General features: G+C 66.8%; 49 protein-coding genes (2 of these 49 only partly in view). 17 read left to right on the forward strand and 32 right to left on the reverse strand.

The features are described from left to right. From R9J51_RS04730 to R9J51_RS04740, 3 genes are all read right to left on the reverse strand, one after another. A protein-coding gene (locus R9J51_RS04730) for a TonB-dependent receptor (protein WP_179505995.1) crosses the window boundary here: on the reverse strand, positions 1-1,527 show its 5' portion. It extends 840 nt beyond the left edge of the window; only the first 1,527 of its 2,367 coding nucleotides appear in the window; the start codon lies at positions 1,525-1,527; its stop codon lies off the left edge, out of view. A gap of 128 nt (positions 1,528-1,655) precedes the next feature. Continuing rightward, positions 1,656-2,822 carry a LuxR family transcriptional regulator gene (locus R9J51_RS04735; RefSeq protein ID WP_179505996.1) on the reverse strand — a complete coding sequence of 389 codons (1,167 nt, stop codon included), beginning with the start codon at positions 2,820-2,822 and terminating at the stop codon, positions 1,656-1,658. A 149-nt stretch (positions 2,823-2,971) separates the two neighbouring features. Further along, positions 2,972-3,409 carry a hypothetical protein gene (locus tag R9J51_RS04740; protein WP_179505997.1) on the reverse strand — a complete coding sequence of 146 codons (438 nt, stop codon included), beginning with the start codon at positions 3,407-3,409 and terminating at the stop codon, positions 2,972-2,974. Positions 3,410-3,623: 214 nt separating this feature from the next. Here R9J51_RS04740 and R9J51_RS04745 point away from each other — a divergent pair, with 214 nt between their 5' ends. Both R9J51_RS04745 and R9J51_RS04750 read left to right on the forward strand, forming a co-directional pair. Beyond that, positions 3,624-4,784, forward strand: coding sequence for an aminotransferase class I/II-fold pyridoxal phosphate-dependent enzyme (locus R9J51_RS04745; RefSeq protein ID WP_179505998.1), 1,161 nt, complete (start codon positions 3,624-3,626; stop codon positions 4,782-4,784). After that, complete coding sequence (locus R9J51_RS04750) at positions 4,781-5,275, forward strand: GNAT family N-acetyltransferase (protein WP_168555938.1); 495 nt, start codon at positions 4,781-4,783, stop codon at positions 5,273-5,275. Before R9J51_RS04745 ends, R9J51_RS04750 begins: the two co-directional genes overlap by 4 nt. 12 nt (positions 5,276-5,287) lie before the next feature. Here the strand turns inward: R9J51_RS04750 and R9J51_RS04755 are convergent, their stop codons facing one another. Next, complete coding sequence (locus R9J51_RS04755) at positions 5,288-6,535, reverse strand: DUF3422 domain-containing protein (protein ID WP_168555939.1); 1,248 nt, start codon at positions 6,533-6,535, stop codon at positions 5,288-5,290. Between the two features lie 217 nt (positions 6,536-6,752). On the opposite strand from R9J51_RS04755, the gene R9J51_RS04760 reads away from it, so the two are divergent. After that, positions 6,753-9,233 (forward strand): transferrin-binding protein-like solute binding protein, encoded by a 2,481-nt coding sequence (locus R9J51_RS04760; protein ID WP_179505999.1) that lies wholly within the window; start codon positions 6,753-6,755, stop codon positions 9,231-9,233. Between the two features lie 47 nt (positions 9,234-9,280). Here the strand turns inward: R9J51_RS04760 and R9J51_RS04765 are convergent, their stop codons facing one another. Next, positions 9,281-9,505 (reverse strand): DUF1272 domain-containing protein, encoded by a 225-nt coding sequence (locus R9J51_RS04765; RefSeq protein WP_168555941.1) that lies wholly within the window; start codon positions 9,503-9,505, stop codon positions 9,281-9,283. A gap of 131 nt (positions 9,506-9,636) precedes the next feature. Further along, positions 9,637-10,977: a phosphoglucosamine mutase gene (gene glmM, locus R9J51_RS04770; protein WP_179506000.1), complete on the reverse strand. Its 1,341-nt coding sequence runs from the start codon at positions 10,975-10,977 to the stop codon at positions 9,637-9,639. Between the two features lie 79 nt (positions 10,978-11,056). Between glmM and R9J51_RS04775 the strand changes: the two genes are divergently transcribed. After that, complete coding sequence (locus R9J51_RS04775) at positions 11,057-12,346, forward strand: cation:dicarboxylate symporter family transporter (protein ID WP_179506001.1); 1,290 nt, start codon at positions 11,057-11,059, stop codon at positions 12,344-12,346. A 135-nt stretch (positions 12,347-12,481) separates the two neighbouring features. Further along, entirely contained in the window at positions 12,482-13,096 is a 615-nt protein-coding gene (locus tag R9J51_RS04780) for a superoxide dismutase (RefSeq protein ID WP_168555944.1), read from the forward strand. A gap of 63 nt (positions 13,097-13,159) precedes the next feature. Here the strand turns inward: R9J51_RS04780 and R9J51_RS04785 are convergent, their stop codons facing one another. The 3 genes from R9J51_RS04785 to R9J51_RS04795 all read right to left on the reverse strand — a co-directional run bounded on the left by R9J51_RS04785 (position 13,160) and on the right by R9J51_RS04795 (position 15,364). Continuing rightward, positions 13,160-14,407 carry an AI-2E family transporter gene (locus tag R9J51_RS04785; protein ID WP_348981796.1) on the reverse strand — a complete coding sequence of 416 codons (1,248 nt, stop codon included), beginning with the start codon at positions 14,405-14,407 and terminating at the stop codon, positions 13,160-13,162. A 164-nt stretch (positions 14,408-14,571) separates the two neighbouring features. Beyond that, on the reverse strand, positions 14,572-15,213 hold the full coding sequence (locus R9J51_RS04790; RefSeq protein ID WP_246866073.1) for a sigma-70 family RNA polymerase sigma factor: 642 nt from the start codon (positions 15,211-15,213) through the stop codon (positions 14,572-14,574). Further along, positions 15,206-15,364 carry a NepR family anti-sigma factor gene (locus R9J51_RS04795; RefSeq protein ID WP_246866074.1) on the reverse strand — a complete coding sequence of 53 codons (159 nt, stop codon included), beginning with the start codon at positions 15,362-15,364 and terminating at the stop codon, positions 15,206-15,208. The genes R9J51_RS04790 and R9J51_RS04795 overlap by 8 nt, the downstream gene beginning before the upstream one ends. A 468-nt stretch (positions 15,365-15,832) precedes the next feature. Between R9J51_RS04795 and R9J51_RS04800 the strand changes: the two genes are divergently transcribed. Then, a complete protein-coding gene (locus R9J51_RS04800; RefSeq protein ID WP_432787849.1) occupies positions 15,833-17,464 on the forward strand; it encodes a CHASE domain-containing protein in 1,632 nt (543 codons plus the stop codon). A gap of 113 nt (positions 17,465-17,577) precedes the next feature. Here the strand turns inward: R9J51_RS04800 and R9J51_RS04805 are convergent, their stop codons facing one another. Both R9J51_RS04805 and R9J51_RS04810 read right to left on the reverse strand, forming a co-directional pair. Further along, the gene (locus tag R9J51_RS04805) at positions 17,578-18,378 is read right to left on the reverse strand and encodes a response regulator (protein ID WP_168555946.1); all 801 of its coding nucleotides are present in this window, start codon (positions 18,376-18,378) and stop codon (positions 17,578-17,580) included. A gap of 90 nt (positions 18,379-18,468) precedes the next feature. Next, on the reverse strand, positions 18,469-18,822 hold the full coding sequence (locus tag R9J51_RS04810; RefSeq protein ID WP_168555947.1) for a response regulator: 354 nt from the start codon (positions 18,820-18,822) through the stop codon (positions 18,469-18,471). 166 nt (positions 18,823-18,988) lie between these two features. Here R9J51_RS04810 and R9J51_RS04815 point away from each other — a divergent pair, with 166 nt between their 5' ends. Further along, positions 18,989-19,789: a Crp/Fnr family transcriptional regulator gene (locus R9J51_RS04815; protein ID WP_179506002.1), complete on the forward strand. Its 801-nt coding sequence runs from the start codon at positions 18,989-18,991 to the stop codon at positions 19,787-19,789. 247 nt (positions 19,790-20,036) lie between these two features. On the opposite strand, the gene R9J51_RS04820 is transcribed toward R9J51_RS04815, so the two are convergent. Both R9J51_RS04820 and R9J51_RS04825 read right to left on the reverse strand, forming a co-directional pair. Next, the gene (locus R9J51_RS04820) at positions 20,037-20,483 is read right to left on the reverse strand and encodes a response regulator (protein ID WP_179506003.1); all 447 of its coding nucleotides are present in this window, start codon (positions 20,481-20,483) and stop codon (positions 20,037-20,039) included. 179 nt (positions 20,484-20,662) lie between these two features. Then, on the reverse strand, positions 20,663-21,820 hold the full coding sequence (locus tag R9J51_RS04825) for a GNAT family N-acetyltransferase (protein WP_168556111.1): 1,158 nt from the start codon (positions 21,818-21,820) through the stop codon (positions 20,663-20,665). A 158-nt stretch (positions 21,821-21,978) separates the two neighbouring features. On the opposite strand from R9J51_RS04825, the gene R9J51_RS04830 reads away from it, so the two are divergent. After that, positions 21,979-23,103: a fatty acid desaturase gene (locus R9J51_RS04830; protein ID WP_179506004.1), complete on the forward strand. Its 1,125-nt coding sequence runs from the start codon at positions 21,979-21,981 to the stop codon at positions 23,101-23,103. 53 nt (positions 23,104-23,156) lie between these two features. Here the strand turns inward: R9J51_RS04830 and lptG are convergent, their stop codons facing one another. Further along, on the reverse strand, positions 23,157-24,257 hold the full coding sequence (lptG, locus tag R9J51_RS04835) for an LPS export ABC transporter permease LptG (protein WP_168555951.1): 1,101 nt from the start codon (positions 24,255-24,257) through the stop codon (positions 23,157-23,159). Continuing rightward, positions 24,247-25,488 carry an LPS export ABC transporter permease LptF gene (gene lptF / locus R9J51_RS04840; RefSeq protein WP_168555952.1) on the reverse strand — a complete coding sequence of 414 codons (1,242 nt, stop codon included), beginning with the start codon at positions 25,486-25,488 and terminating at the stop codon, positions 24,247-24,249. The genes lptG and lptF overlap by 11 nt, the downstream gene beginning before the upstream one ends. A 455-nt stretch (positions 25,489-25,943) precedes the next feature. Between lptF and R9J51_RS04845 the strand changes: the two genes are divergently transcribed. Next, entirely contained in the window at positions 25,944-26,384 is a 441-nt protein-coding gene (locus tag R9J51_RS04845; protein WP_168555953.1) for a hypothetical protein, read from the forward strand. A gap of 76 nt (positions 26,385-26,460) precedes the next feature. On the opposite strand, the gene clpS is transcribed toward R9J51_RS04845, so the two are convergent. The 3 genes from clpS to R9J51_RS04860 form a co-directional block, all read right to left on the reverse strand. Further along, positions 26,461-26,787 (reverse strand): ATP-dependent Clp protease adapter ClpS, encoded by a 327-nt coding sequence (gene clpS / locus R9J51_RS04850; protein WP_168555954.1) that lies wholly within the window; start codon positions 26,785-26,787, stop codon positions 26,461-26,463. Between the two features lie 400 nt (positions 26,788-27,187). Beyond that, positions 27,188-28,192, reverse strand: coding sequence for a TIGR01841 family phasin (phaP, locus tag R9J51_RS04855; RefSeq protein ID WP_179506006.1), 1,005 nt, complete (start codon positions 28,190-28,192; stop codon positions 27,188-27,190). Positions 28,193-28,409: 217 nt separating this feature from the next. Continuing rightward, the gene (locus tag R9J51_RS04860) at positions 28,410-30,308 is read right to left on the reverse strand and encodes a PHA/PHB synthase family protein (RefSeq protein ID WP_432787852.1); all 1,899 of its coding nucleotides are present in this window, start codon (positions 30,306-30,308) and stop codon (positions 28,410-28,412) included. Between the two features lie 211 nt (positions 30,309-30,519). Between R9J51_RS04860 and R9J51_RS04865 the strand changes: the two genes are divergently transcribed. Continuing rightward, positions 30,520-31,719 (forward strand): LL-diaminopimelate aminotransferase, encoded by a 1,200-nt coding sequence (locus R9J51_RS04865; RefSeq protein ID WP_168556112.1) that lies wholly within the window; start codon positions 30,520-30,522, stop codon positions 31,717-31,719. Positions 31,720-31,884: 165 nt separating this feature from the next. Here the strand turns inward: R9J51_RS04865 and R9J51_RS04870 are convergent, their stop codons facing one another. The 7 genes from R9J51_RS04870 to R9J51_RS04900 all read right to left on the reverse strand — a co-directional run bounded on the left by R9J51_RS04870 (position 31,885) and on the right by R9J51_RS04900 (position 39,245). After that, the gene (locus R9J51_RS04870) at positions 31,885-32,805 is read right to left on the reverse strand and encodes an RDD family protein (RefSeq protein ID WP_179506008.1); all 921 of its coding nucleotides are present in this window, start codon (positions 32,803-32,805) and stop codon (positions 31,885-31,887) included. Then, positions 32,805-33,848: a stage II sporulation protein M gene (locus R9J51_RS04875; RefSeq protein WP_179506009.1), complete on the reverse strand. Its 1,044-nt coding sequence runs from the start codon at positions 33,846-33,848 to the stop codon at positions 32,805-32,807. The genes R9J51_RS04870 and R9J51_RS04875 overlap by 1 nt, the downstream gene beginning before the upstream one ends. Then, positions 33,845-35,200: a DUF58 domain-containing protein gene (locus tag R9J51_RS04880; RefSeq protein ID WP_179506010.1), complete on the reverse strand. Its 1,356-nt coding sequence runs from the start codon at positions 35,198-35,200 to the stop codon at positions 33,845-33,847. Before R9J51_RS04880 ends, R9J51_RS04875 begins: the two co-directional genes overlap by 4 nt. A 20-nt stretch (positions 35,201-35,220) precedes the next feature. Further along, positions 35,221-36,207, reverse strand: coding sequence for an AAA family ATPase (locus tag R9J51_RS04885; protein ID WP_168555959.1), 987 nt, complete (start codon positions 36,205-36,207; stop codon positions 35,221-35,223). Further along, positions 36,204-37,553 carry a DUF4350 domain-containing protein gene (locus R9J51_RS04890; RefSeq protein ID WP_179506011.1) on the reverse strand — a complete coding sequence of 450 codons (1,350 nt, stop codon included), beginning with the start codon at positions 37,551-37,553 and terminating at the stop codon, positions 36,204-36,206. Before R9J51_RS04890 ends, R9J51_RS04885 begins: the two co-directional genes overlap by 4 nt. Beyond that, positions 37,550-38,281: a hypothetical protein gene (locus tag R9J51_RS04895; protein WP_432787854.1), complete on the reverse strand. Its 732-nt coding sequence runs from the start codon at positions 38,279-38,281 to the stop codon at positions 37,550-37,552. Before R9J51_RS04895 ends, R9J51_RS04890 begins: the two co-directional genes overlap by 4 nt. Positions 38,282-38,351: 70 nt before the next feature. After that, on the reverse strand, positions 38,352-39,245 hold the full coding sequence (locus R9J51_RS04900) for a prephenate dehydratase (RefSeq protein ID WP_169475550.1): 894 nt from the start codon (positions 39,243-39,245) through the stop codon (positions 38,352-38,354). Between the two features lie 214 nt (positions 39,246-39,459). Between R9J51_RS04900 and R9J51_RS04905 the strand changes: the two genes are divergently transcribed. Both R9J51_RS04905 and R9J51_RS04910 read left to right on the forward strand, forming a co-directional pair. Continuing rightward, complete coding sequence (locus R9J51_RS04905) at positions 39,460-40,419, forward strand: c-type cytochrome (protein ID WP_179506012.1); 960 nt, start codon at positions 39,460-39,462, stop codon at positions 40,417-40,419. A gap of 68 nt (positions 40,420-40,487) precedes the next feature. Next, the gene (locus R9J51_RS04910; RefSeq protein ID WP_179506013.1) at positions 40,488-41,813 is read left to right on the forward strand and encodes an Nramp family divalent metal transporter; all 1,326 of its coding nucleotides are present in this window, start codon (positions 40,488-40,490) and stop codon (positions 41,811-41,813) included. On the opposite strand, the gene R9J51_RS04915 is transcribed toward R9J51_RS04910, so the two are convergent. Beyond that, positions 41,810-42,751, reverse strand: coding sequence for an isoaspartyl peptidase/L-asparaginase (locus R9J51_RS04915; protein WP_179506014.1), 942 nt, complete (start codon positions 42,749-42,751; stop codon positions 41,810-41,812). The two genes, R9J51_RS04910 and R9J51_RS04915, sit on opposite strands and share 4 nt — an antisense overlap. A gap of 48 nt (positions 42,752-42,799) precedes the next feature. On the opposite strand from R9J51_RS04915, the gene R9J51_RS04920 reads away from it, so the two are divergent. Beyond that, the gene (locus R9J51_RS04920; RefSeq protein ID WP_218843538.1) at positions 42,800-43,264 is read left to right on the forward strand and encodes a GNAT family N-acetyltransferase; all 465 of its coding nucleotides are present in this window, start codon (positions 42,800-42,802) and stop codon (positions 43,262-43,264) included. Positions 43,265-43,392: 128 nt separating this feature from the next. Here R9J51_RS04920 and R9J51_RS04925 read toward each other — a convergent pair whose 3' ends face one another. The 6 genes from R9J51_RS04925 to R9J51_RS04950 form a co-directional block, all read right to left on the reverse strand. After that, complete coding sequence (locus R9J51_RS04925) at positions 43,393-44,325, reverse strand: FAD-binding protein (RefSeq protein ID WP_179506016.1); 933 nt, start codon at positions 44,323-44,325, stop codon at positions 43,393-43,395. Further along, the gene (locus tag R9J51_RS04930) at positions 44,325-45,071 is read right to left on the reverse strand and encodes an electron transfer flavoprotein subunit beta/FixA family protein (protein ID WP_168556115.1); all 747 of its coding nucleotides are present in this window, start codon (positions 45,069-45,071) and stop codon (positions 44,325-44,327) included. Before R9J51_RS04930 ends, R9J51_RS04925 begins: the two co-directional genes overlap by 1 nt. Before the next feature lie 84 nt (positions 45,072-45,155). Further along, complete coding sequence (locus tag R9J51_RS04935) at positions 45,156-47,177, reverse strand: acetyl-CoA carboxylase biotin carboxylase subunit (RefSeq protein ID WP_179506017.1); 2,022 nt, start codon at positions 47,175-47,177, stop codon at positions 45,156-45,158. Between the two features lie 17 nt (positions 47,178-47,194). Then, entirely contained in the window at positions 47,195-49,333 is a 2,139-nt protein-coding gene (gene scpA / locus R9J51_RS04940) for a methylmalonyl-CoA mutase (RefSeq protein ID WP_179506018.1), read from the reverse strand. After that, positions 49,320-49,757 carry a methylmalonyl-CoA epimerase gene (mce, locus tag R9J51_RS04945; protein ID WP_179506019.1) on the reverse strand — a complete coding sequence of 146 codons (438 nt, stop codon included), beginning with the start codon at positions 49,755-49,757 and terminating at the stop codon, positions 49,320-49,322. Before mce ends, scpA begins: the two co-directional genes overlap by 14 nt. 17 nt (positions 49,758-49,774) lie before the next feature. Further along, a complete protein-coding gene (locus R9J51_RS04950; RefSeq protein WP_169475543.1) occupies positions 49,775-51,301 on the reverse strand; it encodes an acyl-CoA carboxylase subunit beta in 1,527 nt (508 codons plus the stop codon). A gap of 136 nt (positions 51,302-51,437) precedes the next feature. Here R9J51_RS04950 and R9J51_RS04955 point away from each other — a divergent pair, with 136 nt between their 5' ends. From R9J51_RS04955 to bcsA, 4 genes are all read left to right on the forward strand, one after another. Further along, positions 51,438-52,847 (forward strand): helix-turn-helix domain-containing protein, encoded by a 1,410-nt coding sequence (locus R9J51_RS04955; protein WP_169475542.1) that lies wholly within the window; start codon positions 51,438-51,440, stop codon positions 52,845-52,847. 207 nt (positions 52,848-53,054) lie between these two features. Then, on the forward strand, positions 53,055-53,429 hold the full coding sequence (locus R9J51_RS04960) for a hypothetical protein (RefSeq protein WP_179506020.1): 375 nt from the start codon (positions 53,055-53,057) through the stop codon (positions 53,427-53,429). Further along, on the forward strand, positions 53,429-54,199 hold the full coding sequence (locus tag R9J51_RS04965; protein WP_179506021.1) for a cellulose synthase operon protein YhjQ/BcsQ: 771 nt from the start codon (positions 53,429-53,431) through the stop codon (positions 54,197-54,199). The genes R9J51_RS04960 and R9J51_RS04965 overlap by 1 nt, the downstream gene beginning before the upstream one ends. Next, positions 54,196-57,671 carry the 5' portion of a UDP-forming cellulose synthase catalytic subunit gene (bcsA, locus tag R9J51_RS04970; protein WP_179506022.1) on the forward strand. The gene runs 988 nt beyond the window's last position, so the window shows 3,476 of its 4,464 coding nt (coding positions 1-3,476); its start codon is at positions 54,196-54,198; its stop codon lies off the right edge, out of view. Before R9J51_RS04965 ends, bcsA begins: the two co-directional genes overlap by 4 nt.

The raw sequence follows: 57,671 nt of genomic DNA on the forward strand, positions 1-57,671 counted from the left end.
GTTTTCGCTGACCGACTGGTTGTTCTGCAACTGGTAGCCCGAAACCGGCCCCTGGAACAGCGAGTTGCCTTCGAACTTGGTGTGCGCCACGCGCACCCCGGCGGTGACCTTGAGCGTATCGGTCAGCTTGAGCGAACCTTCGGCAAAGCCGGCGATCTGCGCATCGGCGCCGCGCCCGTCGCCAGCCAGCGAATACTTGCCATCGACCAGCGGCGTGCCCAGCACCACTTCGGGCGGCACGCCGCCAAAGATATCGGCAAAATCGGGGTCATAGACCTGCTCGCCGAAATGCTGGACCGACTTGGCATAGAAGCCGCCCAGCACCCAGGTGAGCGCGGCGTTGCTGTCGGCCGATTGCAGGCGCACTTCCTGGGTAAAGGTGCGCTGGTCGTTGCGCATGTAGGCCAGGGCCTTGTGATCGGTGCCCACCCAGGGGCTGCCGACGAACACGGCGGGCCAGATCGTGGAATAGTCGATCTCGCCGCTTTGGTCGCGCACATAGTAGGACGTGTTGCTGATCAGCTGCACCCCGCCCAGGTTGGCGCTGATGTTGAGCGCGGGCATGTAGAAGCGGTCGCGATCGGGCGAGCCATTGGGGGCGCCGCTGACGTACTTGCCCTTCGATGCGTCAGACTGGCTTTCCCACCACGGGCTGGTGTCGGCGTTGACGCGCTTTTGATAATAGAGCGACGGCGTCACTTCCACGCCATCGACCGGCGCCCATTTCAGCGCGACACGGGCCACCTGGGTCCAGCTGGAATTGACGTTCTTGAGGTATGGTGGGTTGGTCACCACCGGGTTGGCGTTCTGCCGGTCGATCCAGCCGCCATCGTGGCGATACCAGACGCTGGCGGCGATCCCCAGCTTGTCCTTGATCAGCGGGGCGGTGATCGACACGCCCAGCTCGCCCGATGCCGCGCCGCCCTGCGTGGCCGCCGCTTCGGCCCGGCCATAGATGCGGGTTTCGGTCAGGCTGGGCTGGGTGGTGATGAAGCGCACCGTGCCGCCTTCCGATCCGGCGCCGAACAGGGTGCCCTGCGGCCCGCGCAGCACTTCCACCCGCGCCAGGTCGAACACCGCGGGAAAGGCGTTGGTGGTGGAATAGCCCACCACCCGGCTCTGGATCGGGGTATCGTCGATATAGACGCCGGTGGTGGCCGCACCCACGGTGGAGCTGACGCCGCGAATGGCGATGTTGGTCTGGTTGCCAAAGCCATTGGGATCGAACTGGATGCCCGGCGTCTGCCGCACGACCCCGGAAATGTCCTTGATCCCGCGCGCATCGAGCGAGGCCTGGCTGAGCGCGGTGACCGACTGGGGCACCTTGCTGAGCGTTTCGGCGCGGCGGGTGGCGGTCACCACGATTTCGCCGGGGGCGGTTTCGGCCGGGGCGGCGGCTGCAGCCGGGCTGGGGGTTGCGTCCTGCGCCAGGGCCGGCGTGCCGCTCCACGCCAAAACGATCGCCAGGGCCAGCGGGGTGCCCCGGGCAACGGCGGTCTGCGATCGATGGAAGTGTTTGCGCTGCATCGTCTATCCCTCATCGTGCGGCGGTTGCGTCTGGCCCGTTCCGCCCAGCCCGTTCCGCCTTTGTCGCTGCGATGATGAAGGGGTTGCAGGCCGGCCTGCACCTCCCATTTGGGATATAGACTGCGATCTCAGTTTGGTTGTGGAGAAATGGCCACGCGATGGCCCTGGCTGGACAGGGAATGCAGCACCAGGCGCACGAGATCGGCCTGCCGCCCCGTGCCGGTCTTGCCGAACAGCTGCTTGAGCTGGATGCGCGCGGTGCCAACCGTGATCCCACGGCGGGCGGCATAGTCGCTGAGCGTGGTGCCGGCCGCGAGCGCGGCGGCCAACTGGGCTTCGGCCCCGGTCAGGCGGAACAGCCGGGCCAGATCGGCAGGGGCCGCCTGCGTGCGGCGCTCGGGCGCGGCGATCAGCAGCAGCACTTCATCGCGGGTCGAACCGGAAAGGCCGGCCCCGATGCTGGCCCCGATACCGGCCTGGTTGGCGCCGGCCACGGCGCGCACGTGCAAGGGATCGTCGCCCGAGGTGCCGAGTGCCAGCACGTCGGCCTGGCCCGTGGCGGCATCGGCCACCAGCGCGCGCAGGGCGGCGTTGTCCGGCACGGCGGGCGCGGTCAGCAAGCCGCCGCGCATCGTGAGGTGCGGATTGCCCGCCAGCAGGGCCTCGGCCATGGGGTTGTGCCAGGCCACGCGCATGGCGCGGTCGCACGCCACCATGGCCAGATCGGTGGCGCGCACTGCCTGTTCCAGCGCGCGGACGCGGCGCGCGGTTTCGGCGGTGTTGAGCCACAGCCGCACCGACTGGCGCAAATGCGGCAGCAGGGATTGCAGCACCGCTTCCTCGCCCGCATCGACATCGCGATCGTCGCCCGGCGCGCGATGGAACACCAACGAGAAGTGCGAGGTTTCGGTCAATCCGAAGCCCACCCAGAAGCCCGGCCCGACGCCGCACCGCGCCAGGCCTTCGCGCATGCTGGCGTGTTCGCGGTCGCTCAGGTCCAGGCTGCGGAAATCGCTGCCGATGCCGCTGTCGCTGCGGCGCGGCGGGCGGCGGTGAAAGCGCGGATTGGCGCCGGAATTGGCCCAGGAATCGTGCATCTTGGCATGTTCGAGCGACAGCGAATCGCGCGCCGTCCACACTTGTTGCAGGCAGGGGCGCGCCGAAGACAGCACTTGCGCCACCGCGCTGTGCACGCCCAGCCGCTCGCGCAGCAGATCAAGCACGGCCAGCCAGCGACCTTCCTGCTCGATCGAGCCATAGAGGTTGAGCAGCAGGGTATCGTCGAGATGCGTCACGGGCGGGCCATGCCTGGCAAGAGGGCGACAGATGACACGCAGTGTAACGGAGCGCCCGGCCATGGCAATGGGGCGTCCGGCATGGCCCCGGCGCCTGCCCGAAAGACGGCACGCCGCCAACACGGGCAGCGGGCGAAACAGGCGTCAGCTTATCCCGGCTGGCCGGCGAACAGGCTGACGATCGCCAGGGCAAGCGCGAGCACGACGATGCCCAGGCCGATATGGCGGCGGCGGCGCAAGGCGTGGGCAGCCGGGCTGCGCGCGGCCGCCGCGCGCGAGGCCGATTGCCAGTGCCAGCCTTGCCCGTCGATCCAGGCGCGCAGTTCCCTGCCCGCCACGATCCACAGCCCAGCGGCAAGCGCCGCGCAGGCCAGCGCGATGCAGGCCAGCGCCGCCGCCGGAAAGCCGGCGGTATCGGCATTGCGGCATTGCGCTTGGTTGGCACGGGCTTCCACCGTGGCGCAAGGGCCGCTGCCGGGCAGGGCGACCAGCGAATTGCCGGCAAGATCGGTGGTCTGGGCTTCGTTGACGGGCGTGGGCGGCCCGGCGGGCAGGCCGGGATCCGGCGCAGCGGAATGAAGGAACACGTGGTGTCCCGGTCGGTTCGGCATCGCTGTGTGGCCCGTCTGTGCGCTGTCCCCGCGCCTTGCCGGTGCCTGATGCATCCCGCCCGCGTGATGACGGGCAGATTACGGCTGGTTCATCTGGCAGAAAGCTTGGCCGCCGTGCGCCGGGTCGGGCCCGCGCTCAAGTGGGCGGGCGGATAGGCTGGAAGGGCAAATCGTGTTAGGCGCCATGGCCATGACTGCGCAGATCGAACCCTTTCACGCCATTGCCGTTTCCACCCTGGCACACCGCATGGCGGCCGATGCCGCCGCTGCCGGGCGCCCGGTGATCCACATGGAATTCGGCCAGCCTTCCACCAGCGCGCCGTCTGCCGCGATCGCGCGGGCGCACGCGGTGCTGGACACCGACGCGCAAGGCTATTGGGAAAGCCAGGAACTCAAGGCGCGGATCGCCCGCCATTACCGTGAAACCGCCGGGGTCATCGTCGATCCCGCGCAGGTCGTGCTGACCTGCGGCGCATCCCCCGCGCTGGTCATGGCGCTGACCTTGCGCTTTGCGCCCGGCGCGCGGGTGGCGATCGCCCGGCCCGGCTATGTTGCCTATCGCAACACCTTGCGCGCGCTGCACATGGTGCCGGTGGAACTGGTCTGCGGGCCGGCTGAGCGCTTCAACGTTACCGCTGCCGCGCTGGCGGCGATGGAGCCCGCGCCCGACGGGCTGATCCTGGCAAGTCCCGCCAATCCCACCGGCACGGTGATCGCGCCCGACGAACTCGCCGCCATTGCCAAAGTGTGCCGCGAACGCGGCATCGCGGTGATCAGCGACGAGATCTACCACGGCCTCACTTATGACGGCGCGCAGGCGCAGACCTTGCTGACGGTCGATCCCGAGGCGGTGATCGTCAACAGCTTCTCCAAGTACTTCTCCATGCCTGGCTGGCGGCTCGGCTGGCTGGTGGTGCCGCCTGCCCTGGTGGACCAGGCGCGCGCGCGGATGGGCAACCTGTTCCTGACGCCCCCGGTCTTGAGCCAGAACGCCGGCTTGGTGGCATTTGATTGCGAGTCCGAACTGCAAGGCCATCTCGCGACATATGCACGCAACCGGCAACTGGTGCTCGATGCGCTGCCAGACCTGGGCCTGGCGCGCATCGCCCCGCCCGATGGCGCGTTTTACGTGTGGGCCGATATTGGCCATCTCACCGACGATTCGATGGCGTTCTGCCTGAAACTGCTGGAAGACACGGGCGTGGCGACCGCGCCGGGGATCGATTTCGATCCGGTCGAAGGGCGCCGCTTCTTCCGCATCAGCTTTGCTGTTTCCACCGCCGAAGTGGAAGACGCGCTGGCGCGGATGAAGCCGTGGTTCGCCGCCCGCATGGCGGACGTGGCGGTGTGACCGGCCTTGCCATCCGGCCGGCCCAGCCTGCCGATGCCGCCGCGATCTGGGCCATTGTGGAGCCGGTGATCCGTGCCGGGGAAACTTATGCCTTGCCGCAGGACATGCCGCGCGACGCGGCGTTAGATTATTGGTGTGGCGCTGGCCGCCAGGCCTTCGTGGCGCAGGATGCCCAAGGCGCGGTGCTCGGCACGTATACCTTGCGCGCCAACCAGCAGGGGCGCGGCAGCCACGTGGCCAATTGCGGCTACATGACCGCGCCCGCCGCCGCCGGCCGCGGCGTGGCGCGCGCGATGTGCGCCCATTCGCTCGATGCCGCGCGGGCCGCAGGATTTCGCGCGATGCAGTTCAATTGCGTGGTCAGCACCAATGCGCCGGCGGTACACCTGTGGCAGGCGATGGGCTTTGCCGTGGTCGGCCGCCTGCCCGGCGCGTTTGACCACCCGCGCCATGGCATGGTCGATGCCTTGGTCATGTTTCGCGTGCTATAACCATTATCACGATTATTCGCTGGCGTTGCCGTGCCACACCTGTTGGCGCGCCCGGCGCAGTGTCAGCCAGGTGGCGAGAACGACCAGCGGGGTGAGCACGCCGACGGCGAGGCGGGCATCGAAATGCACCAGGCTTTCCCCGCCTTCCAGCATGTGCCCGATCAGCGCCGTGGCATAATAGCTGATGCCCACGACCGACAGCCCTTCGACCAGGTGTTGCAAGCGCAACTGGCGCGCTGCGCTGCGTTCCAGCGAGGCGAGCAGCGCCCCGTTCTGGTTTTCGATGCGGGTTTCGATGCGTGCGCGCAGCAGGGCGGTGAACTGTCCGGCGCGCGCCGCCACTTGGGCTTCGCGCCGGGAAAAAGCCGCGCAGGTGCGCACGGCGGGCAGAAAGCGGCGCTGGGTGAATTCGGCCAGCGAAAGGAAGCCGGGAATGGGGTGTGGCGCAAGGTCGGCCAAGCGCTCGTCCACCAGCAGGGCATAGGCGGCCGTAGCGCTCATGCGATAGTCGGTGCTGCTGGCGACGGCGGCAATGGCCAGCGAGAGCGTGGACAGCCGGGCCATGAGATCATCGTCGCGCACGTCGCTGCGGGTGAGTGCTTCGCCCAACTGGCGCAGATCGGCTTCCGCCTCGTCCAGCCGGGGCCAGGCCGCGCGCGCCACCGGCAGGCCGAGCAGGGCAAGGTTGCGGTAGTTGCCCAGTTCCTGCAGCCGCTGCACGGCGCGGGTCAGGTCGCCCCCTTCCAGCCCGCCAGCGGCCACCAGCATGCGGCCATAGCCATCGGGCGCGATGCGGAAATCCGACCAGATGCGCATGGCGCCCGCCACGTGGCACGAAACCAGGTCCTCCCCGGCAAAGCCCATCGCGGGCAAGGCCGCTTCGGCGGCGGCTTCGTCGGCCACGATCAGCAGCCGCGTGGCGCGCACGGTGGCGCCTGGCAGGCTTTCCATCCAGCCGATCGCCTGGTCCAGCGCGTCGCCCGCATCGGCCGGGGCGAAAAGCGTCTGCGTGCTCGCTTCGCTATGGCGTTCCCAGGTGAAAGCCAGACCGCCGGCAAGCGTGCCCGAAACGTGGCGGCGATAGGCGCGGCGCACTTCGCCGCCATCCGGCATGGCGCCCCACGCCGCCCATTCGGCATCGCGCTCTGCATCGCCGACCAGCCGCACCATCTGCACCACCTGCATCGGTGCGCGCAGCACCGGCCAGCGGCGCAAATGCATCTCGCTCACGATCTGCCGGCGCCATTCGTGTTCGTGCATGGCTTTTCTCCCCCCGCGCGCAGAATGCGCCCGAAGCGGGGGCAAGGCAATTCGTCCTTGGGCGGGGTCCGCGATAATCCGAAACAATAGGTTTATTAAGGTTGCAAAAGGCGTTGCAGGGCGCAGCCGGAATGGTACCACGCCGACGAACGCAATCGGGCGCCACGTAATGGCGCTGGATTGCCGGCGACGAAGGCGGGCAACAGGGGAACAGGGAATGGCATTGCAAGGGATGCGTGCCGGGCAGGGTGCCCGGCACGGTGCGGCGCGTGGGTGGGCCGCCTGGCCGCTGGCGCTGGTGCTTTCGGCCTGCGGCGGGGGCGGCGAAGTGGCGAGCACGCCCGATCCGACGCCCAGCCCCACGCCCACGCCAACGCCCACCGGGCCGGTCAATGCCGATCTGCTCGGGCCGCTCAAGACGGAAAGCTTTGCCACCCTGGCCGTGCGCGCCACGGGCAGTTTCGATTCCAGCCTGCGGCCCAAGGTCACGGCTGCATCGACCACCGCGACGTTCCGCTATGACGCTGCGGCGCAGACTTATTCACTGAGCAGCCCGAGCGGATCGATCACCTTCGCCAAGAGCGAGATCGATGCCAGCCAGTCCAGCGCCACGGCCACCGTCTATGCCAAGCGCAACGGCAGCACGACCGACTTCCTCACCGTGACCAAGCCCGGCACTTCGGGCACGCTGACTTATCGCTATGTCGGCAGCGCGTTCTGGGAGCATTCGGTGGTCGGCACCAATTCGGGCAGCGGCACGGTGGATGCGCTGGTCTATGGCGCGCCGACCGCCGACGCGGCGGTGCCGCGCACGGGCAGTGCCATCTATGCCCTCGATGTGCTGGGCGTGCGCACCACCGGCGCGGGCACCGAGCCGCTGGTGGGCAGCGGCACGGCGGCGGTCGAGTTCGCTTCGGGGCAGCTCGTGTTGACCGGCACTATCGTCAAGATTCCTGGCCAGCCTTTCACCGATGATTTTCACGGCAGCGGAACGCTGTCTTCGTCGGCCAATGCCATTTCGGGCGCGTTGCAACTGGGCGGCGTCCCCGACCAGACCGGCACGTTCAACGGCCAATTCTATGGTCCCAACGCCGATGAGATCGGCCTGGCTTTTGCCACCAAGTCCACCCGCACCGATGTCTATTCCTCGGTCGCCGTCGGCACGATGACCGGGCGCAAGAGCGGCACGGGCGCCCTGGCCTTTGCCGATGGCCATCCGGCAACGCCGGTCATCCTGACCACGACGGCCAAGGAGGCCACGTTCACCTCCACCGCGCCGATCGACGACAACGATGCCGCGCAGACGTTCGGCAGCGTGACCCAGGGCGACGTGGCGATGACGATCGCGTGGGACGGCAGCCATTATACGCTCACCACGCCGGCCGGCACGCGTACCTATTACGATTATGGCTATTCCCGCACGCCAGCGCTCAACGTGGCGACCGCCAGCTATAGCGCCACGCTGACGACCTATACCGCCACCACCAGCGGCGGGGTGCAGACCAACCGGTTCGACAATGCCGTGTTCGGCGCGGTCACGCCCACGGCCGCGATGCCGGTTGCGGGGACGGGCCATTATGGCCTGTCGCTGCGCGGCTATGCGGTGGAAAACGACAGTAAGAACATCCTGCTTGCCTCGGCCACCGGCGCGCTCGATGTGAATTTCACCACGGGCGCCATCGGGCTGTCGGGCACGATGACGCTGGGCGAAAGCTATTACCTGGCCACCCGCTTCCGCACGCCAGACCGGGTCGGTGCCCTGGGCGGCAGCGGCACGCTGGCGGCCAGCGCCAACAACTTTTCAACCTCGCTGACGTTTGACCGCTACAGCGGCACGCTGGCGGGCAATTTCTTCGGTCCCAAGGCCAACGAAGTGGCCGGCACCTGGCAGGCGAGCGGGGGCAGTGCCGGCGGCACCGCGTTTGGCACGTTCCAGGGCATCGACTCGTCGCGGTTCGGCGGCTTTGCCGATCAGGTGCTGACCAAGGCCTTCGACTATGCGCCGATATCGCAGACGGAGCTCGAATACGGCTATGCCATGGTGCAGTGGACGCCCGCTTCGGGAAAGTATGAATTCCGCCCGTTCTCGCAGGTCTTCGGCCTTTCCGTCTTCGCGCTCGACAAATCGAACATCGTGGCGGGCAAGGGCACGAAGCTGGCCGATTACTATGCCTTGACCGACAACAGTGGCAGCATCGAGGGCCTGATCGCCAAGCATGACGGCTCGGGCACGACCTACTCCTACCTCGGCTTTGCCGATATCACGGCAACGATCGCGGCCGATCCCACCCATCCGCAACGCATGTTGAGCTACTTCGGCTATCCCACCGTGGCCCGCCCCACCAGCGGCAGCGCCACCTACAAGGGCGAGGCCATGGGGCAGGGCCATGTCGGGGCGCTGGACTATAGCGGCGGGCTGAAGGGCACCAGCAGCTTTTCGGCCAACTTCGATACCGGCGCGCTGACCGCGAAAGTGGCGCTATCGACCACCGAGGACACGGCCCGCACCGTGGGCACGTTCTCGCAAAGCGGCACGATGGGCAGCAACGGGGCGTTCACGCTGAACGACAGCCGCAGCGTGCAGACGATGATGGGGCAATTCTTCGGGCCGGGTGCGGAGGAAGTGGGCGCGCACTGGTCCTACCAGAATGGTGACGCGCTCGCGATCAACGGGATCGCCACCGCGCGCAAGAATTGATCCCTGCCCATCCGGGCGCCAGCCACGCTGGCGCCCGGATGGCACGTTCAGGGCTTGTAGCGGCGTTCCTTGGCCGGTGGATGCTTGGCGTGCAGCGCCTTGGCCCGGGTGGGCCGGTCCATCAGTTCGCCCTGGCAATTGGGGCAGCGGTCATCCAGGTCTTCGGCGCATTCGGCGCAGAACGTGCACTCGAACGAGCAGATGAACGCGCCGGGCGCTTCGGCCGGCAGTTCGGTGCCACAGCGTTCGCAATCGGGGTGCATGGCCAGCATTGTCGGTCCTTCGGTTTGCGGCACCGGACCACTCCCCCACCGCCTCCCACAAGGTACTATCGTTGGGAGGCCGGGTGGGGGAGTGGGCCGGTGCCGCACGCAAAACGCGCTTATGCGCGTTTTGCAGCAAACTAAGCCGCGGCTTTGCGCACGGCGTCGCAGATGGTTTCAACCACTTCGGCCACTTCGTCGGCGTCGTCGGCTTCGGCCATCACGCGGATCACCGGTTCGGTGCCCGATGGGCGGATGACCAAGCGGCCGCGCCCGGCAAGGCGCGCTTCGGCCTGGGCGATGGCGTCCTTGACGCTATTGGCCTCCAGCGGCTTGCCCCCGGCAAAGCGCACGTTCTTGAGCAACTGGGGCACGGGATCGAACAGATGCAGCGTCTGGCTGGCGGGCTTGCCGCTGGAAACCAGCGCGGCCAGCACCTGCAGCGCGGCGATCGTGCCGTCGCCGGTGGTGGCGTGGTCGGTCAGGATCATGTGGCCCGATTGCTCGCCGCCCACGTTGAAGCCGCCCTCGCGCATCTTTTCCAGCACGTGGCGATCGCCCACGGCGGTGCGCACCAGGTCCAGCCCCTGGGCCTTGAGGAAGCGTTCGAGGCCGAGGTTGGACATGACCGTAGCGACCACGCCGCCGCCGGTCAGCGCGCCGCGCTTGGCCATCTGGCTGCCGATCAGCGCCATGATCTGGTCGCCATCCACGGTCTGGCCCTTTTCATCCACCACGATCAGGCGGTCGGCATCGCCATCGAGCGCAATGCCGATGTCGGCGCGCACTTCGCGGACCTTGGCCTTGATCGCGTCGAGATGGGTGGAGCCGACGCCGAGGTTGATGTTCTTGCCGTTGGGTTCGACGCCGATGGCAATCACTTCCGCGCCCAGTTCCCACAGCGCCGAAGGGGCCACGGTATAGGCTGCGCCATTGGCGCAATCGACCACGATGCGCAGCCCATCCAGGCGCAGGTTGTGCGGCAGCGAGGCCTTGACCGCGTGGATATAGCGGCCGCGCGCATCCTCGATGCGGCGGGCGCGGCCCACGTCGGTGGCCGGGGCCAGGCCCAGGTCTTCCTCCAGCAGCGCCTCGATCGCCAGTTCGTCTTCATCCGACAGCTTGAAGCCATCGGGGCCAAACAGCTTGATGCCGTTGTCTTCGAACGGGTTGTGGCTGGCCGAGATCATCACGCCCACGTCGGCGCGCATCTCGCGCGTGAGCATGGCGACGGCGGGCGTGGGCAGGGGGCCGAGCAGGACCACGTCCATCCCCACGCTGGTGAACCCGGCGGTCATCGCGTTTTCCAGCATATAGCCCGAAAGGCGCGTGTCCTTGCCGATCACCACGCGGTGGCGGTGATCGCCGCGCTGGAAATAGGTGCCGGCCGCCTGGCCCACTTTCATGGCGGTTGCCGCGGTCATCACCCCGGCATTGGTCCGGCCCCGGATGCCATCGGTGCCGAAGAATTTGCGTCCCATCGCGAAGATCTTGTCCCTTTGCTTGGCGCCCCCAAGGCCCCATTGCACTGGCTCCCTACACCATTATTCTCACCATGGCATGAACCAAGCGATTACCGATCCGTCATCCGCCCCCGAAGGCGGCCTTCCCCCGATCACGCGCGTACCGGCGCTGTGGATTTTCCTGGGCCTGGTCGGTGGACTGGCGCTGGGGCTGGCCCTGGCCTTTGCCGCGCCGGGCGCCCTGCCGCCAGTCCTGGCCGTGGCAGGGCCGGTGGGCGATCTGTGGCTGCGGGCCTTGCGCGCCACGATCATGCCGCTGGTGGTGGCGCTGCTGTTCACCGGCGTGGTGCAGACCGTGGCGGCCGCCCGCGCCGGGGCGATGGCGCGCCGCGCGCTGGCCTGGTTCATGGTGGTGCTGGTGGGTGGTTCGGCCATGGCCGGGCTGTTTACCCCGCTGCTGTTGGCGCTGGTCCCGATCCCGCAAGGGGCGGGCGCGGCGCTGCGCGCCAACGTCGGCGCGGCGGCGGCCGATACGGCCACGACGATGCCTTCGCTTGCCGATTTCGTGACATCGATGGTGCCGGTCAACGTGTTCACTTCGGCCGCCGGCGATGCGGTCTTGCCGGTGATCCTGTTCACTGGCGTGTTCGCCATGGCGGCAACCCGGCTGGTGGCGGCGCAGCGGCAAAGCCTGCTGGTCTTTTTCGAGGCCATCGCCGGCGCCATGCTGGTGGTGATCGGCTGGGTGCTGTGGTGCGGGCCGGTGGGGGTGTTCGCCTTGAGCCTGGTGGTGGCGGCCAAGAGCGGCACCGCCGCGATCGGGGCCCTGGCGCATTACGTGATGATCGTGGGGCTGACCGGCACCGTGGTGTTCCTGGCGGCCTATCCGCTGGCAGTGCTGGCCGGGCGCCAGCCGCTGGGCGCCTTTGCCCGCGCCATGCTGCCGTCGCAGGCGCTGGCGCTGTCCACCCAGTCCTCGCTCGCCTCGCTGCCCGCCATGCTCAACGCCTGCCGCAGCCTGGGCCTGCGCGATGCCACCAGCGAACTGGTGCTGCCGCTCGCGGTTGCGCTGTTTCGCGGCACCGGCCCGGCGATGAACTTCGCCGTGGCGATCTATGTGGCGCACTGGTTCGGGGTGCCGGTCGATAGCTGGCACATGCTGGCCGGCTTTGCCGTGGCCAGCGTGATGAGCTTTGGCGCGGTCAGCCTGCCCGGCACGATCAGCTTCGTTACCTCGATCGGGCCGATCGCGCTGGCCATGGGCGTTCCGGTAGAGCCGCTGGCCTTGCTGGTGGCGGTGGAAATGCTGCCCGACCTGATGCGCACGCTGGGCAACGTGACGATGGACGTGGCCGTGACGGCGGCGGTGGCCGCCCATGACGATTGATCAGTTTGCGCTTGGACCACGATCAGAAAAATTCACTGGAAATCGCTGTCAAATGGCATAGGCCGCGATGGCAACCGATGCCGACCTGAGGCGTTGGTTTGGCATTGCCCAATTCCCTGACGAAACGGAGCGACCATGGCGATTTCCCTTCTTCCGCTGCCCTATGCTGACAGCGCGCTGGATCCCACGATCTCGGCGGTGACCCTGCAGACGCACCACGGCAAGCACCACAAGGCCTATGTCGACAAGACCAATGCCGCGATCGACGGCACCGACCTGGCCGACAAGAGCCTGGAAGACATCGTTGCCGCGGCGCAAGCCAAGGGCGACAAGGGCCTGTTCAACAACTCGGCCCAGACCTGGAACCACGGCTTCTACTGGCACAGCCTGACGCCCGAAACCAGCGAACCGACCGGTGACCTGGCCGCCGCGATCGAAGCCTCGTTCGGCTCGCTCGACGCGCTCAAGGCCGAACTGGCTGCGCAAGGCGCCGCGCACTTTGCCTCGGGCTGGGTGTGGCTGGTGGCCAAGGACGGCAAGCTGGCGGTAGAACAGACCCACGACGCGGCGACGTATTCCGACCTGTCGGGCAATCCGCTGCTGGTGATCGACCTGTGGGAACACGCCTACTACGTCGATTACAAGAACCTGCGTCCCGACTATCTCAAGGGCGTGATCGAAAAGCACCTCAACTGGGGCTTTGCTGCCGAAAACCTCGGCCGTGGCACGGTCTGGGCCTACCCGGCCTGATCGCCGCGCGCGAGCGCAGCCTAACAAAAAAGGGCAGGCCCACAAGGCCTGCCCTTTTTTGTGTCACACCGCGTGCGCGGTGCGCGGACGGGCCGGCATGCCGTCTTCATCGGGCAACAGGCCGGGTTCCTCGGGATCGTGCAATTCGTCCTGCGCGATCAGCCCAGGCTGGAACAGCGGCTCGCCAAACAGGAAGCCGACCAGGTTGGGCCGACCCAGGTGATCGACCAGGGCCGTGAGCGTTAGCAAGATCGGCACTGAAAGTAGTGCGCCGAGGGCCCCCCAGATCCACGAGAAATAGCTGATCGACACCAGGATCGACACGGGGTTGAGCGTAAGCCGCGCACCCAGGATCGAAGGCGTCACGAAATTGGCCTCAACCGCATGGAGGCCGAGGAAAGCCAGCGCCGGCAGGAGCCCAAGGGCCACCGTGCTGGCCGTGCCCACGCCCACCAGGACCAGCAGCGCGGTCATCGCCAGCGGCCCGACATAAGGCAGGAAATTGAGCACGAAGGCGAGGCCACCCCACATGATCGGGGCGGCAAAGCCAAAGGCCCAGGCGCCACCGGCCACGATCGCGCCCACGCCCAGGTTGATCTGGGCAACGGTGAGAATGTACGAAGCGACGCGATCCTGCACCGCGCGGATCACCCGGGCGATCCGCACCGACGCGCCAAAGCTGTGGCGGTCGAACAGCAGGCGCCGCTTGGTGCGGATGCGCGATTCGATCATGAAGAACGTCAGCAGGAAGGTCAGCAGCACCTCGATCAGCACGCTGGGCGTGGCGAACGCCACCTGCTCGATCACCGAAGGCGAAGCCACCACCACTTCGCGCGTGGTGGCATTGCCGGTCAGGCGGCCGATCTGGCGGTTGATATCGTTGAGCCACGCCAGGTTGCTGCGCAATTCGGCAAAGCGCAGGCTGACCCGGCGCGCCATCGCCGGCACCTGGTCCACCATGTCATAGGCCGGCTGCAGGATGAGCGAGAGCGCCGCTACCACCACCGCGATGAGCAGGATCAGCGCGAGGAACGAGGCGAGCATGTTGGGCAGGCCAAGCCGCACCAGCCGGTCTGCCGCCGGCGCCAGCACGATGGTGAGCACCACCGCCGTGACCGGCGGCAGGAACACCACCGATCCGATCGACAGCACGAACGGCAGGGCAAAGAACAGGCCCAGGCCCAAGAGCAGCAGGATGGCCGATTGCAGGCGCGCCTGCTGCGTTTGCACGCCAGAGGCAGCCTCCTGCGTTTCGATGCGTTCGGCATCGGTTCGCGGGGGAGAGGTCAGTTCGGAATCGTTTCGCGACACGGGCACGGCCTGGGGGATGGCGGTGATTCGCCGGGTCCGGTCTTGGGCTTGCCCCCTGGCGCAATCAAGGGGCAGGCGGCCGTGCGGGCACGCTTTGCGGCACGACTGGTGCACCCGTGCACGGGCGCGATCCAGGCGACAGGGTCAGCGGGCCAAGGCGGGGCTTACCCGCCCGATTGCACGGTCGTATCCAGCTCGTGCATGATCGCATCATGCGCGACCGCGTCATCCGTGCTGCGGCGCGGCAGTTGCCCCGTGTCGATCATCTGGGCCAGTGCGGCGCGGGCGCGGCCGACGCGGCTTTTGATCGTGCCCACGGCGCATTGGCAGATCTGGGCCGCTTCCTCGTAGGAAAAGCCGCCCGCCCCGACCAGCAACAGCGCTTCGCGCCGCTCTGGCGGAAGGGTGAGCAGGGCGCGGTGCATGTCGGACAAGTGCAGCGGGCTTTCCTGGCCGGCCGGCGCAACCAGCACGCGTTCCGCCACGGTTTCATCGTATTCCGCGCGAAACCGGTTGCGGCGCATGTCGGTCAGATAGGCGTTGCGCAGAATGACGAACGTCCAGGCGCGCATCGAAGTGCCCGGTTCGAACCGTTCCTGCGCGGCCCATGCCTTGAGCAGGGTTTCCTGCACGAGATCGTCGGCCAGATCGGGGCGGCCGCAAAGGCCGCGGGCAAACGCGCGCAGATGCGGGATCACCCCGGTCAGTTCGCGCTTGAAGGCCACGGCGTTGTGCGCGGCGGTGTTTGGGGTGGCGGCAGCGGTATCGCCCTTGGAATCTGCCGGGGGGCGCGGGGCCTCAGCCATTTGCGTCGCCGTCCAGCTTGTCGAGCAACTGCGCGAAGCTGTCGGGCAAAGGTTCCTCCACGACGGAATCGTAGAGGCGGCGCAAACCGTCGGCCCATTCGGGCGATTTGGCCCGCGCGCTGTTGCGCCGCCGGGTCCCCAGGGTTTTCATAGGTTTATCTTTCGACATTCGCTTTCGGCTTCGCCTCCCCCCATGGGTCGTCGCAAGAATTGAACCACTGACACCATTGCCGGTGGCACAGCCATGCATACACCATGGGGCCGCCAGAATCACAGGTGCCCGGTGTCTTGGGTAATTGCGCAAGTGGAACGAAACCGTGCACAATCGGTTCCCGCGAAATCGCCGTTCCCGTGTCTCATTTGGCCACATCGCCCGGCTGCCACTGCCATGGCGGCGTGATGATGGGATACAAACCGTGCGCAAAGCGACGGAATGCCCCGGCGACGCGGGCACAGGTGCTTGCGCCGTGCGTTGCATCAGGCATGATCGCGCGGCATCGGTAGGGCCGGGTTGCGTTGGAATGGCAAGATAAAGGGATCGCAAGCGCACGTGGAGAAACTGTTCTCCCAAAAGAACCTGGCGCCAAGATGGTATGAGCGGTTCCCGCGGGCTTTGCCCGTGGGCATCTTCACCTTGACGATGGCTGTCACCGTGTTGAGCGTGTTCGCCATCGAACGCGCCGACCGCCAGCGCGAGATCGCCCAGCTCGACAAGATCGCCCAGGAAGTGTCCTCCGGCCTGGAGCGGCGCGCCAACGGCAATGCTGCTTATCTTCGCTCGGCCGCCGCGCTGTTTACCACGCGCCGCTCGGTGGATGCATCGTTGTTTCGCTCGTTCGTCGGGCGGCTGCAGATGGAAGGCGCGGATAGCGGCGTCAACGGCATCGGCTGGGGCATGCGGGTGGCGCGCGAGGATGTGCCGATGGTTGAGCGGGTGATGCGCGATGGCAGCACCCATCGCGACGGTACGGGCGAAAAGGCCTTGCCCTTCGTGGTGCAGCCGGCCGGATATGCCGCGCGCGGCTATGCCGTGCCGGTGATGTACCTGGTCCCCGAAACGCCGCGCAACCGCCATTCGATCGGGTTCGACATGGCCAGCGACCCGGTGCGCCGTGCAGCGATGGACCGCGCCGAACTGGTGGAGCGGCCGATCGTTTCGGGCAAGCTGCAATTGGTGCTGGCAGGCCACGCCGGCGGCCCGGCCGGGTTCGTCATGTACATGCCGGTGTTCGGCGCCAGCCGCGACGATGGCAGCCGCACCTTGCGCGGGTTCGTGTTCACGCCGTTTGCGGCCAGCGATTTCCTGCATGCCTCGATGCCGGCCGATCCCGACGCCCCGCTGGGCGTGCGTCTTTACGATGGCGCGGAGAATCCGGCGCGGCTCCTGGCCGAGCAGCAGCCCGAGATTCATTCCGGCCGCATGGTGCGGCGCTGGGTGGATGTTGCCGGGCGGCGCTGGCTGCTGGTGGTGGAAGCGCCCCCGGCGATGATGCTCAGCATGCTGTCGGTGATGACCTTGCTGTTCGGCCTGCTCGTGGCCACGCTGCTGCTGGTCCTGGCGCGGCTGGTCAGCCAGCAGGTGGCAGAGGATCGCCTGTCGCTCGCCTGGTTCGAACAGCAATCCTCGATCCGCGATTCCTTGACGCGCGAGCTTAACCACCGGGTCAAGAACACGCTGGCCAATGTGCTGTCGATCATCGCGCTGACCCGCCGCCGCGCCCGCGATCTCGACAGTTTCGTGGAAAGCCTGGAAGGCCGCATCCGCGCGCTGTCGGCCACGCACGACCTGCTGACCCAGTCGGACTGGGGCGCCACGCCGGTCGACCTGGTGATCCGCACCGAACTGGCCCCTTATGCGCAAGGGGCCGATCGCCATGTCGATATTGCCGGGCCCGATGTGCAGCTCGCGCCCAACGACGCGCTGTCGCTGGGCCTTGCCGTGCACGAACTGGCCACCAACGCTGCCAAGTATGGCGCGCTCAGCGTGGCTGGCGGGCGCGTGGACGTGCGCTGGGAACTGGCCAGCGAAAGCACCGCGCGCATCTTCTGGGCCGAGCATGGCGGGCCGCCGATCGAGCCGAAGACGCCGCGCAAGCGCGGCTTCGGCACCGACCTGATCGAGAAGATCGTGGCCCATGAACTGCGCAACCCGGTGGACTTGCGCTTTGAAGCCGATGGCGTGCGCTGTACCCTGGTGATCCCGGTGCGCCAGCGTGGTTCTTTTGCCATCCGTGAGGGGCGGCAGGGCTGACGGGCTGCCAACCGCGCCGCGTTACGCCGGTGCGATCCAGCGAGAACGCCAGGCAACGAAAAAGGCCGGACCCAGTGGGGCCCGGCCTTTCACGAGGGAATGGTTGGTTGGCTTCAGGCCAGCGGGCGGCTCGATCCGAAGAACAGCGCCTGGCTGATCGCGGCACGCACGGTCGCTTCCTGAAACGGCTTGGTGATGAGATAGGTCGGCTCGGGCCGGTCACCCGTCAGCAGGCGCTCGGGATAGGCGGTGATGAAGATCACCGGCACATCGACCAGCTTGAGAATGTCATCCACCGCATCAAGGCCGGAGGAGCCATCGGCGAGCTGGATATCGGCCAGCACCAGGCCCGGCGTTTCGCGCGTGGCGATCTCGCGCGCCTGGGTGCGGGTGGCGGCCATGCCGCACACGTCGTGGCCAAGCGAGCGGACGAGATCTTCCAACTGCATCGAGATCAGCGGCTCGTCTTCGATGATGAGCACGCTGGTGGCCGATTCGCGGTCGATTTCCTCGATCGCTTCCTGGACCAGCGCTTCCACGTCGGACGGGGTGCGGTCGAGAATCTCGGCCACTTCGGGCACGGAGAAATCTTCCAGCGTGATCAGCAGCAGCGCCTGGCGATTGGCCGGCGTGATATGCGCCAGCCGCTCTTGCGCGGCGGTTTCGTGAAGGCCCAGCCCGCCACTGCCCGAATGATCGACAGTGTCGACGAAAGCGCTCGACCAGACCTTGTTGAATGCACGATAGAGCGCCACGCGGCCTTCGCCGATGGCGTTGCGCAGGCTGGCGTCGGCAAGGGCCGCTTCCAGCGTGGCCCGCACAAAAGCGTCGCCGGTCTGCTGGCTGCCGGTCAGTGCCCGGGCATAGCGGCGCAGATAGGGAAGATTGGTAGCTACTTTGGCGCCCAGCGACATTTAAACCCCTTCCTGGATACGCGATGCACCCCTAAATGCCCTAGCGCAGTTTCGGTTCCCGGGCCAGTCGCGGCTTTTTCTTGGCCTGTCTCATCCCGCCGCGGCGATGCCGTCGGCCCAGTCGGCCAACTGCCACACGCCGGTCGGTTTGGGGAAACGCGGCATCTTGGCCAGGCTGGCCGGGATGATCCCCGAATCCGCGCCCGAGATCAGCGCGACGGCGCAGCCCTGTTCGGCCAGGCGCAAAGCGAGCGTGGTGGAATCACCATCGGGCAGGCGCAGGTCAAGCAGCGCGATCCGTGGCAGCCCTTGCGCAACCAATGCTTCGGCTTCGGCCAGATCCACCGCGCTTGCCACGCTATGGCCCCGGGCGGCCAACTCGTCTTCTATTTCCATGGCGACCAATACGTTGTCTTCGAGTACCAGCACATAATCGGCAGTCATCGGGATCGTGCTCCATCGCACCTTGGCACGATCGGCCAAGCAGCCGCGCCGCCTAGCCGGGAACCGGGAACCCGTTTGTGTCATTTGACATAGCCGAACCCCCGCCACTGCCCGATGATCAGGCGCAGCGGCCGGGGGATCGTGGCCAGCGCAGGAGCAAGACAGCGTGTTCAGAAGTGGCAGCAGCGCCGGCAGCGGGGGCCAGAGCGGGGCCGATCAGCGTCCATCCAACCAACCTTGCCGCACTTGCCCGCTGCGCGATCGACCGGGCCTGGTTGCGCCCGATGCCACGCAGCGCGAATGGATCGAGCGGCAGCGCGCCGGTGAGCGCGCGATTGCGCGCGGCGAAGAGGTGTTGCGCCAGGGCGCGCCGGGCGATCGCATGTTCACCGTGCTCGATGGCGTGCTGATGCGGTATCGCCTGCTCGAAGACGGCCGCCGCCAGGTCGTCAACGTGATGTTTCCCGGTGATCTGGTCGGGCTGCAGGCCGCATTCGATGGCGAGATCAGCCACGGCGTCACCGCCTTGACCGACGTGCGGCTATGCGTGTTTCCGCGGGATCGGTTCATGGACCTGGTCACGGCGCATCCGCGTTTTGCCTATGACGTGATCTGGCTGTGCGCGCGCGAGGAAGATGCGCTGGAGCAGCATCTGGTGGCGCTGGGCCAACGCCCTGCGCGCGAGCGGGTGGCCTACCTGGCGCTGTGGCTGGTGGAACGCGGCCTGCAAACCGGCTTGGTGCCCGAAGTGGATGGGGCCGCGATTTTGCCCGTGACGATCACCCAAGGCCAGGTGGCCGACATGCTCGGCCTGTCACTGGTGCACACCAACCGCACGATGCAGGCCCTGCGCAAGGCGGGCCAGGTCGATTGGAGCAGTGCGGGTATTCGCGTGCCCGATCTTGCCAGCGTGCGCGCGCTGGTTGGTTTCGATCCTCACGGTTTGCCGAAAAGACCTTATATTTAAATTGCTTGGGTAAAGGGGCACGGCGGGTTCCGGCCGAACTGTAAAAAGATGCAAAATTTTTCGGAGCGGTTGGGAACTGATTTCCGGGTGGCCCGTTAAAGGCATGTCACCGCCGAGACCCCCCCTCCCGTCCAAGCGGCTGGTGATACGATCCCGAAGGCCTCCGCCAATCCCCGGCGGAGGCCTTTTTCGTTGTGGCGGGAAAGGGCGATGCGTTGCCCTCGTGGCCGAGGCGACGGCGCGCGTTCTACAGCGAGAGGGCGTTGCGCAGGCGGCCGAGCAGGCCGGGGTGCCGCGCATGGCGCTGCACCAGGTTGGCCAGGGCTTCCCACGGAAACGGCTTGGCCAGCACATGGCCCATTTCGGCAATGCGCGGCGGGATGCTTTCGGGCGTGCCGGTGGAAAACACGATCAGCGGCCGCGCCGGGCTGATCGCCACGGCGAGTTCGGCCAGCGCCCAGCCATCGTCGCGATCGGCCAGGTGCACGTCCAGCACCAGGATGGCCGGGCGCAGGCGTTGCATTTCGATCAGGGCATGGGCGGTGGTGTGGCAGATCGCCACTTCATCGGCGCCGGCCTGCGCCAGGGTATCGGCCATCGCCATGGCCACGATGGCCTCGTCTTCCACCACCAGGGCATTGCCCAGCCCGCCTGTTGGCACAGACGGGGCGCTGGGCGGCGCGACGTGTTTCATGGCCTGCATTCCCTTCCCGCCGGCCCGTTCACCCGGCCATGTCGGCCGGGCTTGCCGGCCAGCGCCAGCGTGGGGCAGGGCCTTGCGAACAAGGGTGCCCCGATCGGCATAACGCCCCATCGGACGCCACGTTCCTGCGACACGCACCTTGTGCCGGCCGGGGGCAACCCCCCGGGCGATCACAGCGCGCGTTCGTAGATGGTATAGCGCTTGTTGACGTGGCTATCGATGGCGTCGGCAATCGCGATCATGCCCTGGTTGTCGTCAAGGATCCAACCGATCTCACCGCGCGAGGCACCATAGCGCTCCACCGAATTGCGGCGGATGTATTCGATCATCATGAAAGCCAGCTGGCTGGCCATGCGCGAGGATTGCAGCTTCTTGCGCACGCCCATCAGCGGCACGCGCATGGTGCGGCAGCGCGGCTTGCCCAGCCAGCGCAGCAACTTGATCCAGTTGAACGGGAACAGCTTGCCGCCCATCGGCTTCATCACTTCGTTGAGGTCGGGCAACGTCATCATGAACGCCACCGGCTCGCCCTCGTACTCGGCCACCATGATCAGGTCTTCGCGCACGATCGGCTTGAACTTCTTGCCGGCGTAGGCGATTTCGGTCTGGGTAAAGGGCACGAAGCCCCAGTTGTCGGACCAGGCGTCGTTGAGGATGTCGAGGATGATCGCCGCTTCGCTGTCAAACTTGCTCTTGTCCACGTTGCGGATGCGGATCTTGGCGTTCTTCTCGCCCGATTGCACGATGCGCTGGATCAGTGGCGGGAATTCCCTGGTGATGTCCAGCTCATAAGTCAGCAGCTGCTTGGCAGGCTGATAGGGCAGCGCTTCGATATAGTGCTGATAGCGCTCGCTCTGGTGGCCCATCATCACCGTGGGCGGATGGTCAAAGCCCAAGGTCAGCTGGCCCGGTTCTTCCCAGATCGACATCGACAGCGGCGCGAGCACGCGGGTCATGCCCTTGGCGCGCAGCCATTCCTCTGCCCGCGCGATCAGGGCGTGGGCGATCGTTTCATCTTCGGCTTCGAGCAGGCCCCAGTTGCCCGTGCCCGGCCCCATGCCCTGGATCGGGTCCATCGCCACGGCAAGATGATCGATATGGGCGGAAATGCGCCCCACAACACGCCCGTCGCGGCGCGCCAGGAACAGCTGCACGTCGGCATGTTCGAAGAACGGGTTCTTGCCGGGCGTGACCAGTTCCATCGCTTCCATGCGCAGCGGCGGCACCCAGTTGGGATCGGCTGCGTTGATGCGATAGGCCAGGTCTACAAAGGCAGCACGTTCGGCCTTGTTTGCAACGGGGGTGATGACTACTTCGCCTGCCACGATATCGCCTTTGTTTTGAGTTAACACGCGCGCTGTCCCGGATGCCTGCGGCTCTATCCGGTGACTTGTCAAGCCGGACGAACCCAGGCGCACCGGCGATCGCCCCGTCAGGCACCATTCATGCCTGATCCTACAAGGGTCTCTTGGGAACCGTTTTTGCCATGCTTGCCACCGACTATTTCGAACAGAGCGATGCCCCCGCGCCTGCCGGCGCCACCGTGGCGCCGCGCGCCGCCGGGCTAGCCGGTACGCCCGAAGACAAGGCCATGCTGCGTGCCGCCGCCGATCTTACCCGCGACATCGCGCGCGCCCGGCCGGAAATCTACTGGCCCGACATGCTCGTGTCGGCCGGTCTCGGCTATGCCGCGCTGGGCCTGGCGATTGCCACTGCCCTGCGTGGCGGCAACTGGGGCGTGGTCGTTGCCCTGGGCGTGTTCTCGGCGCTCGCGCTCTATCGCGCGCTGCTGTTCATCCACGAATTGACCCATATGCACCGCGATGCGCTGCCCGGCTTCCGCTTCGTGTGGAACCTGGTGGTGGGCATTCCCGTGCTGATGCCATCGTTCATGTACGAAGGCGTGCATGCGCTGCACCACTCGCGCATCCGCTATGGCACGGCCGAAGACCCGGAATACCTGCCGCTGGCGCTGATGAAGCCGTGGTCGCTGCCGGTCTTCACGCTCACGGCGCTGCTGCTGCCGATCGGCCTGCTGGTGCGGTCGGCGGTGCTGGTGCCGCTGGGCGTGATCGTGCCGCCCTTGCGCAAGCTGGTGTGGGAACGCGCCTCGTCGCTGTCGATCAACCCGGCCTTCGTGCGGCGCAAGCCCGAGGGCGCCTTTGCGCGCATGGTGTTCTGGCAGGAACTGGGCGCCAGTGTCTGGGCCTGGACGGTGCTGGCCTGGTCGGCCACGCATGGCTGGCTGCCCCTGGCAATCGCGCTGTGCGTGATTTCGCTGGCCGCGCTGCTCAACCAGGTGCGCACGCTGGTGGCCCACTTGTGGGAGAACGAAGGCGAGCAGATGAGCGTGACCGGGCAGTATCTCGATTCGGTCAACGTGCCGCCGCCGGGTGTGTGGGGCGCGCTGTGGGCGCCGGTGGGCCTGCGCTATCACGCGCTGCACCACCTGCTGCCCTCGATGCCCTATCATTCCCTGGGCGAATGCCACCGCCGCCTGCGCGCGCATCTGGGCCTGCAATCGACCTATGAACGGGCCAACTATCCCGGCCTGTTCCCGCTGCTGGCGCGGCTGGTGCGCTCGACGATGGGCGCGCGGCCCAAAGCCTGAATTCTTCGCATTCGTGAAAAAGCCCCGCCCGGTGATCCGGCGCGGGGCTTTTTTCATTCCTCGGTGCGGATCAGCACGGCCTCGCCGATCAGCAGGAACAGCACGAAGGGGGCCCAGGCAGCAATCAGCGGCGGGTATCCGCCAAAGCTGCCCATGGCGAGCGCGGCATTGTCCACCACGAAATAGGCAAAGCCCAGCGCCATGCCGATCACCGCGCGCATGAACAACTGGCCCGAACGCGCCAGGCCGAACGCCGCCACTGCGCCCAGCAGCGGCATGAGCATGGCCGAAAGCGGGCCGGAAATCTTATGCCACCACCGGCTTTCCAGCTCGCTGGTGCTGTGCCCTGCGGCGCGGATGGCATCGATCGAGCCCGACAGGTGCGGCAACGATTCAGCGTCGGCGTCGGCCTTGCGAATCAGGATCTGCGTGGGGGTGACGCCGGTGGCAAACACCGCGCTGCCCGTGGCCGCGGTGCGGCGCGCGCTCTGCACGTCGAACGCGGTCGGCTGGTCGAAGCGCCAGCCGGGATTGGCGAAGCTGGCGTTGGGCGCACGCACGATCTCGGTGACCATGCCGGTGGGATCGCGGCGATGCCAGGTCACGTCGGTCATGCGCATGGCATTGCCTTCGCCGGTCACCGTGCGGGCATAGAGGATATTGGGCCCATCCTGCAGCCAGACGTTGCTGCGCACCTGCGTGTCGGTGGGCAGAGGGCCGTAATGCGCGGCCTGCCAGGCCTTGAGCGTGGCGGTGGAACGGGTGACGATGCGTTCGTTGAAGCCGAAGTTGGCCACCGCGATCACCCCGGCCACCAGGAACAGCGGGGCCAGGATCTGGTGCGCGGACAGGCCGGCGGCCTTCATCGCGACCACTTCGCTGTTCTGGTTGAGCGTGATCAGCGTGATGATCGTGGCCAGCAGCACCGAATAAGGCAGGAACCGCGCCACCAGTTGCGGCGCGCGCAGGCCCACGTACGTGAGCAACTGCGCCTGGCCATTGCCGGCGTGGGCAAGAATCTCGCCGCTTTCGCCCAGCAGGTCGAGCATCTGCAGCACCATGACCAGCATCAGCAGCACGGCCACCACGCGCACGGCAAACATCTTGGCGATGTACAGCGTCATCGTGCGCGACGGGAAGAATTCAAGCTGCAAGGGTATCGTCCTGTGCTGCCGGTTCGGCTGGATTGGCACGGCCGCGCCGCGCGAACAGCTTGCGCACGCGCGACGCGATCTTGGCGAACACGGTTTCCAAGGCGCCGATCGGCTGCCCGCCGGGCACGTAGGCCAGGCGCCAGTACATCCAGATGATCAACGCGGAGAACAATGCGAACGGTCCCCACAGCGCGATCGCAGGGTCGAGCCGGCCCAGGCTGGCCACGTCCTGGCCGTATTCATTGACCTTGTGATAGGCGACGACCATCACGATCGACAGGAACACGCCGAGCGCCGAGGTCGATCGCTTGGGCGGAACGGCCAGCGCCACCGCCAGGAGTGGCAGCAGGAACATCATGACCACTTCCACCAGGCGGTAGTTGAGGCTGGCCTTGCTCTTGTTGCGCATGTCCTGGGAATAGGCCTTGTTCCAGCCGATCTTGAGCAGTTCGGGCAAGATGTATTCCCGGTCCTTGTCCCCGCGCTGGCGGAACTGGGCGATCTTGGGCAAGTCGATGGGCAGGTCGTGCGTGGCAAACGTCAGCACGCGGGGGGAGGCCAGGCTCGGCCCATCCTGCACGATCTGTCCATCGGTCAGCCGCAGGATCACCGTGTCGCGGTTTTCGCGGTTGGCAAAGAACTGCCCCTCGCGCGCGGAGATCGTCATGGTTTCGCCCTTGGGCGTTACCAGGCGGGCAAAGATGCCTTGCAGGTCGCGCCCTTCATCACGGCTGGAATCCACGCGCAGGGCGGTACGGTCCTGCAGCGCGTTGAACTCGCCCACCTTGATCGACGCACCCAGCGCGCCAGAGCCAAGCTCGTACTGCAGCTCTTCGTAGTAATAGCGGCTCAACGGCTGGATATAGCCCACGATCAGCAGGTTGAGCGCGGCGAGCGCCAGGGTGAACAGATAAGGCACGCGCAGGAGGCGGGTGTAGGACAGGCCCACGGCCCGCATCACGTCGAGTTCGGAACTGGTCGCCAGCTTGCGGAAGGCAAAGAGGATGCCCAGCATCAGCCCCAGCGGAATTGCAAGGCTTGCATATTCCGGGAACAGGTTGAGCAGCATCTTGAAGACGACCGTCACCGGTCCGCCCTCGGTGGCGACGAAGTCGAACAGCCGGAGCATCTTGTCCAGCACCAACAGGGACGCGGCCAGGACGAACACGGCCAGCATGGGCACGATCACCAGGCGGGCGATGTACCTGTCGATGGCGCTCAAGGATCTCACGTTCGGACGATCACCGTGTTGGTGGCAGGGGGCACGCCACGTCGCCCGTCGGCGCCGTGCAAGTGTCCGTGTCGGTTAGCCCGCTTCGCGGCGATGCGAAAGGTGAAAATGCCGCAGGGCCGCGCACGCAGACCTGCCGTTTTGCGAGGATAGAGTTAATAACTAAAGTTATTGCCTGTCCCCTTGTTTGGTAATAGTGCTGGCAAAATAGGATCCTGGCCAAAGCACGTGCATCCCGAAGGCAGGACTGGCCGCTGGCCAACGGGAACGTTCGTGGCGACCATGGGTTCCGCGCAAGACATCGGTGCGCGGCATGGGGCGCGTGGCCGGGTACGCATGAATGACTTGGAATGAACGCTTCCGCGCTGGACCGGGCGAACAGGAAGGCGTGATGAGCAGCACCATCATGCTGCTTGCTGCCTGCCGGGCTGGCGCCACGGACAAGGGAACAGGCAGTGAATTTCGTGACGTCTGGATCGAGTTGGTGGCAAGGCCGGCTGGCGCGGTGCAGTGCGCGTCCCGAGGAATTGACCGCGCTGGCCGATCGCTGCGAAACATTGTCTGCCGACGAACAACGCCTGGGCTTCGAGCGAATCCTGCGCACCCTGGGCGAAGTGACCCTGGCGCCCGAGGGCATGCCTGCCGATGGCGACAGCCTGTGGGTGAGCCTGCTGGCCGATTCGGGCGCCTATGAAAGCGCCGCCCTGGCGCTGATCCCCCCGACGGCGGTCTATAGCGGCGGGCGCCTGGTCGATGGCCGGTTCGTGGCGCAGGTCGTGCTGCCGAGCGGCGCTGGCGCCCACTCGCGCGAGGCCAAGTCGCTGGCCATGGCATGGCTCGCCGCCCTGCTGCGGGCCCTGGCACGGGAAATGATCGAGGAACGGCCGCTGCATTGAAGGGCGGTAACCGGCGGGGGCTTCGACAGGCTCAGCCCGAACGCGATGGCAAGCCGGTCAGCGGATCAAGGCCGGATCAGGCCTTTTCCAGCGTGCATTGCAGCGGGTGCTGGTTCTGCCGGGCAAAGTCCATCACCTGGTTCACTTTGGTTTCGGCGATCTCGTAAGGGAAAATGCCGCAGACGCCCACGCCGCGCTGGTGGACGTGGAGCATGACGCGCGTGGCCTGCTCCAGGTCCATGTGGAAAAAGCGCTTGAGCACCATCACCACGAATTCCATCGGGGTGTAATCGTCGTTGAGCATCAGCACTTTGAACATGCTGGGCTTCTTGGGCCGGGCGCGGGTGCGCGTGGCCAGGCCGATCATGTCGCCGTCGTCGGCATCGCGGTTGTCGCCCGCCATGGTCGCACCCGACGCAACGACGCAAACGGGATCGGCCACGTGGATTGCGCGCGGCAGGGGGGCGTCTGGCGCCGAAAGAAGTGCTGGTCTGTGCATCGGAGGCCTGAATATCGCATCGCAGCCGCCCCACGACAAGGGGGCGTTGGGGCAGCCCTGCCCGAAAATCGTTACCGAAACGGCAAATTGCGCCCTGTTTGCGATACGCAGCGGGCGATCACCGCCCGAATATCATGTGGTCGATGGGCATTGCATCGGCCGCGAGAGCCGGGAACGGCAAAAAGGCAGCCGCACCTTGGGGGCGCTGGCTGCCTCTTGCCACGGGTTGCGTGTCCAGGATCGCCGCTTGCCCCGGCCCGCGCGCTATGGCGAGCGGGCGGAGGAAGCGCGAATCAGGTGCCGATCAGGCGGCGACCTTGATCTTTTCAACCGCGAGGCTGACGCGGTTGGAAATCGGCTGGAACGCTTCGTTGGCCAGCTTCAGCACGGCTTCGCTGTGCTTGCTGCTGGCAGCGACGGCCGCATCGAACTGCTTGCGCACGAGGGCGGTGTGCTTTTCGAAGAACTCGGTGGGCGACTTGGCGCTGGCCAGTTCCTTGATTTCGGCGGTCAGGGTTTCGATCGCCGACTTGCCTTCGGCGGCATAGTCCTTGGTCAGTTCCTGCAGGCCCGAAGCGAGGATCTTGCTCGATTCCACGACGGCTTCGACGTTGCCCTTGGCGAATTCGCCGGCATCGCCGAACGCGGCCTGGCTCTTTTCGAAAGCGGCCTTGGCCTTTTCAGAGGCGTCCTTGAAAGCGGACTGGAACTTTTCGGAAAAATCGGTGGCGGTGGTCATGATGGAGTGTTCCTTCCTGGAAGCCGCGGCGGCGGCATGAGTCACGCGGGTCGTGAGCGGGGCCGGCACCTTCGCGTGGGGGATACCGGTTCCGGGTCTTGTCGTGACCAGAGGTTTGGCAACCGGGGGCTTGGCCGGAACCGCCTTGGCGGGGGCCTTCCCGGTCGGCAGAGGCTTGGCCACGGCGGGCCGCGCGGCGCCGGGCTTGCCCACGTTGCGGGCGAGCGGCTTGCTCGCCTTGGCGGGGGCAGGCTTGGCTACGGGCGGTACCACCGGTGCTGCGGCCACGGGCTCCTCCACCACGGGCGCGGCCACGACGGGCTCGGCCAGAGGGGCGGGTTCCGGGGCGACAGACGGCGTCGCTTCGGCCTCTGCAGGGGTCACGAGCTTGCGTGAACGACGGGCGGCCTTCTTGGCTTGCGCCTGCTCCGTCGCCTGTGCCGCGCTTCCGACCGGCTCTACCGCCGGGGTGAGGTCAGCGGCAACAGCGGGCACCGGGCCTTCCGCCTGGGGGGCGGGGCTGGATGGCGTGCTGGAAAGCGTCCCTTCGTCCGTGGTATCTTCGGCCATGGCAATACGGCTCCTGCATTGCGGCCAGGCAAGGATCCGGAAAACCAAGTGCCGCGCAATGGCGGCGACTCAGTCACGGCCGGACCTGGCCCGTGCTGCAATGCAAAAAATAGGAATGCGCGGGCCAAAGTCAAGGATTTTGTGCAGTGCACAATATCCATCTTGGAGCTAATTGCACTAAGTTGCTGGGTCGTAACCGCAGATCGCGGCCGTGCCGTCATCGCATGCGCACATAACGGCCAGGGGCGTCTTCTATCGCATTGCGGCCGGGCACGCGGGCGCCTTTGGCCGGGACCGTCTTGGCATCCACATCGGCCAGCCAGGCCCGCCAATCGGGCCACCAGCTGCCCTTGGTTTCCTGCGCGCCGGCAAAGAAGGCTTCGAGGCTGGCAACGTCGCTGGGGTTGGTCCAGTACTGGTACTTGCCCGCAGCGGGCGGATTGACCACGCCGGCGATATGGCCCGATCCGGCCAGCACGAACTTCCACGGGCCGGCCAGGTGCCGCGTGAGCTTCCATACGCTGCCGGCCGGCGCAATGTGATCCTCGCGCCCGGCCTGGATGTAGCAGGGTGTGGTGATGCGGTGCAGGTCGATCGGGGTGCCGTCAGCGCTGAGCGCGTCGGGCACGACCAACTGGTTGTCGCGATAGAGATCGCTGAGATAGGCACGGTGCCAGCGCGCGGGCAGGTTGGTCGTGTCGCCGTTCCAATAGAGCAGGTCGAAGGCCGGATATTCCTCGCCCAAGAGGTAGTTGTTGATCACGTAGTTCCAGATCAGGTCCGGCCCGCGCAAGAGGTTGAACGTGGCAGCCAGATAGCGCCCGTCGAGGTAGCCCTCGGTTTCGAGGCTTTCGAGCCAGCGAAGCTGGGCATCGTCCACGAAGTGGCACAATTCGCCCGCCTCGCTGAAATCGACCTGGGCGGTGAAGAACGTGGCCGAAGCCACCTTGTCCGCTTCGCCGCGCCTGGCCAGCACGGCCAGGGTCGCGGCCAGCGTGGTGCCGGCCACGCAATAGCCGATGGTGTGAACCGCAGGCACCGAGAGGCGCTTGCGCACCACGTCGATCGCCTCGATCTGGGCGCGCACGTAATCGTCCATGGTCACGTCGGCCAGGCTGGCATCGGCGGATTTCCACGAGACCATGAAGACGCTCAATCCCTGGTCCACCGCCCAGCGCACGAAGCTTTTCTTCGGGTTGAGATCAAGGATGTAGAAGCGGTTGATCCACGGCGGGAAGATCACCACGGGCGCCGCCGCCACCTCAGCCGTGGTCGGGGCATAGTGGATCAGCTGGAACAGCGGGGTTTCGTGCACCACCTTGCCCGGCGTGGTGGCGATGTTGCGGCCCACTTCGAACGCTTCGCCATCGGTGTGGCTCAACTGCCCGCGCTTGAGATCGGCCAGCAAGTGCTCCACGCCCTTGACCAGGTTCTCGCCGCGCGTGGCGAGCGTGCGTTCGATCACCAGCGGGTTGGTCATCGGGAAATTGGCGGGTGAGAGCGCTTCGGTGATCAGGCGCGTCATGAAGCGCAACTGCCCGTGGCGCTCTGGCTCCAGCCCGGAAATCTCCTGCGCCATGTCTTCCAGTCGCTCGGCCAGCAAGAGATAGGTCTGGTGCAGCAGGGCAAACCAGGGCTGCTCGCGCCAGCGCGGATCGGCAAAGCGGCGGTCGCGGCGCGGCAGCGCCTCGGGCGCCACGTCGGCCGGGAGCTTGCCCGGCGTCGGGGGGCTGGCGGGGGCGTAAAGCTCGATCACCCGGTTCCACAGCTGCAGGCTTTCGTCCCACAGCCGCGCCTGGGTTTCGGCCTGGGCGATCGGCATGGCCGCGCACCAATCGTCGAACAGCTGTTGCCAGCGGCCGCCATCATAGATTCGCGTCCATGCCGGCTCGGCCACGGCAGTCTGTTCGGCCATGAAATCCAGCCACATCTTCTGCAACTTGGCGCCCGACATGGCCCAGTGCTGAAGATCGCCGGGATCGGGGGCCTTGGCATGGGCGGTGGGCAGGAACGGTGCGGCCATGGCCTGCATCGCTTCGGTTTGCAGGCGGAAAAGGTCTTCGAACACCGCGCTGTCGGTGGCAGCAGGCGTCTTGGCATTATCCGGTTCGCGCATCGACGACATAATCCCCACAATGCCCGGCACGCCCGAGCCAACCCACATCGTCTATCGCGCGCGGCCGTGCCAGGGGCAAGCCGCTTCGCGTCCGAATGCGCGTGATGCGCGCCGGGTGCGGGGCAGATGCAGCCCACGATTGGCGAAGCGGATCGATTGGCGTAAGGGGGCGATCCCGGCAATCCAGCCGGCAAGCATTCGAGTCACGACCGTGGAAGAAGAGTTCTACCGCATCAAGCGCCTGCCGCCCTACGTCATCGCCGAAGTGAATGCGATGCGGGCCGCAGCCCGCGCCAGCGGCCGGGACATCATCGACCTGGGCATGGGCAATCCCGATCTGCCCCCGCCCGCCCACGTGATCGAAAAGCTGTGCGAAGTGGCGCAGAAGCCTTCGGCCCATGGCTATTCCGCGTCGAAGGGCATTCCCGGCATCCGCAAGGCCCAGGCCAATTACTATGCCACCCGCTTCAACGTGGAGCTGGACCCGGAAACCGAAGTGGTCATGACCATGGGTTCGAAGGAAGGCCTGGCGAGCCTGGCCACCGCGATCACCGCGCCTGGTGACGTGGTGCTGGCGCCCAACCCGTCATACCCGATCCACACCTTCGGCTTCATCATCGCCGGAGCCACGATCCGCTCGGTGCCGACCACGCCCGATGAACGCTATTGGGAATCGCTCGACCGCGCGATGGCCTTTACCGTGCCGCGCCCGTCGATCCTGATCGTCAACTATCCGTCGAACCCCACCGCCGAAACCGTGGACCTGGCGTTCTACGAGCGGCTGGTGGCCTGGGCCAAGGAAAACAAGGTCTGGATCCTGTCGGACCTCGCCTATTCCGAGCTGTACTTCGACGGCCAGCCCACCCGCTCCATCCTGGAAGTGCCCGGTGCCAAGGACGTGGCGGTGGAATTCACCTCGATGTCCAAGACCTTTTCCATGGCCGGCTGGCGCGTGGGCTTTGCCGTGGGCAACAAGCGCCTGATCGCCGCGCTCACCCGCGTCAAATCCTACCTCGATTATGGCGCGTTCACGCCGATCCAGGCAGCGGCCTGCGCTGCGCTCAACGGCCCGCAGGACATCGTCGAACAGAACCGCAAGCTCTACCAGAAGCGCCGCGACGTGATGGTCGAAGCCTTTGGTCGCGCCGGGTGGGACATTCCCAGCCCCAAGGCCTCGATGTTTGCCTGGGCGCCGCTGCCGCCCGCGCTCAAGCACATGGGCAGCCTGGAATTTTCCAAGCAATTGCTGACCCAGGCCGAAGTCGCCGTGGCACCGGGCGTGGGCTATGGCGAGGACGGCGAAGGCTTTGTCCGTATCGCCATGGTCGAAAACGAGCAGCGCCTGCGCCAGGCTGCGCGCAACATCAAGCGCTACCTTACCAGCATGGGTGTCAACGCTTCGGCGGCGTGAATCACACAATGCTAGAGAATGGCGTCACCCCGGGCTTGACCCGGGGTCCCGCTGTTCTTTTGAAAGTAGCGCGTGACGTCCAGAACAAGCGGGACCCCGGATCAAGTCCGGGGTGACGTGGCCATGGAGAGGGGCGCTGTGCAGCCCCCTCGCGAATGCCATCTTTTAAGAATGCTTGTCGGCCTTGCGCCGGCCAAAGCGCATGCCGCGTTCCAGCCGGGCACGCAGCTGGGTGTAATAGGCTTCCAGGAACGCGCGCTCGTCGCCCCGGCCGTTGGTCCAGCCGATCTTGGTGCAGATCGCCTGGGCCACATCGGCCATGGCCTCGGCATTGTTGTCGCGCAGCACGCGTTCGAGCACTTGCAACTCGTATTCGCCATAGACCGACAGTTCCGCCTCGCCGAATTCATAGCGGGTCTGCGTCAGGGTGCTGTGCCCTTGCGCGCCCGCGCCGGTGGAGAGCGCGGCCTTGAGCCGGTCACGCCCGGCTTCCACCACCCAGGTGCCGGCCACCACATCGCCCGCGCGCAGGGCGTCGCGGTTGCAGAACGGGAACAGCACGAAAATCAGGAACCAGGCTGCTCCTGCCCAGCCGGCAAAGCTGGCGTCTTCGCCCATGGCCAGAGTCGTGCTGATGAAGATCATCGGCAGGGTCAATTCAATGTCGCGCAGGAAATTGCGCGCCACCACCGCCTCGGTCGTCAACCGGCCACCATCGCGCGCGGCCACGCGCAAGCCCACGACGCGTTTGCCTGGCGTGGCGCCGCGTGGGCCCAGCTCGAAATAGAGGAACCAGATGTGGCGGAACAGGAACATGATGACGATCCAGATGACCACCAGCGCCTGGCCAACCGGGTTTCTTTCATCGGCCTTGATATGGACGGCATTGGCCAGGGACGCGACCAGATAGGTCAGCCCCGCCATCGCCGCCACGATCAGCACGTAATCGATAATCAACGCTGCAGCACGGGCACCGCGCGCACCAATGGTGAAAGGCAACGGCACGCCTTCGGGCGTGATCACCTGGCGCTGGCGCCGGTCTGGCCCGGGGCGGAGTAGCGCGCGGCGGCGGCGAAGCAGCGCCATCAGGCCGCCGCCTGCCCGCGCGCCGGGCGCCAGGCAAAGAAATAGGCCAGCCACAGCGCCAGCATGGTGCCGCCGATGGCGAGGCGCACGGCGGTGGAATCCACCAGTTGCCGGCCAAACCCTTCGAGCACGGCGGCGCAGATCAGCATCAGCACAACGCCCACCATCACTTGCGCCGCGCGCCGGCCGGCAGCGGCCGCGGCAACCAGCACCGGGGCATCGCCGGGAAAGGCCATAGCGCGGCCGATGTGGATGCCGGCCCCGCCCGCCAGCAGGATCGCGAACAGTTCGGTCGTGCCGTGGATCGACAGCCAGCCGACCAGCTCCAGCGTCAGCCCCTGGCCGTGATAGAGCCACAGCAGCGCACCAAGCCCCGCCGTATTGTGGATCAGCAGCAGGATCGAAGGCAGGCCGAAGGCAAAGCCCAGGGCAAAGGCGAACAGCGAGACCTGGGCATTGTTGCTGAACAGGAACGCGGCAAACATCGACAGGCCGGTCTGGTCTTGCTGGCCGAACAGGGTGTGTAGCAGCGCTTCGCGGCTGGCACCGGGCACGCGCACGTCGTCGCTGCCCATCAGACTGTAATACCAGTCGGGATTGCCTGAAACCAGCAGCCAGCCGACCACCGTGCCCAGGACCATCATGGCCAGCGCGATGAGCAGGTCCACCCCCAGACCACGCACCGCCGCGCTCCACCCGCCCAGGAAAAAGCGTTTCAGCCAGGCACCCAGGCCTTCGCGCGGGCCATAGACGGCAAACCACGCGCGCCGTGCCAGCCCTTCGAGATAGGCGATCAGCGCAGCGTCGAGCGAGGTTTCGCGCGCGATCGCCAGGCTGGATATGGCCGTACGATAAAGCGCGGGCAGGGCCAGCAAGTCTTCATCCGAAAGCTTGCGCAGCCGCCCACCCTCGATTCGCGTCACGATGGTTTCCAGCCGCTGCCAATCGCCCTCGCGCGCCTGGCGAAACCGGTCGGAGCGCAGCGCGGCGGCCTCTACCGCCGCGTCCTGACTGGCGTTCTTGCCAAACCAGCGCGCGATCATCCCAGGCTCCCTTCGCGTTTCACGCCCAGATAGGCATCGATCAGCCGCGTGCCGATCTGGTCGTAGGCTGCCTCCACCACACGCACGCCCATCTGGCGCAGGCGTTGCAGCACCAGCATGCGCTGGCGTTGCAGAGCCGTGGCCGTGACGGTGCGGGCCATGGCATCGAGATCGTCCGGGGCTCCCGTGGCCAGCGCGGTCAATTCCGCATCGGCCATGACCACGAACAGCACGCGGTGGCGTTCCATCAGGCGGCCCAGGCTTTCGATCATCAGTTCGGCGCTGGTGGGATCGGTGAAATCGGAAAAGACCACCACCAGCGAGCGGCGCTGCAGCCGCGTGGCCAATGTGGCCATGGCGAACGTGAAATTGGGTTCCTCGCCATGATAGTCGAACCCGGCGGCGCTGCGTTGCAGGCGGGCAAAATCGCGCGGGGCGGTCACGAAGGGCGAAAGGCCCAGGGGCCTTGCGGCAAAGCCGTAGACCGCAACGCGATCCTGCGCCTTGAGCGCCACCCAGGCAGTGGTGAGCGCAGCGGTGATCGCGCGGTCCAGCCGGGGCAAGCCGGCCAACGGCTCGGCCATGGCCTGCCCGCAATCGAACGCGAAGACGATCTGGTTGTTGCGCTCGGTCTCGTATTCCTTGGCATAGAGGCGGCCGTGGCGGGCCGAGCTTTTCCAGTCGATGCGACGGCGGTCCATGCCCGGTTCGTAATCGGCCAGCGCCTCGAACTCGGTCCCTTCGCCGCGAATGCGCCGCGCGACCAGGCCGAACGCCGCATCGCGCAGGAAGATCTGCAACGCCGGGCTGCGCACCGGGGTGATATCGGGCCAGACGCGCAAGGTATGGGCAAGCGGGCGGCGCACCTGGCGATGGCCCAGGCCAACCGGTCCGGTCCAGCGCAGCCAGAGGGTTTCGAGCCGCGCCGTGCCCCGCCGCGTGGGCAGCAAGGCCATATCGCCGTGCCAGCGGCCCTGATCGTCAAGTGCCAGCGGGAGCGTGGCGCGCCCGCCATCGGCCAGGCGCGGATCGCAGGCCAGCGCCGCCATCGGCGTGGCGCGGGCGCCCGACAGCGCCGCCGTGAGCGCAAGGCGCACCGGTTGGCCCACTTCGGCATCTTCGGCCATGGCCAGATGCAGATCGCGCAAGGGGCCAGCTATCAGCGCATCGAGCAGGACCAGCGCGAGCAGCGCGGCGCCTGCGGCCGGGGCGACGATCCAGGCTTGCGGTGCCAGGCTGGCCAGCAACAGCCCGGCCGGCGCGGTCAGCGCCAGCAGCAGCACTGCGCGCGCCGTGGGATAGACGGCGAGCGTGGGCCAGGAGACAGGCCAGGGAACGCGCAGGCGGGGCATCAGGGCGGGGTCGCGGCCGATCAGCGCGGCGCGGGGGTGCGCTGCACCAGATCGGCGACGATGGCTTCGGCCTGGCGGCCCTCGATCTCGGCCGCAGGACTGAGGACCATGCGGTGGCGCAGCACCGCCGTGGCCAGACCCTTGATATCGTCGGGAATGACATAGTCGCGCCCGGCCAGGGCGGCCTGCGCCCGCGCGGCGCCGGCCAGCAGCACCGCCGCGCGGGGGCTGGCGCCGGCGATCAGATCGCCATTGTCGCGCGTGGCGCGCACCAGCGCGACGATATAATCCACCAGCGGCTCTGCCAGCGTCACGGCCCGCAGGCCGGCCTGGGCGGCGGCCACTTCGCGCGCGTCGGCCACGGCGGCCACGCCCATCTGCGTGGGGTGTTGCCCGGCCTTGCCTTCGCCATAGCGCCGCACGATCCGCGCTTCCTCCTCTGGCGAGGGGTAATCCACCAGCAGCTTGAACAGGAAGCGATCGAGCTGCGCCTCGGGCAGGGGATAGACGCCCTGGCTTTCGATCGGATTCTGCGTGGCGACCACCATGAAATGCGGCGGCAGTGCGTGAACCGCGCCGTCGAGCGTTACGCGGCGTTCCTGCATCGCTTCGAGCAGGGCGGCCTGGGTCTTGGGCGGGGTGCGGTTGATCTCGTCGGCCAGGATGATGTCGTGAAAGATCGGCCCGCGCGTGAGGGTGAACTGGCTCGTCTGGAAATTGAACAAGTTCGATCCCAGGATATCGCCCGGCATCAGATCGGGAGTGAACTGGATGCGCCCGAAATCGAGGCCGACGGCCGTGGCGAAACTTTGCGCCACCAGCGTCTTGGCCGTGCCCGGCGGCCCTTCGAGCAGGACATGCCCGCCGGCCAGCAGCGCCACCAGCAGGTGATCGACCACGCTGTCCTGGCCGACCACGGCCTTGGCCACCTGGGCGCGAATCGCATCGGCCAGCGCGCGCACTTCATCAAGACTGAGAGCGCCGGATGGGGAGGCGGTGTCGGTCACGCAAGATCCTTTTCTAGGGCATGCAGGGCAGCAGCCGCACGCACGGCATCGTGCGGGCGGCGTGCGGCGGCCAGTTGCGCAATGGCATGGGAAAACGGCATCGAATCGGGGTTCACGCGCGCCAGATGGGCATCGATCAGCGCGTCGGTCTGCTCGGCCGGGGCGCCGCGCCGCAGGCCCAGCCGCGTCGCCAGCCGCTCGCGCAGGGCATCGGCATAGGGCCCGCTGACCAGGTGCAGCCGCCCGGCGCGGCGAATCAGGCCGGCACTGTTGACCACCAGCGTGGTCTTGCCCGGCGGAATCGCCGCCAGGCCCACGCGCGGCGGGCCGAACCGGCAGAATGCGCGCCAGCCCACCGCCAGCAGCGCCAGGATCAGGCCTACCGTGGCAGCCAGGAACGGCGGTTCGAACGCCAGGGTGAGCAGGTTGGGCCGGCCGCCCAGCCCCGCAAGCGACAAGTCGAACGTGACCTGCTGGCTGCCTGCATTGGCCGATGCGGCGCGCAGCACATCGAGCGCGAGAACCGCGGTCTGGCGGTTGGCGAGGCCGTAATTGTCGAACAGGTCGGGCTCGAACACCAGGACCAGCGGCTGGCGCTCCATGTCCGGTCCATCGGCCAGCGCCTCGCCATCGTCGTCATCGCCCGCAGCCAGGACGGTCGGTGTTTCCACGTCGGCCAAGGCATCGAGCGCGGGGTAACGGCCGTTGTCGTCACGATAGGCGGCAAGCACTTGCCCATCGCCGGTGGTGACCAGTGGCACCAGCGCCTGGCCGGTGCCCGAAACCACCTTTTCATCGTCGGGCAGCGGGCCGTGTCGCCCGTCGGCCGTGCGCCAGCCATGGGCGCGATAGCCTTTGCCCTGGTTGAGCGTGACTCGCACATCGTCGGCGAAACCGGGCCAATTCGGCAGCGCAAAGCCGGTCAGCCGCGTCCATCCGCGCGGCTTGTCCAACTTCTTCTCCAAGGGGCCGGCCTGCCACTTGGGTGCGATGACCACGGTGGGGCCAATGTGGCGCCGCTTGTCCACGATGCTGGCGATGGTCTTGCCATCGGTGTCGGGCAGGGGGGTGAGCACCAGCACGCCAGGCTGCTCCATCGCGGCCTGGGTGCGGGTACGCGCCACGGTGAAACCATCGGCTTCCGCCATGGCCGCCAGCGCGGCATAGCCGTTGAGCCCGCGCCCGGCGCCATGGCCGCCACCGTTGTTGGCCGGCGGGCCGACATGGCCGAGGAACCACAGCAGGCCGATGAACAGCCCGGCGCCCACCACCAGCAGCGCCAGCACCGCGCCGCGCGCAAAAGGTTGTCCGCTGGCGAGAGAAGAGGGCGAGGTGACGGCGCTCATGCCGCGGCCCCAAGCGGCTGGAGCGCAAAGGCGGCATAGGCGCCGCGCGCACGCAGCCATTCGCCCTCGCCCGGCATGCGCAGGGCATAGCGCGCGCGCTCCACTTCGTCGGCCATCGTGGCAAAGGCGTGGGCCGCGGCAGAGGGCAGGGCATCGATCGCCGCGATTTCGCGCGCCGTGCTCGATGGCGCCAGCCAATCGGGCCGGGCGGCGGCAATATCGGCCACGCTGCGCTGCAGGAGCAGGTGCACGGCTTCGGCAAAGCGGCCCTGCGCGGCCAGGGCATCGGCATCTTCGAGCAGGGCGAGCGCGGTCTGCGGCGCGGGTGCCCATTCCGGTGTCGCGGTGCCTGCGCGCGTGCCACGTGCCTGCCGCCATGGGGCCAGCACACCCCAGGCCAGCCAGGCCAGCGCCACGGCGCCCACGACCAGGATCAGCACCAGGATCACCTGCCCGCTTTTGGCCAGGCCCAAGCCCAGCGGCATGAAAACGTGCTCGTTGATCCAGAGGAGCACCTTGGCCAAGGCATCGATAGCCACCTGCAGCCAGTGGGGCGGCACATAGGGCACTTCTGGTGGGGGTGGCGGCACCGGGGTGAACTGGATATCGCCCATGCCGCGCACTGTCTGCCAGGCGTGCTCGGCACGGGCAGCATCAGCCTGCGCCGATGCGGCGGGGGCTTGGGCGGTGGCGGACACGGCCCGGGCGGCCGCTGCAACATTGCTCACGCAACGGTTGGTTGCACGCCCGCCTGTGCGCCGCAAGCGCTGATTGCGCCGTTACGGTATCGGGCGGGCCTTACCCCCGGGCGCGTTCCAGCGGATAGGAGCCCAGAATGCGCAAGTCCTTGGCAAAATAGGCCAGTTCTTCCAGCGCACGATCCACCGCCGGATCGCCAGGCGCCCCGACGATATCGGCAAAGAACATCGTTGCGGCAAAGCTGGCGCCCTTCTGGTAGCTTTCCAGCTTGGTCATGTTGACGCCGTTGGTGGCAAAGCCGCCCAGCGCCTTGTACAGCGCGGCCGGGATGTTGCGCACTTCGAACACGAAGGTGGTCATCGCAGCACCGGTGAGCGTGGCGGGATCGCGCGCGGTTTTCGACAGCAGCACGAAGCGCGTGGTGTTGTCGTGCGCGTCCTCGATGTTCTCGGCCAGAAGATCCAGCCCATAAAGCTCGGCCGCGATGCGCGGGGCGATGGCGGCAATCCCGGCCTCTTGGCTTTCCGCCACCAGCGCGGCGGCGCCGGCGGTATCGGCATAGGCCATCGGCACGATGCCGCGCTCGCGCAAGTAGAAGCGCGATTGGCCCAAGGCCTGCGGGTGGCTGTAGGCGGCGCGGATCGTGCCGGCATCGGCGCGCGCCATCAGGCAGTGGTGGATGTCGAGGAAATGCTCGCCCACGATGGACAAGCCGCTTTCGGGCAGCAGGAAATGAATGTCGGCCACGCGGCCATGCTGCGAATTTTCGATCGGGATGATCGCCTGGCCGGCGCGGCCATCCTTCACTGCATCCAGTGCGTCTTCGAACGAAAAGCACGGCAGCGGCAGGCCATCGGGCATCGCTTCGATCGCGGCGCGGTGCGAATTGGCCCCCGGCGCGCCCTGAAACGCCACCGCGCGTGCCGGATCGGCCGCAGCGGCGGCACTCATGCGATCGACAAGCAGGCGGGCGGGTTCGGGAAAACTCTGCATGGGGGCTGCCGTTAGGCGCAAATTTGCCTGCTGGGCAAGGCGAATCAGGGCAGAATGCCGCTTTCCCATGGGCAAAATTTGTTCTGGATCAGAGACGGGGTTTCACGTGCGGCTCTAATCGCACTTGCGCCGGGCCGGGGGGCTGATTATCCCCCCTGCAAAAGGTGCGTACCGGCAGCGGGCCGGAAAATGCGTGCGATAAATGGGGCTGGGAATGGACGACCGTTTCAATACGATCGCGGGATGGACCTTGTTTGGCGGTATCGTGGCTCTGGGCCTTTCAACGTTGTCCGCCCATTACTTCCTTGCCGACAAGCATGAACGTCCTGAAAAGATGGGATATGCTATCGCTGGGGTGGAACCTGAAGGCGGGGCTGGCGGTGCCGCTGCGGTAGAGCCGATCGCCAATCGCCTCGCCAAGGCCGATGCCGCCAAGGGCGAGGCGATCTTTGCCAAGTGCAAGGCCTGCCACACCATCGACCAGGGCGCGGCCAATGGCATTGGCCCCAATTTGTGGGGCGTGGTGGGCGATGCCCGGGCCGAAGGGCGCGGTGGCTTTGCCTTTTCCGATTCGCTCAAGTCCAAGGCGGGCAAGTGGGATTTCGCGAGCCTTGATGAATGGCTCACCAATCCCAAGAAGTTTGCCGACGGTACCAAGATGTCGTTTGCCGGCCTCGCCGATCCGATGGATCGCGCCAACGTGATTCTCTATCTCAATTCCAAGGGTTCCAACCTGCCGCTGCCCGCGCCCGAAGCGGTGCCGGCGGCCGGCGCGGCCCCGGCCGATGGCGCAGCAACGCCCGTGGCCCTGGTGGGTGATGCGGCCAAGGGCGAAAAGGTCTTTGCCAAGTGCCAGGCCTGCCACACCGTGGCGCAGGGCGGCGCCAACGGCATTGGCCCCAACCTCTATGGCGTGGCCGGCGATGCCATTGCCGAAGGGCGCGGCGGCTTTGCCTTCTCCGATGCGCTGAAAGCGCACAAGGGCACGTGGGACCAGGCCACGCTGGACCAGTGGCTGACGGCCCCGGCCAAGTTTGCCCAGGGCACCAAGATGACCTTTGCCGGGCTGTCCAGCGCGCAGGACCGCGCCGACGTGATCGCCTATCTCAACAGCCAGGGCGGCAAGCTGAGCCTGGGCGCGGCACCCGCTGCGGCCCCGGCCGCGGCGAAGTAACAACCGGATAACCCCGCCCCCATCGGGCGGGGTTTATTCTTTGGCCATAGCGAGTAAGCCTTGTGGCCATGTCGCTTGCTGCCCGTTTTTCGCTGCCCACCACCGCCACCGCGCCGTTTTGCCCGTCCGAAGTGCGCGGCACCGTTGCTGTTGCTGCCAACGGGCCGTGGTGGAAGGTGGCGTGGCAGGCCGCAGGCCCGGGCCTGCTGGTGGCCGTGGGCTATATGGACCCGGGCAACTGGGCCACCGACATTGCCGCCGGTTCGCAATTCGGCCACGGCTTGTTGTTCGTGGTGCTGGCCTGCGGGCTGGCGGCGATCGTGTTGCAGAGCCTGGCCATGCGGGTCGGGCTGGCCAGTGGGCAGGATCTGGCCCAGCTGGCGCGGGCGCACTATTCGCCCGCTGCCTGCCGTGTGCTGTGGCTCCTCGCCGAACTGGCGATCGTCGCCACCGACATTGCCGAAGTGCTGGGCGCGGCGCTGGCGCTGCACTTGCTGCTGCATGTGCCGCTCTGGGCCGGGGTGCTGCTCACCGGGCTCGACACGCTGATCGTGCTGGGTCTCAAAGGGCATGGTTTCCGCCAGTTGGAAGCGATCGTGCTGGGCCTGATCGCCACGATCACGCTGTGCTTTGGCGTGCAACTCATGATCGTTGGAGTGGATGGCGCAGCCGTGGCGGCCGGTGCGGTGCCCGATCTGGCCCGGCTGGCCCAGCCCGGCGCGCTGGTGCTGGCGATCGGCATCCTGGGCGCCACGGTGATGCCGCACAATCTCTACCTGCATTCCAGCGTGGTGCTCACGCGCCTGGGCGACCGCAGCCCTGCCGGCACGCGCCGCGCGCTGCGCCTGGGCAGCGCAGACACGGTGGTGTCGCTGCTGCTGGCCACATTGGTCAACGTGGCGATCCTGGTCCTGGCGGCAGAGGCCTTTCACGGCCACGGGCATCGCGACGTGGCCAGTATCGAGGACGCCTGGCGGCTGCTGGCGCCGATCACCGGGGCGGGCCTGGCGCCGCTGCTGTTCGGCCTGGCGCTCCTGGCGGCGGGGCAAAGCGCCACGTTCACCGGCACCGTGGCGGGCCAGGTGGTGCTGGAAGGGTTCCTGAACCTCAAGATTCCGTGCTGGCAGCGCCGCGTGCTGACCCGCGCGCTGGCCATCGTGCCGGCGCTGGCCGGGGTGCTGTGGCTGGGCCAGGGGGCTGTGGGGCAATTGCTGGTGGCGACGCAAGTGGTGCTGTCGCTGCAATTGCCCTTTGCCATCTGGCCGCTGCTGCGCTTTGCCGGCAACCGCACGGTGATGGGGCCGTTCGTCGCGCCGCTGCCCATGCTGGCGGTGGGCTGGCTGTTGTTTGTGCTGATCCTGGTGGCGAATCTGGCTTTGATCGCAGGGGTTTAGGCGTCCTTGAAAATGGCCACGTCGGCGCGGCCGGTGTGGTCGGCAAAGCCGCGATAGAGCCCGTTGGTGTTGAACGCATGGGTCAGGTTGCCCTGGGCATCGACGGCGATGATGCCGCCCACGCCACCCAGTTCGCCCACTTCGCCCAGCACGGCGCGGGTGGCCACTGCCACGCTTTCCCCGGCCAGGCGCACGCGCGCGGCGATTTCGTGGGCCACGCCCACGCGGATGAACACCTCGCCCGTACCGGTGCACGAAACCGCGCAGGCGCGGTTGTCGGCATAGGTGCCTGCGCCGATGACCGGCGAATCGCCGATGCGGTTCCAGCGCTTGCCGGTGAGGCCGCCGGTGGAGGTGGCTGCGGCAAGATTACCCTGCGCATCGCATGCCACGGCGCCCACCGTGCCGAATTTGAGGTCGGCGTCGAACCAGCCGTCCTTGCGGGCCTTGAATTCGTGCAGCTGGCTCCGGCGTTCCTCGGTGGCGAACCAGCTTGGGTCCACTTCCTCCATGCCGTGGTCGCGGGCGAATTCCTCGGCCCCGCTGCCGGCCAGGAACACGTGCGGGCCTTGCTCCATCACCGTGCGCGCCAGGCGCACCGGGTTGCGCGTGCGGGTGACGGCACAGACCGAACCGGCGGCACGGGTGCGCCCATCCATGATCGCCGCGTCCAGTTCGTTGGTTTCGTGATAAGTGAACACCGCGCCGCGCCCGGCGTTGAAATGGGGATCGTCTTCCAGCGCGCAGACCGCCGCGCTCACCGCATCGAGCGCGCTGCCACCCTCGCGCAGCACCGCGGCGCCCGCTTCCAGCGCCTGGGCCAGGGCAGCTTCGTATTCGGCGGCCATGGCGGCATCCATGAATTCGGGAGACATGGCGCCGGCGCCACCATGGATGGCCAGGCTCCAGCGGGGCGAAGAAGGGGTGGACTGGGTCATGCTGGCGGCGATAGCAGATGCAACCGGTTTGGCCAGATGGAGTGCGCTATGCTTGATGTGACGATACGCGAGGATGACTTGAGCGGCGCGGCGATCCAGGCGCTGGTGGCGCTGCATCTGGGCGGGATGCATGCCCATTCGCCGGCCGACAAGGTCCACGCGCTGCCGCTCGACAAGCTGCGCGCGCCGGGCGTGACGTTCTATTCGGCCTGGGTGGGTGGCGATCTGGCGGGGATGGGCGCGCTCAAAGTGCTGGCGCCCGATCATGGCGAGTTGAAATCGATGCGGGTGGCGCCTGAATGGCTGGGCCGGGGCGTGGGCAAGGCGATGCTGCGGCACCTGCTGGCCCAGGCGCGGGCGCGCGGCATGGCACGGGTGAGCCTGGAAACCGGGCGCGGGCCGGCGTTCGAACCGGCCCTGGCGCTCTATCGCGCGCATGGCTTTGAGCCCTGCGCGGCGTTTGCCGATTACGTGGTGGATGATTTCAGCCAGTGTTTCACGCTGGTTTTGTGAGGGTTGCTTTAGGCTTCCACCACCCCCCGACCCCCTCCTCTAAAGAGGATGGGGAGTATCAAGCAAAAGCCCCCTCCTCTTCAGAGGAGGGGGTTGGGGGTGGTGCGAAGCCTAGCGCCAGGCAGCCCTCACAACTTCCCCACCAGTTCCGGCACGGCGGTGAACAGGTCGGCGACCAGGCCCACGTCGGCCACCTGGAAGATCGGGGCGTCTTCGTCCTTGTTGATGGCGATGATGGTCTTGGAGTCCTTCATCCCCGCCAGGTGCTGGATCGCGCCGGAAATGCCCACCGCGACATAGACTTGCGGCGCCACGATCTTGCCGGTCTGGCCCACCTGGTAATCGTTGGGCACATAGCCCGCGTCCACCGCCGCGCGGCTGGCGCCGATCGCGGCGCCCAGCTTGTCGGCCAAGGGCGTGATCGTCGCGGCAAAGGTTTCCGCGTCCTTGAGCGCGCGGCCACCCGAGACGATGACCTTGGCGCTGGTCAGTTCCGGGCGCTCGCTCTTGGCGATTTCCGAACCGACGAAGCTGGACAGGCCAGCGTCGCCCGCGCCGCTCACCGCTTCGACAGCGGCGCTGCCACCGGTCACGTCCGCCTTGGCAAAGGCGGTGCTGCGCACGGTGATCACCAGCTTGGCATCGCCCGATTCGACCGTGGCGATGGCATTGCCGGCATAGATCGGCCGGGTGAAGGTCTTGGGCCCTTCCACGGAAAGAATGTCCGAGACCTGCGCCACGTCGAGCAGCGCGGCGACGCGCGGCGCGACGTTCTTGCCGGTGGTGGTGGCCGGCGCCACGAAGGCGTCGTAATCGGCCATCAGGGCGGCCACGAGCGGCGCGACGTTCTCGGCCAGGGCATGGGCATAGGCCGCGTCATCGGCCTTGAGCACGGCAGAAACGCCGGCGATCTGCCCCGCCGCAGCGGCCACGGCATCGACGCCTTCGCCCGCCACCAGCGCCACCACGTCGCCAAGCTGGGCTGCGGCGGTCACCGCGCTCAGCGTCGCGTCCTTGATCGCGGCGCCATCGTGCTCGACCCAGAGAAGAACCTTACCCATCACGCGACTCCCAGTTCCTTGAGCTTGGCCACCAGCGCATCGACATCGGCCACTTTCACGCCCGCCGCGCGCACCGGCGGCTCGGCCACTTTCAGCGTCTTGAGGCGCGGCGCCACGTCCACGCCCAGGTCGGCGGCGGTCTTGGTGGCGAGCGGCTTGGACTTGGCCTTCATGATGTTGGGCAGCGAGGCATAGCGCGGCTCGTTCAAACGCAGGTCGGTGGTCACCACCGCGGGCAGCGCCAGCTTGACCGTTTCCAGCCCGCCGTCGATCTCGCGCTTGACGATCAGCTGATCGCCTTCGACCGAAACTTCATTGGCAAACGTGCCCTGCGGCCGGCCGAGCAGCGCGGCGACCATCTGGCCCACCTGGTTCGAATCGTCGTCGATTGCCTGCTTGCCGGTGATGATCAGGCCGGGCTGTTCCTCGCCGGCAATAGCCGCCACGATCTTGGCCACGCCCAGCGGCTCCACGTCTTCGTCGGACTGCACCAGGATCGCCCGGTCCGCGCCCATCGCCAGCGCCGTGCGCAGCGTGTCGGCCGCCTTCGCCGGGCCCACCGACACCGCAACCACTTCCGAAACAACGCCCTTTTCCTTCAGGCGAATCGCTTCTTCCACCGCGATCTCGTCGAACGGGTTCATACTCATCTTCACGTTCGCCAGCTCGACACCCGTCCCATCCGCCTTCACCCGCGGCTTCACGTTGTAGTCGATCACCCGCTTCACGCAGACCAGGGCTTTCATCGCACTCATGCCTTTCCCATCGATTTGGCGGCCGTGTTAATTCACGCTTACGTAAACGTCAACTAGCGTTCCTGCGAGGCCGCTTCACGCCATCTCGAGAATGATGGCATCCACCGCAAGGCTTTCACCCGCCTTGGCGCGCACTGCCTTGACCGTGCCACTCTTTTCCGCGCGGAGGATGTTCTCCATCTTCATCGCTTCGACCACGGCGAGCGGCTGGCCGGCTTCCACCTTGTCACCCTCTGCCACGTGCAGCGCCACCAGCAGGCCGGGCATCGGGCAGATCAGGAAGCGCGAGAGATCGGGCGGCACTTTTTCGATCATGTGCGTGGTATAGGGCGCCAGGCGCGCGGGTAGCACTTGCACCTTGTGGATCGCACCGCGCGTGGTCAGTTGGAAGCCACTGCGCGTGGGCTTGACCTTCACGCCCACTACGTCGCCGTCGACTTCGGCCTCCACCAGCACATCGCCGGGGGTATATTCCATCGCCAAGTCGAGTGGGGTGCCGTCGACGGTCACTTCGTCGCCGGAAAGCGCCACGGCGAACGTCTGCCCTGCCAGGGTGACCGACCATTCCGAGGGCGGGCGCAGGCGCTTGCCCAACTGGCCATCCACCCGGCGCGCACGGTCGGCGCGCGCGGTCGCCAGGAACGCGGCAATGCCGGCCAGCGCGCGTTGCAGATCGGCATCGGCGGGGGCGCCGTGGAAGCCCTCGGGATATTCTTCGGCAATGAAGCCGGTGGTCAGCTCGCCCGAGCGGAAGCGCGGGTGCTGCATGATCGCGCTGAGGAAATCGATGTTGTGGCCCAGGCCCTCGATCTCGAACGCATCGAGCGCGGCGACCTGGCGGTCGGCGGCTTCGTCGCGCGTTTCGCCCCAGGTCACCAGCTTGGTGATCATCGGATCGTAGAACATCGAGACTTCGCCGCCTTCATAGACGCCGTCGTCCACGCGCACGCCGTCCACGCCGCGCCGGGCATTGCCCTGGCCATCGTCGGTCCAGCCGGCCAGCGGCGGGCGATAGCGCACCAGGCGCCCGGTGGAGGGCAGGAAGCCGCGATAGGGATCTTCGGCATAGACGCGGTTCTCGATGGCCCAGCCATGGATGCCGATATCGTCCTGGGTCATTGCCAGCTTTTCCCCGGCGGCCACGCGGATCATCTGTTCGACCAGGTCGATGCCGGTGATCGCTTCGGTCACCGGGTGTTCCACCTGAAGGCGGGTGTTCATTTCCAGGAAGTAGAACGACTGGCCGCTCTTGTCCGCGCCCGAGACGATCAGTTCCACCGTGCCGGCCGAATAATAGCCCACCGCGCGCGCCAGGGCGACGCACTGTTCGCCCATCGCCTTGCGCATTTCGGGCGTAACGAAGGGGGAGGGCGCTTCTTCCACCACCTTTTGATGGCGGCGCTGGATCGAGCATTCGCGCTCGTTGAGGTAGAGGATGTTGCCGTGCTGGTCGCCCAGGATCTGGATTTCGATGTGGCGCGGATTCTCGATGAACTTTTCGATGAACACGCGATCGTCACCGAAGGAATTGAGCCCCTCGCGCTTCACGCTTTCAAAGCCTTCGCGCACGTCCTGTTCGGAGAAGGCGAGGCGCATGCCCTTGCCGCCGCCGCCGGCCGAGGCCTTCATCATCACCGGATAGCCGATTTCGGCCGCGATGCGCACCGCATGGTCGGTATCGTCGATCTCACCGACATAGCCGGGCACGACGTTGACTCCGGCGGCCTTGGCCAGCTTCTTGGATTCGATCTTGTCGCCCATGGCGGCAATCGCGCCCACGGGCGGGCCGATGAACGCGATGTTCTCGGCGGCCAGCGCCTCGGCAAAGCTCGTGCGTTCCGAGAGGAAGCCATAGCCGGGATGGACGGCATCGGCGCCGGTGGCCTTGCACGCGGCGATGATCTTTTCCGGAATCAGGTAGGATTGCGCGGCCGGGGCCGGGCCGATGTGCACGGCTTCGTCGGCCATCTGCACGAACGGCGCGCGGGCATCGGCATCGGAATAGACCGCCACGGTGGCTATGCCCATGCGGCGCGCCGTCTTGATGACGCGGCAGGCAATCTCGCCACGGTTGGCGATGAGGATTTTCTTGAACATCGTGCTCTCCCGTCCCGTCATTCGCCCAGCGGCGGCATGTTGTGGCCCAGCAGGCGCAGCATATCGGCCGCGCATTCCACCACGTTGGAGCCGGGGCCATAGATGCCCTGGACTCCCGCCTCGCGCAGGAAGTCATAGTCTTGCGGCGGGATCACCCCGCCGGCCACCACCTTGATATCGCCCCGTCCGGCCTCGCGCAGGCGCTGGATCAGTTCGGGGATCAGCGTCTTGTGCCCGGCGGCGAGCGAGGACGCGCCGATGGCGTCGACATCGCTGGCCAGCGCCAGCACGCAGGTTTCTTGCGGCGTCTGGAACAAGGGGCCGCTGGTTACGTCGAAACCCATGTCACCGAATGCCGAGGCGATGACATTGGCGCCGCGATCGTGGCCATCCTGGCCCATCTTGGCCACCAGCAGGCGCGGCTTGCGGCCCAGGCGGCGGGTGACGGCTTCGACACCCTCGATCACCTGGGCATAGCGCGCGTCGGCCGCATAGGCCGCGCCATAGATGCCCTTGACCGGGGTGGGGGTGGTGCCGTGGCGGCCGAACACGGCCTCCATCGCATCGGAAATCTCGCCCAGCGTGGCGCGGTGGCGTGCGGCTTCGACCGCCAGGGCGAGGAGGTTGGTGGACAGATCGGGCTTGCTGCCCGCGCTTGCCGCTTCGGTCAGCGCCTTGAGCGCGGCCTGGCAGGCGGCTTCGTCGCGTGTTGCGCGGACTTTGGCGAGGCGGGCAATCTGGCCCGCGCGCACGGCGTGGTTGTCCACTTCCAGCGTTTCGATGCGGTCTTCCTGGCCCAAGCGATACTTGTTGACGCCCACGATCACATCTTCGCCCTTGTCGACACGAGCCTGGCGCGCGGCGGCGGCTTCCTCGATCATCGCCTTGGGCCAGCCGGCGGCGACGGCCTTGGCCATGCCGCCTTCGGCTTCGACGCGTTCGATGATGGCCCAGGCCTGGTCGACCAGCTGCTGGGTGAGTGCCTCGATGTAGTACGACCCGCCCAGCGGATCGACCACGTTGCACATGCCCGTTTCTTCCTGGATCACGATCTGGGTGTTGCGGGCGATGCGCGCGGAAAAGTCGGTCGGCAGGGCGATCGCTTCATCCAGGGCATTGGTGTGGAGCGACTGCGTGCCGCCCAGCATCGCGGCCATTGCCTCGATCGTGGTGCGGATGACGTTGTTGTAGGGGTCCTGCTCTTGCAGCGAGACGCCCGAAGTCTGGCAGTGGGTGCGCAGCATCTTGCTGCGTTCGTCCTGGGCGCCCAGCTGCGTCATGGCGCGGTGCCACAGCACGCGCGCGGCGCGCAGCTTGGCCACTTCCATGAAAAAGTTCATGCCGATGGCGAAGAAGAACGACAGGCGACCGGCGAACTTGTCGATGTCGAGGCCAGAGGCGACGCCGTACTTCACATATTCCATGCCATCGGCAATGGTGAAGGCCAGTTCCTGCACTTGCGTGGCCCCGGCTTCCTGCATGTGATAGCCGGAAATCGAGATCGAATTGAACTTGGGCATCCGCGCCGAGGTGAAGGCGAAGATGTCGGAGATGATCCGCATCGAGGGCTCGGGCGGATAGATATAGGTGTTGCGGACCATGAACTCCTTCAGAATGTCGTTCTGAATGGTTCCGTCCAGCAGATGGGTGGCAACGCCCTGTTCCTCGCCCGCGACGATGAAGAACGCCAGGATCGGGATCACCGCGCCGTTCATCGTCATCGAGACCGACATCTGGTCGAGCGGGATGCCGTCGAACAGGATCTTCATGTCCTCGACGCTGTCGATGGCGACGCCGGCCTTGCCCACGTCGCCCACCACGCGCGGGTGATCGCTGTCATAGCCGCGATGGGTGGCAAGGTCGAAGGCGACCGACAGGCCCTTTTGCCCGGCGGCCAGGTTGCGGCGATAGAAGGCGTTGGATTCCTCGGCGGTGGAGAAGCCGGCATATTGCCGGATCGTCCAGGGGCGGCCGGCATACATGCTGGCGCGCACGCCGCGCGTGAACGGGGCGAAGCCGGGCAGGCCCGGATCGGTCGTCACGTCGTCGGCGGTGTAGAGCGGCTTGACCGCGATGCCTTCGGGCGTGTGCCAGGTGAGGTCCTTGCCCTTCACTTCCTTGGCGGCGAGGGCTTCCCAGTCCTTAATGGTCCCCACGGGGTGTCTCCATGATTTCGGTCAGCTGGCCCAGCATGTCCTTGGGGTGCAGGAAGAAGATCGGCGTGCCGTGCGCGCCGATGCGGGTGGGGCCAAGGATGCGCTTGCCCTGGGCGGTGAACCAATCGCGCGCGGCCTCGATGTCTGCCACTTCATAGCAGAGGTGATGCTGACCGCCGGCCGGGTTCTTGGCCAGGAAGCCGGCGATCGGGCTGGTTTCGCCGAGCGGCTCGATCAGTTCGATCTGGGTGCCGGCGGTCCCATCTGCGCCCGGCGTGTTGACGAACGCCACTTTCACGCCCTGCTCGGGCATGTCGAACGGCGCGGTGATCAGGCTCGCACCCATCACGTCGCGGTAATAAGCGATGGCGTCCCCCATCGAGGGCACGGCCACGCCGACATGGTTCAAACGACCCAGTTTCATGGGTTTGCCTGCCTTCGTTAGAGCGGGATGTTGTCGTGCTTCTTCCACGGGTTCTCGAGGGCCTTGCCGCGCAGCTTGCGCAGGCCCAGCGCGATGCGCCGCCGCGTGGAGTGGGGGTGGATCACCTCGTCGACAAAGCCCTTGGCCGCCGCCACGAAGGGGTTGGCAAAGCGGTCTTCGTATTCCTTGGTCTTGGCGGCGATTTCCTCTGTGCCCAGGCCCCGGAAGATGATCTCCACCGCGCCCTTCGCGCCCATCACCGCGATTTCCGCGGTGGGCCAGGCATAGTTGAAGTCACCGCGCAAATGCTTGGAGGCCATCACGTCATACGCGCCGCCATAGGCCTTGCGCGTGATCACGGTGATCTTGGGCACGGTCGCCTCGCCATAGGCGAACAGCAGCTTGGCGCCGTGCTTGATGATGCCATTGTGCTCTTGCGCGGTGCCGGGCAGGAAGCCGGGCACATCGACGAAGGTGATGATCGGAATGTCGAACGCGTCGCAGAACCGCACGAAGCGCGCGGCCTTCTTGGACGAGTTGATGTCGAGCACGCCGGCCAGCACCAGCGGCTGGTTGGCCACCACGCCCACGGTGCGGCCTTCGATCCGGCCGAAGCCGCAGAGGATGTTGGCGGCGTGGCCAGGCTGGATTTCGAAGAACTCGCCTTCGTCCACCACTTTGGCGATGACTTCGTGCATGTCATAGGGCTGCGCGGCCGACGCCGGGATCAGCGTGTCGAGGCTTTCGTCGAGGCGGTCCCACGGGTCGGACGTGGGCCGCTCGGGCACGCCGGTGCGGTTGGTGAGCGGCAGGTAGTCGAAGAATTCGCGCGCCGTCAGCAGTGCCTCGATATCGTTTTCCAGCGCGAGATCGGCCACCGAGGTCTTGGTCGAGTGCGTCACCGCGCCGCCCAGCTCTTCCTGGGTGACGATCTCGTTGGTTACCGTCTTGACCACATCGGGGCCGGTGACGAACATGTAGCTGGAATCCTTCACCATGAAGATGAAGTCGGTCATAGCCGGGGAATAGACCGCGCCGCCTGCGCAAGGCCCCATGATCAGCGACAGTTGCGGCACCACGCCCGAGGCGAGCACGTTGCGCTGGAAAATCTCGGCATAGCCGCCCAGCGAAGCGACGCCCTCCTGGATGCGCGCGCCGCCTGAATCATTCAGGCCGATCACCGGGGCGCCCACTTTGAGCGCCATGTCCATGATCTTGCAGATCTTCATCGCGTGGCGTTCGGACACGGCGCCGCCGAACACGGTGAAATCCTGGGAAAACACGAAGACCAGGCGGCCATTGATCGTGCCCGATCCGGTGATCACGCCATCGCCGGGAATGCGGTTTTCGGCCATGCCGAAATCGACGCAGTTGTGTTCGACATAGGCGTCGATCTCTTCGAAGCTGTCCTCGTCCAGCAGCACGTCGAGCCGCTCGCGCGCGGTCAGCTTGCCCTTGGCATGCTGCGCATCGATCCGGCGCTGGCCCCCACCCAGGCGCGCGGCGGCGCGGCGGCGTTCCATCTCGGCAATGTTGGCTGACAAGGGGCACCTCTCGCTTTGCAAGTTTGCAGAATTGATCCCGCGATGCCGCAGGGCGGGGGCGCTGTCCAATGTTAATCTGCAAAGTTGCAAAGCCCTACTTTGCAAACACGGGGCCGCGTGATAGCCGATGGCCATCATGGCACGCCGCCCCCTCTTTGCCGGCACTCCTTTGCGCGCGCTGCGCCAGCGCCGTGCCTTGCGCCAGGCCGACATGGCCACGCTGTTGGGCATCAGCGCCAGCTATCTCTCGCAACTGGAAAACGACGAGCGGCCGCTGACCCCGGCACTGACCGACACGCTGATGGCCACGTTCCCGGTGGACTGGGCCGACCTGGCCCCGCCAGCGGCCGACGACCTGGCCGAGGCGCTGCGTGGTGCGCTGGCCGATCCGCATCTTTCGGCCAGCCCGCCGGGCGAGCAGGTGGAGCGCCTGGCCCGCCAGTTTCCCGACCTGGCGCGCCAGGTGGTGCAACTGCACGGGCTTTACACCCAGACTCGCCAGCGGCTGGACATGATGGACGAGACCATCGGCGCCAGCCTGGCGGCGGGCGGCCGCCTGCCATGGGAGGAAGTGCGCGACTGGTTCCACCACGCCAACAACTATGTCGACGTGCTCGATCGCGCGGCAGAGGAGCTGGCAGCGCGGATCGGGCAAGGGGAACCTTCGCCCGACATCGCCCAGATGCAGGCCTGGCTGGCGGGCGAGGGGGTGGCCGTGGTGTGGCGCGGCGGCGGGCCGGTGCGGCGTTATGACAGGCGCGCGCGGGTCCTGACGCTCGATTCCACCCAGCCGCTCGAATCCAGCCGGTTCCAGCTGGCCTATCAGGTCTGCGCGATGGCGCTGGCCGATGCCATTGCCCAGATCGTGGCCGAGGCCCCCTTGCGCAGCGAAGCGGCGCGGCATTTGCTGGCAGTGGGCCTGGGCAACTATGCCGCCGGCGCGCTGACCATGCCCTATACTGCCTTTGCCCAGGCAGCGCGCGCGCTGCGCCACGATGTGGACCGGCTGCGCCAGCCGTTCCACACCAGTTTCGAGCAGGCCTGCCACCGCCTTTCCACGCTGCAACGCCCGCAGGCGCGGGGCATTCCGGTGTTCTTCTGCCGAGTGGACATGGCCGGCAACGTGACCAAGCGCCATTCGGCCACGCGCCTGCAATTCGGCCGCTATGGCGGGGCCTGCCCCTTGTGGATCGTACACGAGGCGGTGGCCATTCCCGACCGTATCCATGTGCAACTCGCCGAAATGCCCGATGGCGTGCGTTATGTCTCGATCGCCAAGGGCCTGGTGAAGCCATCGGGATCGTACTACCGCCCGTCGCGCCGCTATGCCGTGGCGCTCGGGTGCGAGGCGGCGCTGGCCAGCGAGTTCGTCTATGCCGATGGCCTGAATCTGGCCAGCGAGGAAGCGGTGACGCGCATCGGCGCCTCGTGCCGCACCTGCCCGCGCGACACCTGCGACCAGCGCGCCTTTCCGCCCAGCGACCGGGCCATCGCGGTCGATCCGGCGCAGCGCGATCACGTGCCCTATCGCATCGTCACCGGGTAGCGCGATAAGACCGAATCGGTGGCTTGGGTGCGATGGGTTAACGTGGCGCTAGGCATCCTGTGTTGGGATTTTGGCTTCGGTTAAATTCGCATTGTTCGGCAAAACCCTGCAAAACCGGGGGCTTTGCTGGGCTTGATGGCCGCCGAGAAGGCATTTGTTAACCATTGTCTGCAACACCTCTGCGTAGATTACTCAGGGGTTTGGGCTATGCGGGCAGATGCAAAGGTCTTGTTGGAGCGGCTGGGCAAGAGCGACTTTCGCTATCGCGAATTCGTCGATCGCTTTGCCGACCTGGAAAGCTGGCCGATTTTCGAAGCCCTGCTGAAAGATCCGCGCATCATGCCGCAGGAAGAGGTTTCGGCCATCGAAGCGGCCGAGCCAGGCGACAGCGCGCGGATGCCCGCTCCACGGGCCCAGGCCCGTGCGGTGGTGGCCCCGGCGCCGGCCGCGGCCAAGCCGCGCGAAGCCGAAGCCGAAGCCGCTGCCAGCCTGTTTGGCCGCTATGGCCGCCCCGAACGCGCCCAGAACATCCGCTCGCTGCTGCAACGCCTGTCCGATGCGGTCGAGGGGGGAGACGCCTGATGGCCCTGATCCTGTTCCACAGTCCGCGTGGCGGCACCGGCAATTCGTTCCTGGCGGCGACCACGGCGATTGCTCTCTCGCGCGCCGGGCACGACGTGACCGCGCTCGATTTCGCGCAGAGTGGCACGCTGCAACTGCATTTTGGCATTGGCCCCGGCGAGGCGCTGCCCGCGCTCGATGCCCCGGCCGAGGAAGCGGCCAGCGCTTCGGTCCAGGGCGTGGCCCTGCGCAGCGCGGCGGCACTGGCCCGGCAGGACGATTTTGCGCAAGGCCTGGCTGCGGGCGAAATCGGTTTTGATGGCGAGCAGTTGTTCGTGGCCGATATCTCCAGCGGTGACCAGCACTTGCGCGATCTGCTGCTGCCCTATGCCGATCTGGAAATCTGCCCGCTGACTGCCACGGCCGAATGCCTGATGATGCTGCCGGCGGTTAACGATGCGGGCCTGGCCAAGACCCGCTTCGTGATGAGCATGGTCGAAGACACCCGCCGCTTTGCGCGCCATTCGGTGGGCTTCCTGCGCGAACTGCTGGGCGACCGCCTGCTGGGCCAGGTGCGGCGTGACGAATCGGTGATCGAGGCGTGCGCCATGCTCCAGCCGCTCGGCCGCTATGCCCCGCACAGCGCCGCCTTGGCCGACACCATTGCGTTGGGCGAAAGCGTGGCCGACCTGCTGGTCGACATTCTCGATGCCGATGGCGGCGCGCCGCTGCCCGATGACGCCGCCGGCGCTGCCCCGGCAGGCCAGCCTGGAAAGAACCGCGCCGCATGATCGCCTTGCTTCGCAACCCCGCACATCTCGTGCGCCTGGGCACGTTCATCCTGCTGGCGCTGACCGCGCTGGTGGTGATCGGCGTGCCGCTCGATCTCAAGCAGCAGTGGATGCTGGCCGGTGGCACGATCGTGGGCATGATGGCCCTGTCGCGCTGGAAATCGCGCAAGGGCTCGCTGGCGATCGGCATCCTCGCGATCATCACCTCCACCCGCTACATCTTCTGGCGCACCACGCAGACGCTGTCGTTCGGCACGCCGCTGGAATTCCTGTTCGGCACCGGGCTGTACCTGGCCGAGCTTTATGCCTGGGTGCTGCTGATCCTGGGCTTCCTGCAGACCACCTGGCCACTCAACCGCCCGGTGGTGGAAATCGAAGGCGAGCCCGACACCTGGCCCACGGTGGACGTCTATGTCCCCACCTATAACGAGAGCCTGGAAATCGTGCGCAACACCGTGTTCGCCGCGATGGACATGGATTATCCGCACGACCGCTTCAACGTCTACATCCTGGACGATGGCCGCCGCCCGGAATTCCGCGCTTTCGCCCGCGAGGCAGGCTGCGGCTACATCACGCGCGACAACAACCTGCACGCCAAGGCCGGCAATCTCAACGCCGCGATGAAGAAGACCGAAGGCGAACTGATCGCGATCTTCGATTGCGACCACGTGCCCACGCGCGCCTTCCTGCAGCTGACCGTCGCCTATTTCCAGAAGGAGCGGAAGCTGGCGCTGATGCAGACGCCGCACTTCTTCTATTCGCCCGATCCGGTGCAGCGCAACCTGGCCACCGCCAAGAACATGCCGGGCGAAGGCGACCTGTTCTATGGCCCGGTGCAGGGCGGCAACGACCTGTGGAACGCCACGTTCTTCTGCGGCAGCTGCGCGGTGATCCGCCGCGAAGCGCTGATGGAAACCAACGGCTTCGCCGGCGAGACGGTGACCGAAGACGCGCACACGGCCCTGAAGCTGCAGCGTACCGGCTGGTCCACCGCCTATATCGGCGCACGCCTTTCGGCGGGCCTGGCGACCGAACGCCTGGTGCTGCACATCGGCCAGCGCATCCGCTGGGCGCGCGGGATGACGCAGATCCTGCGCATCGAGAACCCGCTGATGGGCCCCGGCCTCAAGTGGCAGCAGCGGCTTTGCTATCTCAATGCCATGCTGCACTTCCAGTTTCCGCTGCCGCGCATCTGCTTCCTCACCAGCCCGCTGGCCTATCTGATCTTTGGCCAGAACATCATCGCGGCCTCCGCCTCGCTGATCTTTGCCTATGCCGCGCCGCACCTGTTCTGTTCGCAGGTGACCAGCGAACGCTCGCAGGCCGGCGAACGCCGCCCGTTCTGGGGCGAGGTCTATGAAACGATCCTGGCGTTCCACCTGGTGGCGCCCACGGTGATGACCTGGTTCAACCCGCGCAAGGGCAAGTTCAACGTGACCGACAAGGGCGACCTGCTCGATCGCACGTTCTTTGACTGGGCGATCGTCAAGCCGCACCTGATCTGCATGGGCACGATCGTGTTCGGCATCGCGCTGGCGGTCATCAAGCGGGTGTTCTTCCAGCACCTGTTCAACGTGCAGCTCGATACCCTGGCGCTCAACGTGGCCTGGGCGCTGTTCAGCCTGATCATCCTGACCGCTGCCGTCTCGGTGGCGCGCGAAACACGCCAGGCCCGCCAGACCATCCGCGTGAGTGCCGAACTGCCCGTGGCGGTTCACTTTTCCTCGGGCCACGTGGTGGATGGCACCACGATCGACATCTCGATGGGTGGCGCGGCCATCGAACTCCCGGCCGAACTGCCGGTGGGCGATGCCACGGTCACGGATATCGTGCTGGCCATGGGTGACGATCGCCTGGCCGTGCCGGTGGAAACCGTGCGCCGCACGCGCGGACGGGCCTATGTTCGCTATCAGCCGCTTGACACGCTGGGGCAGCGCAGGCTTGTTCGTGCCGTTATGGGACGGGCGGACGCCTGGCAGCGCGCCGCGCCGCCGGAAATCGTACCCGGCCTGCGTTCGCTGAGGGATATTCTGTTGGTCGATGTCTTGACGATCAAGCGCATGCTCATGCTCAACCGTGCCGAACGCAAGGCTGCCAAGGAAGACCAGCGCAGGGCGGCAGAAGCGGCCAAGGCCGCCGCGCGGCTGGCGCAGGAGCAGGCGCAGGCCGACGCTGCGGCCGCGGCCGGCAAGGAAAAGCGCAAGAAGCGTTCCGCCCTGGCGGCTGCTGCCGCGATGCTGCTGGCCCTGCCGCTGGGCAGCGGGCTGCTGGCGCCGCAGCAGGCGCAGGCGGCCCCGGTTGCCGCGCCGGCGGCGGCAGCGCCGGCTGCGAACGGTGGCGGCGGCGTGGCGCGTGAAAGGCTCACGTTCAAGGACCTGCGCATCAAGAACGCCGTGCGCCTCCAGGGCACGCGCGGCGAAATCTCCATCCCCTTTGGCGTGCGCAAGAACCAGGTGGTGACCGATGCGTCGATCACCCTGCAATTGGCCTGGTCCCCGGCGATGCTGGGCGATCTGTCGCAACTGGTCGTGCTGGTGAACGGCGAAGTGGTGCAGACCGTGCCGCTGCGCCCGCAGGATTCGGGCGGCCAGGTGCTGACCCTGCCGATCAACCCGGCACTGTTTCTGCCTGGCGACAACCAGCTCAACCTGCGCCTGATCGGCCACTATGCCCGCGATTGCGAAGACCCGTTCAATTCGGTGCTGTGGGCCAATGTCAGCAACACGCGCTCGTGGCTGGACATCACCACCCAGGCGCTGCCCAACGTGCCCGATCTTTCGCGCCTGCCTGGGCCGTTTTTCGATCGCGCCACCAACACCACGCTGAAAATGCCGTTCGTGTTCGCCGGCCAGCCCCACAAGGGCGAACTGGAAGCGGCTGCGGCCATGGCCGGCTGGCTGGGCTCCATGGCCAGCTATCGCGGCTTTTCGTTCCAGCCGCTCTATGGCCAGATGCCGACCGGCAACGTCATTGCCTTCCTCAAGGCCGGGCAGAGCCTGCCGGGCTTGAACATCCCGGTCACCGGCGCTTCGGCGGTGGTCGTGCGCAACCCGCGCGACGCCTTTGGCACCGTGCTGGTGATCATGGGCCGCGACGATGGCGAACTGCGCGTGGCGGCGGCGGCCGTTTCCTCGGGACGCGGCGTGTTCGGCGGCGCCAAGATGAATTTCGACGGCGCGCGCGTGCCCACCTATCCGCGCTATGGCGCGCCGCGCTGGATCACCACCGATCACGCGGTCAAGCTGGGCGAGATCATGGAGCCTTATGCCCTGCAGGGCATGGGCCTGCCGCCTGGCCCGCTGACCGCGCGCTTCCGCGTGGCGCCCGACTTGTTCTTCTGGCCGCGCCAGGGGGGTACGCTCAATCTGACCTATCGCTATCCGCTGGCCAAGTGGATGGACCGCAAGGCCTCGCGCCTCGACATTTCGATCAACAGCCAGTTCCTCAAGACCCTGCCGCTGGCAGGCAGCTG

The organism is Novosphingobium rhizosphaerae, from assembly GCF_050920675.1.
Classification (GTDB): domain Bacteria; phylum Pseudomonadota; class Alphaproteobacteria; order Sphingomonadales; family Sphingomonadaceae; genus Novosphingobium; species Novosphingobium rhizosphaerae.

Bases quoted from the DNA above. Each gene is read 5' to 3' on its own strand.
- R9J51_RS04915 (WP_179506014.1), bottom strand. From the start codon at position 42,751: ATGACCCAGTCCACCCCTTCTTCGCCCCGCTGGAGCCTGGCCATCCAT.
- glmM (WP_179506000.1), bottom strand. From the start codon at position 10,977: ATGGGACGCAAATTCTTCGGCACCGATGGCATCCGGGGCCGGACCAAT.
- R9J51_RS04820 (WP_179506003.1), bottom strand. From the start codon at position 20,483: ATGAAACACGTCGCGCCGCCCAGCGCCCCGTCTGTGCCAACAGGCGGG.
- R9J51_RS04775 (WP_179506001.1), top strand. From the start codon at position 11,057: ATGAACCAAGCGATTACCGATCCGTCATCCGCCCCCGAAGGCGGCCTT.
- R9J51_RS04905 (WP_179506012.1), top strand. From the start codon at position 39,460: ATGGACGACCGTTTCAATACGATCGCGGGATGGACCTTGTTTGGCGGT.
- R9J51_RS04935 (WP_179506017.1), bottom strand. From the start codon at position 47,177: ATGTTCAAGAAAATCCTCATCGCCAACCGTGGCGAGATTGCCTGCCGC.
- R9J51_RS04830 (WP_179506004.1), top strand. From the start codon at position 21,979: ATGCTTGCCACCGACTATTTCGAACAGAGCGATGCCCCCGCGCCTGCC.
- R9J51_RS04745 (WP_179505998.1), top strand. From the start codon at position 3,624: ATGACTGCGCAGATCGAACCCTTTCACGCCATTGCCGTTTCCACCCTG.
- R9J51_RS04755 (WP_168555939.1), bottom strand. From the start codon at position 6,535: ATGCACGAACACGAATGGCGCCGGCAGATCGTGAGCGAGATGCATTTG.
- R9J51_RS04860 (WP_432787852.1), bottom strand. From the start codon at position 30,308: ATGCGCGAACCGGATAATGCCAAGACGCCTGCTGCCACCGACAGCGCG.
- R9J51_RS04760 (WP_179505999.1), top strand. From the start codon at position 6,753: ATGGCATTGCAAGGGATGCGTGCCGGGCAGGGTGCCCGGCACGGTGCG.
- R9J51_RS04870 (WP_179506008.1), bottom strand. From the start codon at position 32,805: ATGGCGCTGCTTCGCCGCCGCCGCGCGCTACTCCGCCCCGGGCCAGAC.
- R9J51_RS04920 (WP_218843538.1), top strand. From the start codon at position 42,800: ATGCTTGATGTGACGATACGCGAGGATGACTTGAGCGGCGCGGCGATC.
- R9J51_RS04900 (WP_169475550.1), bottom strand. From the start codon at position 39,245: ATGCAGAGTTTTCCCGAACCCGCCCGCCTGCTTGTCGATCGCATGAGT.
- R9J51_RS04810 (WP_168555947.1), bottom strand. From the start codon at position 18,822: ATGACTGCCGATTATGTGCTGGTACTCGAAGACAACGTATTGGTCGCC.
- R9J51_RS04930 (WP_168556115.1), bottom strand. From the start codon at position 45,071: ATGAAAGCCCTGGTCTGCGTGAAGCGGGTGATCGACTACAACGTGAAG.
- R9J51_RS04790 (WP_246866073.1), bottom strand. From the start codon at position 15,213: ATGGCTGAGGCCCCGCGCCCCCCGGCAGATTCCAAGGGCGATACCGCT.
- R9J51_RS04780 (WP_168555944.1), top strand. From the start codon at position 12,482: ATGGCGATTTCCCTTCTTCCGCTGCCCTATGCTGACAGCGCGCTGGAT.
- R9J51_RS04890 (WP_179506011.1), bottom strand. From the start codon at position 37,553: ATGAGCGCCGTCACCTCGCCCTCTTCTCTCGCCAGCGGACAACCTTTT.
- R9J51_RS04925 (WP_179506016.1), bottom strand. From the start codon at position 44,325: ATGGGTAAGGTTCTTCTCTGGGTCGAGCACGATGGCGCCGCGATCAAG.
- R9J51_RS04965 (WP_179506021.1), top strand. From the start codon at position 53,429: ATGGCCCTGATCCTGTTCCACAGTCCGCGTGGCGGCACCGGCAATTCG.
- clpS (WP_168555954.1), bottom strand. From the start codon at position 26,787: ATGGCGGGCGACAACCGCGATGCCGACGACGGCGACATGATCGGCCTG.
- R9J51_RS04955 (WP_169475542.1), top strand. From the start codon at position 51,438: ATGGCACGCCGCCCCCTCTTTGCCGGCACTCCTTTGCGCGCGCTGCGC.
- R9J51_RS04910 (WP_179506013.1), top strand. From the start codon at position 40,488: ATGTCGCTTGCTGCCCGTTTTTCGCTGCCCACCACCGCCACCGCGCCG.
- R9J51_RS04765 (WP_168555941.1), bottom strand. From the start codon at position 9,505: ATGCTGGCCATGCACCCCGATTGCGAACGCTGTGGCACCGAACTGCCG.
- R9J51_RS04795 (WP_246866074.1), bottom strand. From the start codon at position 15,364: ATGAAAACCCTGGGGACCCGGCGGCGCAACAGCGCGCGGGCCAAATCG.
- R9J51_RS04960 (WP_179506020.1), top strand. From the start codon at position 53,055: ATGCGGGCAGATGCAAAGGTCTTGTTGGAGCGGCTGGGCAAGAGCGAC.
- R9J51_RS04805 (WP_168555946.1), bottom strand. From the start codon at position 18,378: ATGTCGCTGGGCGCCAAAGTAGCTACCAATCTTCCCTATCTGCGCCGC.
- phaP (WP_179506006.1), bottom strand. From the start codon at position 28,192: ATGGCCGAAGATACCACGGACGAAGGGACGCTTTCCAGCACGCCATCC.
- mce (WP_179506019.1), bottom strand. From the start codon at position 49,757: ATGAAACTGGGTCGTTTGAACCATGTCGGCGTGGCCGTGCCCTCGATG.
- R9J51_RS04880 (WP_179506010.1), bottom strand. From the start codon at position 35,200: ATGCCCCGCCTGCGCGTTCCCTGGCCTGTCTCCTGGCCCACGCTCGCC.
- R9J51_RS04875 (WP_179506009.1), bottom strand. From the start codon at position 33,848: ATGATCGCGCGCTGGTTTGGCAAGAACGCCAGTCAGGACGCGGCGGTA.